We start from the raw sequence: 57,671 nt of genomic DNA, 5'->3' as shown, positions 1-57,671 counted from the left end.
CAATAAGGGCGGAGTCGGCATCGGGCTGCGTGCGATTGCCGGCACCGGACTGCGCGCGGCCTTCCACGCGCTTGCGGAAGGTCTGCCAGAAGGCGGATTCTGCCGGAGCCATCAGCGCCGATTCCCCGAGACGCCAGCCGAAGCGCATGTCGCCGAGCGCAAAGTCTATACCGAACGTCACGAGGACGGGTCGCACCGCTGCAAACAGCCGGAAACTTCCCCACTCGGGATTGATTTCGGTCGCAAACTTTTCCGCGAAACCCTGCTTGAAGATTCGCGCATGAATCCGCAGGTGGTTTTCCTTTTCGGGCGTAACCGTCGGGATGTCGCAATCGAGTTGTTTTATGCCGGCAAAGACTTCGTACAAAAGCAATAGCGGTGCCTTGTACGGGTTTTCCTTAAGCTTGTCGCAGAAGGCGTCATCGATAAACGTGCGGCGGCCTTCCAGTTGCTTCTTCGCCGTCTTTGGCATCTCGCGGATGACGGATTCCGCCATCCACTCACGCCACTGGTGGATAGAAAGCGCAAGCGTCGCGGGCGTCACCTGCGGGAGCATGTCGTAAGGCAAGTCAAGCGTGATGCCGTCGCAGTCGCGCATCGCATCGAAAACCATCTCGCCCACTACCATGCGGCAGGAACCGTCGAGCCCTTCGATGCGGAACTGCTCGAGGGAGCCTCCGAGAGAGGGTTCCTGCGGCTTTGCCGTTTTCTTCTTGTCACCCTTCGCCAGGGCATCGAATGCGCGGTTGCTGAAACCCGTATCCGTATAGCTTACGCCCGTTTCGCTCTGGTCCAGCCAGAACTTCGCATCGAATTTCAGGAACTGGTCGGTATGTTCGCGGATGTAGTCCTTGAGCGTCTTGATGGAATTCACCTCATGCGCAATGCGCACGTAGTAATCCACCAGGGCATCTTCGCTCGGAGCAAGCCCAAATTGGCGCTTGCGGGCTTCCAACGCATGCAAATCCTCGACGACGCGTTCGTTGTGCGTCATAAACGCGAAGGGTCGCGCCATCTGGCCAAGCACTACGGCCTCGCGCCAGAAAATCTCGGCACATTCACCGGGATTCACGCGGGCATAATCCACGCGATGGCCGCGGCTAATCACGAGCCCGCGGAAACTCACCTCCTCCACCGCTTCCACAAAACCGCGTTCCTGGTTCCATGTGGGCGCATACCAGCGACGCGTGCAGAAAGGTTCCGCCACCTGCATAATCCATTCGGGCTTGATTTCGGCAGCCTTGTTGAGGAATATGCGGCTCGTCTCGCGCACCTCGGCACTAAAAAGCCATTCCGCGCTCTTGCCGTAAAGGTCACTGCCCGGGAACACGTGCGTCTCGCGGCCGCTCACCAGGCGGTAGCAGCCGTTTTCCATGTCACGGAGCGCAATGCCGCCCAGGAATCCCGAAAGCAAGGCGATGTGCAGGTTGTCGCGGTGGAAACTGTCGAGCGGGCACACGCGATTCTCGAATTTCACGTCGAGGATGCGCCCAAACTGTTCGTACAGATCGATCCATTCGCGACACCGCAAGAAATGCAGGCTGTTCTTGTCGCAGAACTTACGCAACTTGTTCCAGGTCTTGCCATCCCATTCGGCGCAGAAGGCGTTCCACATGCAGATGAACGTAAGGAAATCGCTCTTGTGGCCCGCGAACTTGCGGTGCAGCTGGCGAATGCGGGTGCGTTCCGGTTCCTCGCTCGGCACCACACGCGGGTCCTGGATGCTCAAGGCCGAACAGACAATGAGCGCGGGTTGCAATACGCCGGCATCGCGCGCCCGCAAAAGCACCGCCGAGAGCGCCACGTCCATCGGGAGGCGCGTCATCTCGCGGCCCAACTTGGTCACATGCCCGCTAGCATTATCGGCGGTCAACGCGCCGAGTTCAAAAAGCGTCTTGTACGCGCCGCGGAACGCCGAATGCGGCGGCGACTGCAGGAACGGGAAATTTTCGAGTTCCAGCCCGAGGCTACGCAGTTGCAAGACTACGTTCGCGAGGTTGCTCCGCCGGATTTCCGGCTCCGTAAACTCGTCCCGCTTCTCGAAATCCTCGGGAGAATAGAGGCGAATGCACACACCGGGCTTTACGCGCCCCGCACGCCCTGTGCGCTGCCGGGCACTCGCCTTCGAGATGTCCTCGACGGGCAACCCCTGGATTCTTGACTGTGCGTTGTAGCGAGAAATGCGGGCCGTACCCGTATCCACCACATAGGCGATTCCCGGAATCGTGAGCGAAGTTTCCGCGATGTTCGTCGCAAGCACCACGCGGGTCTTTTCCGTATGCCTGAAGATGCGGCGCTGTTCGTCGGGGCTCATGCGCCCGTAAAGCGGCAGGATGTCGAAGGTCGCGGAATCCAGTTCGTGCGCAAGTTCGCCCGCCAAATCCTGGATGTCGCGTTCCGTCGGTAAAAAACAAAGCAGGTGATCGCGGTGGCGCGTTTCCAAATCGAGAATCGCATCGCGGGCCTCGTCCAAAAGGCCGGAATCGCCCTTGCCGCTGGTGTCGAGCGCAGTCCGCGCCGCCAAACCGCCATCGAAAAAGTATTCCACATCCACCGGGAACGTTCTTCCCTCGGCTTCGAGCACGCAGCTGTTGTCGTAAAATTCCTCGAAGAGTTTGGCATCGAGCGTCGCGGAGGCCACAATCAGTTTGAATTCCGGGCGCTCATGCAGAACCGACTTGAAAATGCCGAGCAAAATATCAATGTTCAACGAGCGTTCATGCGCCTCGTCAATCACGATGGCAGAATACTGCCTAAAGAGCCTGTCGCGGCGGAATTCCTGCAACAAAATGCCATCCGTCATCACCTTGATGGGGGCGTCGCTCTGGCCCTGTTCCCAGAAGCGAATTTTAGTGGAGACAAGCGTCTCGTCTTTCAATTCTTCACGCAGGCGATCCGCAATGGAAATCGCCGCAAGCCTGCGAGGTTCCGTCACACCAATTTTGAAACCAGCCTTCTCGCCCTGCTCACCCGCGGTCTTACCATCGAACCATTCCAGCAAAAACTTCGGCAACTGCGTCGACTTGCCCGAACCGGTGTCTGCCTTTACAATCACCACCTGATGCTTCTCGAGCATCTCGAAGAACTCTTCCCGATGTTCAACGACAGGAAGCTCTGGGTAGGTGATTTTTAGAGTCATTCCTTAATGTGCCCGCACTTGTCGCAGGTGAGTTTATAGCTATTGTCGGGATCGACAACCATCACGCCGTCACATTCCGGCACTTCGCACGGGAGCTCGCCCGGCATCACTTCACGGTAAGTCTGCTTTTCTTCCATGAACCCAATTATAGAAAATCAATCTTTGAGACAACGGACAGGAATCGCATCCCCTTTCGAGAAGACGTGTACAAGCATGTAGGCATTCGTCGCATGCAGGGCAAATATGCTGGCATACTTCGCGTCAATCGATTCGGTAGACCAATAATAAGCTGTCGACCCAACATCCTCATATTTTTTCTTGGAACCGATCCAATTCCCCATGGGATACCCGTAAAAATCGACGCTGTCTATCCCTGCGTAAGCAGAACTCGCCCATCCGTCAACAGATTTCAGCACCCTCTGGGTATATTCAATTTGGTTCATCGTGTATCCATAACTCTGGTCAAACGGTTCCCCCGTTACGATTTCCACCAGGTCGTACCATTCCTGCTTCGAGGGAAGGTGCCAACCCGACGGGCAAATGCCGCGCACAATCGAATCCGCCCCGTTTCCCCTAAATTCGCCTGCAGAATCCATAGCCGCAGACCACGTATAGTACAAGCCGTACTTACTGCAGGAATCCGCATTACTATAAATGCAGAAATTCTTCGCGGAACCGATATCGTAATCGAAGGCGAGGTTTTCCGCCATCCAGATTTGCGAACCGATTTTCGTCGTCTTGTAGGTACGGCCATCGCGCTTGTCGAGAAGCGTATTCTTCTCCTCGTCATACAGGCTGGCGGCCTTACGCACAGAGTCATCGAATACATAGGTAACCGGTTTCTCTACGCAGTGTTCCGGACTCTCGTAAGGGACCAACTCAACCGCTTCCGAAAGCAATGCTTCATCCTTCAAGCAGCGAACGGGCATGTTCGTCCCCTTTTCTACAAAATCCATTTTCACGAACGAACAGTTTTCACCACTGAACGAGATGCCCCTAGCCACTTCCCTCGACGATTCTGTTCTCGACCAAAAATAAGCAAAGCGTTCCCTTCCGGTAGACCACCTGCTACCGGGATTGTACCCACCAGAAACCGCATTGAAGCCATAGGTATCGAGCCCACTTTCCTGCTGCCATCCGTTCTTGGATTTGAGTATATGGTTTGCCGAAAGCGAATCGCCAACAGTTTCAATCAGTTCGCGCCATTCATCTTCAGAAGGCAGGTGCCATCCCTTGGGGCAAACGCCGCGACGTTCTTCATTGTGCCGGCAATAATAATCATCAACCGAAGTAAATACGCTCTTGAAATCCATGGCATCGTCCCACTTGAAATAAGTACCAAGTGAATCACATTCTTCGTCATCGTTCCTATAACAAGCGATTCGATCCTGATATTCGTCTACGCCGATATTCAGGTTTTCGGCCATCCAGGTTTGCTTACCGATAGTCACAACCTTGTAATACTTGTTATTTCGCAAATCCTGCAGGTAGCCACCTTTAGTAATCGAGGAATCAACCCCCGTATACGAAGGAACTTTGTATTTAGATGTATCGACGGGACATTCATAATAGACGGGTTTATCGCCCTGGATACACCGGACACTGGCCAACCCTTTTTGACCACGACCACTATAGCCCGTACTATAATCGTTATTGCTAAAGTCTATGGAAAAATAATATCCGTCACCATTATCATGGACCCAAAGGTGTGCGCTCTCTCCCCTATTGAAGAAGGAATCAGCTTCAACACCAATTGTACCCCTTCCCCCAGCCAGCACACCAAAACCATAGAGATCAAGGCCACTTCCGTCGTGTGCATCTCCACCTTTTTTATAATCGGTCCAAGTTTCCTTGCTCTTCAATGTGAGGGCAGAGATATCGATATAATAGATGTCGACCACATCGGCATGTCCAGTCCACTTACGCAAGACCTCATAATTCGCCCGCGTAGGGAGAGTCCAGCCCTCAGGGCATACGGAATCCCGGGCAAATTCATACGAATAAAGCCGACCATATATCTTACAAAGGGAATCCTTACGTGCATAGCATGCCGAAACGGAATCATCTGCTTGATAGACCATGTTCTCGGCCATCCATGTCTGGTCCCCAATCTTCACGGTACGGTATTCACGTTTGTCTCGCGGATCAACAAAGGTTCCCTTTACCACCTTGGCCGTATCAAAAAGGTCCTTGAGGCGTTCCAGTTCATCCATCCGGCTGACGCTATCTTCGCGAGCAACCCTTATCACCGAGGTATCTTTCACGCAACGTACAGAAAAACCAAACCACTTCTTTTCTGTATCTAGTTCGAACTCATCGCTATCATACGAAATTTTCATGCTCCTTGCATTGTTTACACCATAATCCTCTTCATCCGAAGTCCAGAATATGCTCTCGAATCCGGCATTATACGATTTGCCATCTACATAGAACCCAAGAGGTAGTGCGGTAAAGCCCAATGTATCCTTGCCAACATTTCCGTCACGCCAACCCTTAGTCGACTTGAGCAGTAAACCCGCGCGACCCGTTGAACCTGTCTTCACGACAAGGGACCAGAATTCACTGTACGACGGAACGACCCACCCCTCGGGACAAACGCCGCGCCTTTCCGACGCAGACGGGCTCCTATAGTACCACACACTGGCATTCTGCATATCCGGCGACAGATTCATCGCGGCCGTCCATGTATAAAGGCGGCCACCCACATTGCAAAACGAGGTATCGTCCTCATAGCACCAGTTACCATCAGCGATATTGGGCAACAATTCCGAATCCGAAAAGTTCAGGTTTTCCGCCATCCATTCCAGGTTACCAATCTTTACCGTCCTGTAGACCTTTCCATCACGCGGGTCGGTCATTTTGCCATATTCTACATCGGGATTCTTGTATTCATCAGAACTCTTGGCCTGGGTATAGACATCGGTATCGTGTATGGCCGGATTTTCCCTATCCCCCGGATCGGTAGACTCTTCGTCGGCACACGCCGCTAAAAACAGCACAGACACGGCAACAAAAGCCGCACCGAACAAGTTCATTTTTTCCTTCCTATAGCAATTCATCGTTTTCCCCTTAAAAAATCAACTTTGCAACACGAACTTCTCGATAACCTCGGCGATTCCCGAGTGGTTGTTGTCGTTTGCGGTCACGTAGTCGGCAATGTCCTTCGCCACCTGCGATGCATTCGCCATCGCGACTCCGACACCGGCCGCTTCGATCATGGGGCAATCGTTCTCTTCGTCGCCCACCGCAATCGTATCGGCAACCGGCACCTTGTAAAAGTCGGCCATGAACTTCACTGCAGCTCCCTTGTTGCTCTGCATGTGCGAAAACTCGAGCATCTCGGGCTTGCTGAACACGTCGAAAAGCCTGCCCTCAGTAGTCTTCCGCATTTCGGTGCGAAAATCCACGAGGCCCGAATGTTCGAAGGGCGTAATGATGTTCACCTTGATGGGCGGCTTCACTACGACATTCACGAACTCGCCGTAATACTCGCGAATATCCTTCACCACCACGTAATCCATCTTCATCAGGCGGCAATACGTCTTGAGCTGTTCCGTCTCATATTCCGAAACAACGAGGTCGCCCGAGTAGGTGTGCGCGTGCATCCCGCGGGCATGCGCAGCATCCATGATGGCCTTGACCTCGTCAACAGGAATGTAGCGCGTGAGAATCGGTTTCTTCTCGCCGCAATCGTAGATAAGCCCGCCGTTGAAACTCACAAGGAAAAATCCCGGTTCCAGAAACCCGTACTGCTCCGCCAGTTGCTTCACGCTCGTAAGCGGCCGGCCCGTAGTCATCACGAACTTGTGGCCAGCATCAATCATTGCGCGAATAGAGCGCATGTCGGTTTCCGAGATGCGCTTGTCGTCGGTCAGGAGCGTGCCGTCAAGGTCTGTGAACAGGATTTTCATCTTTCCCTAATATAGCATTCAAATAGGGACAAAATAGCGGTATAACGCAAAATACCGCCCAGCGGGCGATATCAGGCGATAAAGTGCAGGATTATGGAATTAGTCTTTGACGCAACGAACAGAATACGCGTCTTTCATAGAAGAGCTCCACGTAAGAGCATAATCGCACTCGTCACGGACTTCCCTATTATGAGCATCGGTGTTTCCACGATCATCCATTGTAGAAGTCCAATAGATTGCAGACGACTCCTGGGCACGGAAATCCAATGGATTATTATCCATTTCCACCCATAATCCGGCAGGCACTGCCGTAAACCCGAAGGCGTCTATACCACCTCTTTTCCCCTTATCATATTCCCAGCCAGATGTAGATTTCAACATTATACCGGCCTCATTCTCGCCACCCACTGCAATGAAAAGATTGCTAAATTCCAAAGTATCGGGCAAGTGCCAGCCTTCCGGGCACACGCCGCGGACAACACCGCTGGCAGAACACTGCCCATCCCATCCGCACCCCTTGCCGTCCGAGCCAAATAGCGCAGCACTATCCATAGCGGCACTCCATAGGTACAGGCGCCCAAGCGAATCGCACAGGGCAGAATCGTTATCCACACAGAAGCTCGAAGAATCGAGCGTCGATGTCGGCTGCAGATACGGGTAACTGAGGTTTTCAGCCATCCACCAAAGGTCTCCAATCTTCACCGTCCTGTACGTCCGGCCATCACGCTTATCGGTCAGCGAACCATATTCGCAATCATCTTTCGTCTTGGTCTTGCAGGGCATCGTCATGGTCACGGAGCTTGTCTCATCATCAGTGCCGTCATCGTCATCATCGTCCCAGTCATCAGCAGAATCCTTGAGACATCGGACAGAATATGCACGGAGCTTTGTATAATCAAAAAGCATGAGATAGCGATCATATCGCAAGGACATCGTGTGAGCGTGGTATGCATCGATTTCCGTCGAACTCCAGAAATACGTGAAGATTCCCTCATACCGGTAATCCGCATCGAAGGTCTTGATGCCGGAAGGCAGTCCCGAAAAGCCGTAGTCATCGGTACCATTACCCGTACCACTTCTATACTCGAGCCAGCCACTAAAGGCTTTCAAGTTTGTACCGACATGAGAATATTCATCCGTAGCCATAAGCAAGTGTATAATATCTCGTTCACTGGGCAAGTGCCAACCATCGGGACAAACACCCTGGACATTCTTCGCAGGCAGGGAGCACTTCTTTCCATAGCCACATTCACCATCGGACTTGCCCACCGCAGCAGCCCAGGTGTACAGCCTACCATATATCTTGCAATGGGCCGGCTTATTGTCGTAACAGAAACTCGAAGAATCTTCCCACGCCGTCGGCTCCAAGGCCGCATAGTTGAGGTTTTCGGCCATCCACCACTGGTCGCCAATCTTCACCGTCTTGTAGGTCTGACCATCGCGCTTGTCCGTCAGGGTTCCATATTCGCAGACATCTTCCGCTTCTGTCTTGCAAAAGACAGCCTCTGTAATCGAACTGGAGGATTTAGCCCTATACGAACTCGACGACTTCACCGAACTGCTGGACTTGACGCTAGACGAAGAGTCGCCCGCCGGACGTGTCACGAAATCGCTACCGTCGTCACCACAGGCGACAAAGAAAAATGCCAAGAACAGCGCAAGTACAAGATGACACCACAAGTTCTTCATATTTCCTTCTATAATCTGTGGTAAATATAGCAAGTCCCTTTTATTATATGCAAAATATCCTCCTGAAGGGAGGACATTTTAGTTGCTATCTGAAATCAGCCTAGTCCTTGACGCAACGGACGGAGAGACCATCCTCTTTACTAATATCACTGATACTCAGACTCGCACTATCATAGTGTTCATCTAACCCAAACGTGTATACATTGCCATAAACCAAATGAGTCCACTCATCGTCAGAAACCTTAGAAGAAACCTCTTGTTTATACTCTGAAGAACTCCAAAAGAGCGCATAGGGCTCCTCGGGAGCATCATAGCTTGGATTATCTCTATCACCAAACATTCTCGCAGCGGGAAGAGCCGAGAAACCTGTTCCATTTGTGCAACTGCACAAGTCCCAATCCGATGCAGATTTGAGTGACGGTGCCGCATAGTTCTTATCACCAACGAAAGTCAACAACGTTTCCCATTCCGCATAGCTCGGCAAGTGCCATCCATCCGGGCAAACGCCTTGGATATTCCCCGACGGCAGGGAGCACAATTTTCCAAGGCCACACTCCTCTTCCGACTTGCCTACCGCATCCGCCCACCAATAAAGGCGACCGGTTTTCTCGCAATATTTCGCTGAATCAAGGTAGCAGTGACTAGAGGCCGTTTCAAAATTAAGATTTTCAGCCATCCATACCTGGTCACCAATTTTCACGGTCCTGTACGTTTGTCCGTCGCGGGAATCCGTCAGTTCACCATATTCAACTGACGCAATGGAACTACTTGATTTCGGCATTCCACTCGACGAGGAACCCATCACACAACGGACACTATTGAAGAGGTCTTCCTTGAAGGCATCCTTCTCATATGCAAAATCATCATAGTTAGATAAAGACACCATGTACGCACCATCATAACGAGTGTATTCTGTGGAACTCCAAAAATTCGCTTCTGCACCTTCCCCATAATAACTACTCCATTCTGCGAATCCACTCGGGAGAACCGTGAAGCCGAATGCATCCGTACCGTTGCCATCGTCAGACCATCCTGTCGTAGACTTGAGCAAATTCGCTGTCATCTTGACGTTATTTCCAGAGACCGTTTTGAACAAAGTCCTCCATTCGTCAATGCTTGGCAAGTGCCATCCGCTCGGACAGGCTTCCATAGCCCTTTCCCAATTGTAAAAGCGACCATACTTGGCACAATTCTCGACTAACCCGTTAGGGCATTCACTATTTAATATAGAATAGCAGTAACTATCGGCCGGTTCGTAATTCAGATTTTCGGCCATCCACACTTGATCGCCGATCTTTACAGTCCTGTAGGTCTTGCCATCGCGATCATCTACCAGCTCGCCGTATTCGCACGAATCTTCATTTTCACTCTTGCAAGCAGTTATAGAACTTGAAGATTTTGCAGAACTGCTGCTTGACTTGTCATTGTGAGAACTCGATTTCGGCGTTACGCTGGAAGAGGACTTCGCAGAACTGCTAGACTTCGGTGTGACGCTGGAAGAAGATTCATCATCGTTGTTCTCATATACACTAGAGGACGACTCTTCGTCCGATGGTTGCGTTGAGGTTCCGCTATTGTCATCGCCACAAGCAGAAAAAGCGACAAGGGCAATTGTCGCAAAAAGCGGCATCAAGATTTTGGATTGGAGTTCCTTCTTCATCGTAACCTCCAATAAAAAAGTAAAAATTTTTTAAAAGAACATATTGCCGAAGCGCACGACGACGCCAGCAAACACGACGCTCACCATGGTCATGAGCTTGATGAGGATGTTGAGCGAAGGCCCGGCGGTATCCTTGAACGGGTCGCCCACGGTATCGCCCACCACGGCAGCCTTGTGCGTATCGGAGCCCTTGCCGCCGTAGTTGCCCTTCTCGACAAACTTCTTCGCGTTATCCCAGGCGCCACCCGCGTTATTGAGCATCGTCGCAAGCGCGAAGCCGCAAGCGAGGCCACCGGCCAAGAGTCCGAACACGCCCGCTACACCCATGAAGAGGCCCACCAGCACGGGCACGACCACCGCAAGGATGGAGGGCACGATCATCTCGTGCTGGGCACCCGTCGTCGAGATATCCACGCAGCGCGCGTAGTTCGGCTCGGCGGTGCCCTCCATGATTCCCGGAATCTCGCGGAACTGGCGGCGCACCTCCTCCACCATCGCGCTAGCCGCACGCCCCACCGCCTTGATGGTGAGCGCACAGAACACGAACGTCATCATCGCACCGATGAACAGACCGCCGAGCAGCATGGGGTTCATCAGGTTCAGGTTGTAAATCTGCATAAAGTCGGTGTAATCGGCGCGGCTTGCCACCATGCCCACGAGGCTACCGTTCTCGGCGATGGCACGCGTACCTTCATCGAGCAATTTTACACCGCTTATATCTGAAACTGCAGCGGCAAGGTCGCTAGCCTTGTTCACGAAAGCCACCGAACCCACCTTCCACACACCTTCCGCCGAAGTAGCGAGGTGGCCAATCCATATCTTGACTTCTTCCACATACGAGGCAAGCAAAGCCATCGCCGTAAGTGCCGCCGACCCGATGGCAAAACCCTTGCCCGTCGCAGCAGTCGTGTTCCCGAGCATGTCGAGTTCATCGGTACGGGAACGCACCTCCGGATCGAGGCCCGCCATCTCGGCGTTGCCGCCCGCGTTGTCGGCAATCGGCCCGAACGCATCGGTCGCAAGCGTGATGCCTAGGGTACTCAGCATGCCGACAGCAGCAAAGCCCACGCCGTAGAGGCCCATCGCCATGTTGCTAAATCCACCCGCACACCCGAAGGCGGCGACAATGCCTGCGACAATCGTAATCACGGGGAGACCCGTCGAGAACATGCCCACGGAAATGCCGTCGATAATCGTCGTTGCGGCCCCGAGTTTCGCCTGGCCCGCAATGCCGCGCGTAGGCTTGTACGCATCGGACGTGTAGTATTCGGTAAACTGGCCAATCATCACACCGGCAGCAAGGCCCGAAAGCACCGAGCCAAAAATACCCATCGAGATAAAGTCAAGCCGCACCAACGCAAAGACTGCCACAAGGATAAGCACGGAAGACCCGAGCGTCCCTGTCAAAAGCGAACGCAACAGGGACTTGGTATTTGCGTCTTCGTGGGTTCGCACCATGAAAATGCCGAACACCGAAAGCACAATCCCGATGGCCGCGACAATCATCGGGGCAATCACGAGCTTGAGCCCGCCCATCGGGAGGGCGGCGCCCAGTGCCGCCGTAGAAAGGATAGACCCACAATAAGATTCGTAGAGGTCCGCGCCCATGCCGGCAACGTCGCCGACGTTGTCGCCCACGTTGTCCGCGATGGTAGCCGGGTTGCGCGGGTCGTCTTCAGGGATGCCCGCTTCCACCTTGCCCACAAGGTCGGCGCCGACATCGGCGGCCTTCGTGTAAATGCCTCCGCCCACACGGGCGAACAGGGCCTGCAGGGATGCACCCATCCCGAAGGTAAGCATCGTCGTCGTGATTTCCACCATCTTCGCATGGGCCCATTCGGCGTTATTCACCATGTCGGCAGTCCAGGCCCCAAGCGAAACCTTGGCCGCGACGTCGGCCCCGAAATTCCACACGTTATGGTCGTAAATGTAGTTGAGCAAAAAGAACCAGGCCGAAATATCCAGAAGGCCAAAGCCAACAACCACAAGCCCCATCACCGCACCGCTGCGGAAAGCGATGACAAGCCCGCGGTTCAGGCTGCTGATGGCGCCGTTCGCCGTACGGGAACTCGCATAAGTCGCAGTCTTCATGCCGAGGAACCCGCACAAGCCGCTGAAGAAACCGCCCGTCAGGAACGCCACCGGCACGAACGGGTTCTGGATGCCCATTATTGCTAGTACCACGAAGACCAGGAAAAGGACAGCAAAAACGATGGAAACCGTCTTGTACTGCCGCCGGAGATAGGCAAAGGCGCCCACGCGCACAAAATGCGCAATAGCCTTCATCTTGCGGTTGCCGTCGGGTTGTCGCTTCATGAACCGGTAAAAGAACAGTGCCATTCCCAGCGCAAACAATGCTGCAACCGGAACCAAATACCAATAAGCTGGAATTGTAAGCATAGAGGCCTCTCTTTGCTATATTTTGGCCGGCGTCCGACGACCTATAAAGAAATCTATAACGAAAATCGAAGAAAGTAACCTAATTTTTGTTTAAATTTACACTCCATGTTGGAAAGTCTCAATTTCCATTTTGAATTCTACGACTGGCTGCTCGTTTTTATGGTCACGGCACTCGGTGTTTTCAGCGCCTATACCCGCGACCCCCAGCTCAAGGCTGTCGCCGCCACGATCCCCATCCCCTGCGGGTTCGCCTATATCGCTGTCGGGCTCCCCATGGGCACCGCGAACGCCATTTCGGGGTTCATGTGCCTCCTGTACGTGCATATCGTGAGAATTTTGCACTACAAAGTAAAAATCCCGATTATCCCCTCCATTGCCGCGGGACTAGCCTTCTTTGTGGCACTCGGGACATTCCTTATGCCCAGAATCCCGGACGGGGAACCCTACTTTATCGGGGCATGCATTTTTGACTTTGCCGTAGGCGTAATCCTGTTCCAGACGCAAAAGTACAAGTCCGGCGTACGCTACAAGACTCCGCTGCCTATCTACATCAAGGCCCCGGCCATCGCCGGCGTCGTTTCGGGACTCATGGTCATCAAGCGCCTTATGGGCGGGTTCTGCACGAGTTTTCCGATGATGAACTCCATCGTAAGCTACGAATCGCGCTTCTCGCTCGGGGACCAGTGCAGGCAGCTCCCCCTGTTCCTGATCGCGGGTCCATTCATGTTCGCCGAGATGCGCTACCTCGAGATTTTCCTCCACCTGAACCACTGGATAGTACTTTTGTGCGGATACGTCCTTTTCGCAGCCATCTACTGGCCTCTAAACAAGGAACTCAAGCGCCGGAACGCCCTCGCCACCGACGAATATTCCGCCCAGGATTCGCAAAAAACGACTTCCAAAACATAGAATGACCCCAAAACGGGCCCAAACCTGTAGTCTTTGCGAAAATTTACTTGTAAATCGGGCGTCAAATAATTACATATTCAAGAAAGAATAGTAGCACCACGAGGAGCCCTATGAAAAAATTTGCATTACTTCCGATTTCCCTGCTTGCCGCCCTCGCCATCACAGCCTGCGGCGATGACAAATCCAGTAGCCCTGTCGGCCCCGAAGGCGGCAGCCAGCCGGCCATTTCTTCGGAAGCGCTTCCCGGTTCCTCGGAATCGGTTCCAGGTTCATCTACAATCGAGCCGACCTCCTCGGAAACTCTGCCCCCCTCTTCCGCTGTCGAACCGGGTTCCTCCGCCAGCGTGCCGCCGGTATCTTCCGCTGTAGACACGACTCCGGTTGAATTCACGACTGACGCCGTCGCCGTCCCCGACATGGGATGCACCACCGAACCCCTCACTGTCGCTTCGGGCGTCAAGGTTACCTGCGACGGGAAATTCGCCGGCAACGTCCAGGATGACGAAGACCCGACCCCGTTTGACCCGAACGCAGCCGCCTACACAAGCTTCGTCGGCATCCAGAAAATCTACGAGTCCCTCGAGGCCACCGACAAGGTCGTGTTCCTCCTGCGCCACGCCCACCGTACCGCCTCCACCGACTCGACGGGCGTCCTCACCGGCAAGGGATACGTTCAGGCCGACCGCGTTGGCCAGCACATCGCCGGAACCGAAGAAATCAAGTACTGGCATTCCGAAATTGCTCGCACACTGCAGACCTGCATGGCCATTGCACAGGGCCGCGGCCAAACAGAAATCACGCATACCGCTCTCAAGGACCTGAACGGCGGCTGGTTCGAAAAAGACCACGCCAAGATCGAGGAGTTCTACGCCAACGAGCCCACCAGCTATGACGTCGTTTCGCGCTGGGCATACAACGACTACCTTGACCCCGCCACGACCTACAATGAAGGCTACTACGACCTGATGGAACGCGGGGCCCAGTTCATGAACGAAATTGTCCTTGCAAAGATTGCCCCGCAGGGCCGTATCAACGTTGTCGTTTCGCACGACCAGATGCTCTACCCGCTCACCATTTTCGCAACGAACCGTGCGCTCGAAATGAAGCACCACGAAGACAAGAGTTGGCTGAACTTCCTCGCCGGTGTCGCCGTGATCATCAAGGCCGACGGAACCGTCAAGTACGTGCCGGTCAAGGGCCTTGACGAAGGCACAATGTCTAGCTAGTTCAGGGCATGCACAGCCTGAATCGCTAACGAATGGATTCCTACAACTTCAAGGTCATAGCCCGCATCAAAAGCGACTTTCCCGAAAAATTCGGGATACCCCGCCAGAGCGGGCTTGTTCCGTCATTGCGTTCCGTGATTCACTTCGAGCCGGAATTCCGCAACCCAGACGCCTTGCGCGGGCTGGAAGGGTTCAGCCACCTTTGGCTTATCTGGATTTTTTCAGAAAACGTGCGAGATACATGGCACCCGACCGTGCGACCCCCGCGCCTCGGAGGGAACACCAGGCTCGGTGTATTCGCCACAAGAAGCAGTTTCCGCCCGAATCCCATCGCAATGAGCTGCGTGAAGATAGAAGAGGTGCGCCTGGACGGGCCCGAGGGGCCGGAAATTATCGTGAGCGGAGCTGACCTCATGGACGGCACTCCCATCATTGACATCAAGCCCTACCTGCCCTACGCCGACAGCGTCGAGGGTGCAAAGGGCGGGTTTGCGGAAGCACGCCGGTACGACTGCCTGCAGGTGGAAATCGCACCCGAGATTGCGCGCCTGGTACCGGAAGGCAAACTCGATGCCCTCGTCGAGATATTGAGGCAGGACCCGCGTCCGCACTACCAGGACGACCCCGAGCGGATTTACGGGCTATCATTCGCCGGCAAGAACTTCAAGTTCAAGGTTACAGGCGACACGCTCACCGTCATTGCCGTAGAATAAAAAATACCCGAGGCAAGCGCCCCGGGCACATTTCCTACCAGATATCTCTCTGGCTTATTTTACCAGATATCTCTCTGGCTTATTTAACTTGCACCTTCTGTACAGAACGTTCGGAACCGACCTGCACCGAGAGCATGTAGCTACCCGCAGGGAGTTTTGCGGTATCAAATCCGAGCGCACCGCCGACATAGCTGTTGCTAAAGTCAAGCACCATCTTGCCCTGCATGCTGAACACCTTCGCGTTTATGGAGGCGCCGTCGACCTTGACAGGCACGGTCACGCGGCTGGCATTCACGACAGCCTTCCCGATATGGGCAGTAACAACCGGGGCAACGCCGATAGCGATTGTCGAGGAACTGGATTCTTCAACAGCGCTAGAAGGCGGAGCAACAACGCTGGAACTCGATTTCGGAGCCACGACACTAGAACTCGAGGCTACCGCACTCGAAGAACTTTCAGGTTCGGCGCTGGAACTGGAAGCCGTCGCCACCGGCTTGATCTTGTCACCCAGGACCTCGATCATCTTTTCGGCGTAGCGCTTGCCGAAATCGCGATATTCCTGCGAGGTGAAGTGGACGTTCTGGCCATCGCCCAATGCCTGGTTGAAGCCTTCGGAAGAGACGACGTAGAAGTTCTTGGACTGCTGCGGGAGTTTCGCAATGTTGTTGTTGGCACCGCTGCTCACGCCGCTGCGCAGCACTTCGCCTGCGAGGAACGGGATATCGTCGCCGAGGCCCAAGTCCTTGATGATGTTGCTGTAGACCCTCTTGACATTGGAGGGCCAGTTGCCGTCACCGGCATCGGTTTCACCCTGGTGGAAGATGATGCCCTTGATGACACCTTCTTCCTGCGCCTTCTTGGCCATCTCGATCAAGCGGCCGTAAGGGTTGCCGCCATACGTATTGATTCGCTGGGTCATCCAACTCTGCTGACCCTGGGCGTAGCTTGCATATTGATCCTTGTCGAACAGCTTGATGCTGCAACCTGCAACAGCGACCACAATGACGCCCACCTTGATCTGGGGGTCTGTCTTTTCGACCATCGTGCGGCCGAAGTAGTCCGTGGGGCCAAGCTTCGCACCCTGGCAGTGCGCCAGCGGGGGAGTCGCCTTGGACCATTGGCCCTTGGTCTTGCCGGAGCATGAGCCGTTGTCGGCCGCCCAGAGAACCTGGAAACGTTTGTCAACCGTCGTGTCCTGATTCCCGATATCGCCCTGGCCTTCCATGTTGGACTGGCCAAACGCGAGATAGATGTGGAAGTTAGGATCCGGTGCCGCATACACGGCCGAGGCGGCACAGGCCGCCAAGATCAATTTTCTGATTGTCATTTTACACTCTCCATAAACAACGACCGGATTATTTGTTAATCCGTTCTAATTAAAATCTAACCAAAAAAACAGGTCCATCCGCACCATAAATCCATATTCCGTTGTATTTATATGCAACACGGCGACAAAAGCGCCTTTTTTGGGGAAATCGCATGCAAATTTCACGCCATTCCATCAATCAAGGTAACGCAAAAACGAACTTTTATTTATATTCCCTATGTATTCAACGGAGGAATTCCATGAAAAAGGTTATTACGACAGCAATCGTCACCGCAAGCATCAGCCTCCTTGCCGCCTGCGGCAGCGAGGAATCCAAGCCATCCCGCGCCGATATGTGCGCCAAGGGCCTTAACGAGGACTGCCTCGTCGGCCAATGGAACCTACAGGCCATTCAGGCCAAGGACGGAAGCCAGATCTTCACCGACTTTTCTTCGGCCCCAAGTACGCTCGAATTCACGGACGACGGCAAGTTCCACTTTGTATTCACCACGGACGGATTCCTTTCCGAAATGGCTGGCAATGGTTGCGGCGGGACCTCCACCTACGGCACCTGGAGTATCACCGGCAATGTGCTGAATATCAAGCTCGGCCGTACGGACTGCCTGGAAACGAACCGTTCCTACACCGTCATGCCGACAATTAACGAACGCAGCCTGAACCTGAATACGACTCTGTTCCATGCCAACGACATGACAGACGCTCTTACCAAGGAAAACGCGGCTGAATACTATGTTCGCGTAGGCGAATAGCCGGAAACAAGCCTGTCCTTATGGCAGGCGTTTCCAACGCATCCGTTCATACTCATAGAGAACTTCTAGGGCACGCTCAAACTGGGCGCGCCCTTTTTGCGGCACCGACTCCTCGCGTTCAAGCCTGCGCAAGAAATTTCCGACTGTTTCACCAGGAAGGCGTGAAAAACCAAGTCGCAAGAGCGCTTGTTCTGCACGGACAAGCGCATGGACCCAGCGAATACGGGATGCACTAGAACTACCTCCGTCCGCCCTACGCCGTTTCTTGACCATGCGAAGCAAGAGAACAGCCGCCACAGCAAGCACAAGTGCTACATAAAGCCACGGAGAGCCGAGAAGAGCCTGCGCGAAGCCCTGCCACGAATCCACCGTACGGCGCCAGGAGCCTTCCTTGAGCACATGGAGCACGCGAGAGAACCAACCGCGAATGCCTTCTAGTTTCTGCGAAAGCCATGAAGGTTGCACCCTCTGGACAACGAACGCGGGAGGAGTCGGGTCGAAAGGCTTCCATTCCCTGCCGTTGAATACCTCGACCCAGGCATGCGAACTGTACCTGCGGAATACGGCATAGGGTCTACCCTCTACAGATTCCGGCCGCACGAAGCCTGTCACATAGCGCGCGGGTATCCCCTGCATTCGCAGCAACAGCGCAGAAAGCGTAGCAAAGTACTCACAATAGCCTGCGCGCGACTTCCAGAACGACCGCAACGGATCCTCTCCGGACTTGCCCGCATCGGGAACGACGAGCGAATACTCGAAATGTCTCGCGAAGAAATTCTCTATCGCGAAAAGGCAAGATTCGGGCGGAAGCGCAAGAGTGTCATTGTGCAGACCAACCTCGACCGCGACCGAATCCAGGAAGCCGCGCAAGGCGGCGGGGACAAGCGTATCGCCCCCATGCGGCAAGCCCACCACCGAACTTTCCTCGCTGTTAGGGACAAAGTAATACCAGTCACTACGTTTCCCGTTCGCCTTCGAGAAAATTCCCGATTCATCATATTCTAGGGAATCCGCATTCTTCGCCGCCACACCTACCGCACCGGGAGCCGCGAACAGGAACCCAAAATTGTCGAGCGGGGACTGCACCCAGACCATACGCGAGTGTTCCGGACTGGACACAGAATCCGAAGTCTCAAACACGGCATAGTCCACCTCGTAGCGCGCGGGGTAGAGTTTTTTCCCCGGCACCTCGGGCAACTTCCAGAATCCGCCGACATATTTCTCATATACGGCGGCGCGCATATGGTACGGCGGCAGCGAATCCCAGACGCGCAACACGATTTCGCGGTTATAGCGGCCCGCAAAATTGGATTCAAACGACCCGAGCTTTACCACAGGATCAAACCCCATCAGGTTGCGTTTCTCGTAGTAGTTCGCCATGCGTTCGGCGCTGTAGCTACGGTGGTGGCGCCAGTACTGGAAACCCGCATACGAGATGGCCGAGAATCCCGCCAAAAGCAGCAGGAAGAGGGCATGTTTCCACCACTTGACTCCAGGCCGCGCGTAGGCACGGACAAGGATCAGGAGCGCCACAAGGACATACGCAATTCCGCTTGCGTTCCCCTGATAGCAGCTCAGCAGCATCGCCGCCACGCCGTTAAAGAGGATAAAGACATCGTGTCCGCCATTGCCAAGGCTGCGCACCTGCAACAGCGCAAGCGACAAGAGATAGTACGCGGGAATATACACCAGCCAGGGAGAAATCCCGAATTCCGCCTCCGGGCTAAGCACCCACCAGATGGCGAAGGGGACGATCAAGCCGTAGGCAATCGACTTGCGGTACACGGGGACGCGCGAGGCGTCGTAGCGGAAAAAAGCCACCATGAAAGCCGCAAAGAAAACAAAGCCAAGCCATATCAGCCCCGAAGACATGCCCAGGTTGATGCTGGTCATGCAGAGGAGAAGCATTTTAGCCCGTTCGCGCGGGGCAAACTTCTTCATAGCGACACCCCCTCCGCACCTAGCCTATCCATGTCGACAAACAGAGCATCTTCCGCACAATCTTTCGCAGCAGACGTAGTGACGACAACCTGCTTGTGGACAAGCGGGTTCGATTCCACGTCAAGGCCTAACCGAAGCACAGGCCCCATCGGGCGCGCCGCGGGCGACCAGACTTTACCCGCAGGCAATTTTGCCGAAGAACCGCGCACCCATCTTTCGAAAACTTCCGCACGCGGGATTCGCGCCAAGGCCTCCAGGCAGGCGTCAAAGCGGCTATCCGCATTCAGCGCAATCTCGCTATCGCCTATGAAGAGCCGACCGAGAATTCCGCGTTCACACAGCCAACGGCAAACGCCGGCCGCGAGCCGGATCAAGGGCTCAACGCGGTACTTTTCCTGTATCGTGCGGGCGGCAACATCAACGACAAGCACGATGCCCGCTCCGCGTTCCACCTCGAATTCCTTGGTGAAGGGGCGACCGTAGCGCGCGAACGCCTTGTGGTGCAGGTCGCGCAGGGAATCGCCCTCGCGGTATTCGCGCACGCCCACAAAGTCGAGGCCGCGTCCAAAATCCGGCATGAGGAGCGGGGCAAACGCCTGGCCGTTCTTCCCCATCGTGAGGTAGGCAAACGAGCGCACAGCAATCTCTCGCGGGTACACGAGAAGTTCGGCCTCCCCGCAGTCAAAAGGCCAGCAGAGCATACCCCTAATCTCGGGAACGACGAGCGACACGCGCGGAATCACGAAGGCCCCCCGACGCGACGTGCCTATATCGCAACGAAGCATATGGTCGCTCCCGGGCAGGCACGACAGCGCGGGTCCGGATTCCTTGCAGACAAGCGAAGTATCTATCCGCCCGCAAGAAAGTGTCGCGTAGTCGAGAGAACTCAGGGCGCGGAACTGGAGTTCGACATGAGCGACATTCCCCTCCACCGCATTCACGACGCGGATACCGCGCCCTTCGACACGGGTCCTGCGCGCCGTCATGAAAAGCGACGGGACAAGCGTCAGCATGAAAAGGAAACAGACTCCCGAGAAAACCCACGGCAGCCAGAAATTCGCGACAAAGCCCACCACCAGCGAAAACAGGAACAGACTCGCGCAGGCGCGGCCCGCATAGGTAAAACGTTCGCGCCACAGGTAATAGAGCCGCATGAGGATTCCGGCACGGCGCGGAGTCCTGGGGATTGAATCCAGAAACCACTTGAAAAAAGACAGCCTCAAGCTTACCTAGGGATAGAGGTTTGCGAGAGGATTCCCGAGAGGATAGCATGCGAAGCGCCAGGAACACTCTCCTTCGCAAACACGCGATGTTCCATGACCGGATAGAACACCTTCTGGATGTCATCCGGATTCACGAAGTCACGGCCCGCAACGTAGGCACTCGCGCGGGCCATCTTGACCAGGTTGAGGCCGGCGCGAGGGCTTGCCGCAAGCCGCACGCCCGCGTCACTGCGGGTCGCCTGCACGAGCCTAACCGCATAGCGTTCGAGAGCCTCGTCCACATGGATCTTGCGGACATCCTCGCGAGCCGCAAGAATCTCCTGCACGCTCGTTACCGCAGAAAGCCTCTGGAGCGGCGTGCCTTCACGGTGTTCATGCAAAATCTGCAATTCAGTATCGAGCGTCGGGTACCCGATGGAAAGCCGCACCAAAAAACGGTCCATCTGCGCCTCGGGCAGCGGGAAAACCCCGTGGAACTCCACCGGGTTTTCCGTCGCAAGTACAAAGAAGAGTTCGGGCAGCCTGTGGGCCTCGCCCTCCAGGCTCACCTGGCGTTCTTCCATCGCTTCCAATAGTGCACTCTGCGTGCGGGGAGACGCACGGTTGATCTCGTCAGCCAATAGCACCTGCGTGAACACGGGACCCTTGCGGATCTCAAAATCGCCGGTATTCGCCCTGTACACGGCGCCCCCCGTAACGTCGGCAGGCAACAAGTCAGGCGTGAACTGGATGCGGGCAAAGTCCGCTCCTATGGCCACGGCGAGCGCCTTTGCAAGCGTCGTCTTCCCAGTTCCCGGAACATCCTCAATGAGCACGTGACCGTCGGCAAGGAGTGCCATCACGAGCATTTCAACGGATTCATGCTTGCCGAGCAGCACGGAATCCAGCGAATCCATCAATCGTCTAATCATAGCACTCCTATCGGGTTAAAGAACTACACGCCCTGGCTCTCGCGGTACTCGCCGCCGAACGCCATCCCGCTCACCGAAAGAATCGGCGGGAACTGGATGCGTTTTGCAAGCGCCAGCCCGCGGAAACGCCTGTGCCATGCACGCATGTCCTCGAGCGCTTCGTCCTTAGTCTTGAAAAGTTTCTTGAAATACTTCGGGTCGGCACCGATTTCCTTGCAGAGTGTCCCCTTCTCGAGCAGCTTCTCCGTCTCGTCCAGGCCATGGTTCTGGTCCACCCAGTATGCAAAAAGCCTGTCGTGGTACGGGTACTTGATCGGATCGCCCTTGCCCTCGTCCACATTCATCGCCTCGCTCAGTTCCGCACTCGCGGGCACGTCGATAGAGGCCTTCGGGATAATTTCCTTTTTGCGGTTAATGTAGCGGGCAAGTTCGTACACCTGGGTTTTCCAGAGGTCGCCGAGCGCACACATCACGCCGCAGCTGTCACCATAAAGAGTGCAGTAGCCGGCAGTGGCCTCGCTCTTGTTGCCATTGCAGGTAATGCCTGCACCGAGCACCGACGCAATAGAAAGCAACACGGAAGAAGAACGGGTTCGTGCCTGCAGGTTCTCGTACGCAAGGCCCTCGATATTGATTTTCCTGTCGCTACGTTCGAACTTGCACTTGCCGAGGCTTTCGCACACCGCATTCAGCATGTCCGAAATCGGGGCGACCATGTAGGGCGCTTTCAGGTTCTTCGCCAAGTCGCGGGCAGCATTCTTCGTGGTATCGGAATTGAATCGCGTCGGCATGTTCACGAGGTACACGTTCTTCGCGCCAATCGCCTCCGCATACAGCACTGCAGAGACGGCGCTGTCGATACCGCCGCTCGCACCGATGACCATACGTTCGATATGGAACTTCTTCAAGTTCTCGCGGATCATGTACACGAGTGCATCGTGCAGCACTGCAACCGGCTCGGCAGGCTTCACGGACTTCTCGCCCGAAATAAACTTCACGCGACCCTTCGTAATATCCAATAACGCCTCGCACTCGCGGAACTGCGGCATACGGTAGACCACCTTGCCCGTCTTGTCGTACACACGACAACCGCCATCGAGCGCATAGATGTTCTTGCCGGAATTTTCCGTACCGACGGCACCCATATAGACGATAGCCTTCTTGTTTTCCTTCACAAAATCCAAGCAGAACTCATCGACATCCTCTTCCTTGAGGACCGAGAATTCCTGGTAATCGGAAACGACCTCGAAATCATTGTCCCAGCCGTCCATGCAGCCATTGACATAGTGGTTGTACATGCATTCGTCGAGCATGGCGCTCGTACCCACGAGAATCTCGATACCTTTCGAAAGCTTTTCGAGCATCACGTCCGCATCGCGTTCCTTGATCTGGAACCCGATTTCATCCTGCATCGAGCCCAGCCTAAAGTAATCCCCCGTCATCGCATACTCGGGGAAAAGTACGATATCGGCACCCGCCTTCTTGGCACGGGCAACCACGGACTTCATCTTTTTGATATTCTCTTCCGGCTTTCCCGGAACAACTTCCATCTGCGCTATATAAACCTTCATGGTCAGACTCCTATTAAATCCATGCAAAACGAAACGGCACCAACAAGAAAGATAACTACAAAAAAAGACCTAACTAAGGGTGTTCCTTTCCACGTATAATCCTTCTTCCTTATCCTGAATTTCTTTACCCATATAAATATGGCAAGCGTAACAAGAGCGAAGAAAAGGGTTGTGGCATCATCTATAATTTTCAGTTTCTCATCTGAAATTATCGGATGCTTAAATATTGACACGATATTGCAGAAACCATCAACAGCACATAAAAGGGACAGAAAGACAACGGACAAAAATAGCACAGGCTGGTCATCCCAACGGATCTCTACAAAATCACCAATACTAGCCCTTTTTACTCTAATGCAATAAATAGCGATAAAAAGGTATAATGGGAAAAAGAGATAAAATTCCATACTACATCACAGCACGTGCCTTGTCGGGCACGTGCTCCAAGTCATTCAATGGTGCGAGCCACAATTATTCATATTCCGGAGCATTCCAGGACTCTGGAATCGAAGGATCGTCGGGATCCGAATTGCCGTAGTCGAAGAACGAGCCTGCCTTCCATTTCGAGACAGAGCCTATCACGGCCGGAGTGCACTTGCCACCCAGGCAGCCGGTCATCTTCATCAGCAGCTGGTTGCCGTAGACATCCCAGATTCCCTGCTTGAGAGCCTTGTTCTCGTTGCCCTTGAAGGCCTTCACCTCGAAGGTACGGTCGGCGCGCATGTCAAGGGACCAAGTGAGGCCGCCTTCGTCGGACTCCCATTCTCCCTCGAGATCGGCCGCAGGTACTTCGTTATACTTCAATTCGCTCAACGTGCACGAGACATCTTCCGCTGATATAGTCAACGTCTTATAATCCGAACTTACGGAAGCCGACACCAGCGCATACACAGGAGCACTGTAGAACAACGGGCGCATCAGGAGCTTGCCGCGGTGGATGTCGTAATAGCCGGCAGACCAGGATACAAGAGAATCGTTCGTTTGTTTGGCATTTCGGACAACATCGGTCGCCACATAGCGGCCCTTATAGAAGCTATAACCCGTAAAGGTATTCTCGCCGGTCTTGCAAAAGAGTTCCTTCGATGCAAGGCTGTCGCCGTTCGAAATGACTGAGGAATTCTTCTTGACTGTCGCCTCGGTGACATCCTTGTACTTGCCCCCATCCAGAGAATACTGCAGCTGGTCGTCCTCGTTCACGATAAATCTCATGGAGTGGTCCGAATCCTTCTCCACCAGTTCTTCCATAGACTCAATCGCCTTGTTTTCAATCTTGATAGAGGTAATGGCTCCGGAACTGAAACTAATCACGCCATCCTTGAAATCGGACGGGACCGCTATCCACGCCGTGTCGGGAATCCAGAACGAGAACAGGCCGTGCTTCTCGCCCGTCGCAAGGTAGATATCCCTTCCGAACATGTCCTTGAGTTTCATGTTCCTTTCGAGGTCATCGAGAGTTGCCGCGCGGGCACCCTTCGGGATGTCTTCGGAAACAGACGAAGAAGACTTCGCCTCCTTCGAGGAAGAAGATTTCGCGGAGGAACCGCCGGAAGAAAGAATGTCGTCAGAATCGGTGGGCGACTTGCTATCGCCACAGGCACCGAGAGCAAGCGCGAGAGCCGCGCAACCAGCAAGAGTCAAGAAACGTTTCATAACTAGTCCTTTTTTAAGGGAATATAATTCCTTTCTACGTAAAAATCCACGAAAAAAGCAAAAAAAAGGCTATAAAGCAGGTTCCGGGTGATAATCGAGGTCTTTTTCTGCATTTTCGATGTCAGGAACGGCATCGTAGAGGAACCCGGCAAGCGCCTGCTCGGCCGAAACACGCCTGCCGCCAATACGGTTCTTGAACACGGCAAGCATGCGGGCTAGCCACCAGGGAAGCGGCACCATCCAATGCCTGAGCCCCGCCTGCCTAAGCACACGGCGCGCCATTTCGGCCATCGTCATCACCTCGGGGCCGGCAAGCGCATACGTCTTGCCCACAGCATCACGCGCAAGTCCCGCGGCGGCGATACCCTTCACCAAATCGACACTCCGAACCGGACGCTTCTTCGCGGCTCCGCCGCCAGGCATCGGGTATAACGGGAACCGACACACGAAATCCGCAAACATCCGGAATTCCACTCCACCGCCATCCCCAATCACGAGCGTCGGCCGCACGATGGTCCATTCCAGTCCGGAATCCTTCACCGCAGCCTCCCCCGCAAGTTTACTAGCGCCATAAGGCGTAAGCACCGGGTATGTCACCGAAATACTCGACACATACAGAAGGCGACGAACGCCAGCATCCTGGCACGCCGAAACCACATTCCGCGTACCGCCCGCATTTATCTTCTCGAAGGCTTCCGCATCATTTGAAAGGAGAATTGCCGCTAGATGGAAAACGCAGTCCACACCATCGAAGGCTGGCCGGATAGAGCCATAATCCGCGACATTGCCATAAGCAATTTCAACACCGGACGGAAGCGATTGCACCAGGGTATCGCCCGGGAGCGAAAGAACGCGCACACACACACCGCGGTTCAATAGTTCCCGGCAGAGCGCCCTCCCTACGACGCCTGCACCTCCCGTTACTAGAACCTTCATCAGGTCTCCAACATGTAACGGATATCCCTGACGCGCCTTGCAAGGGCTGCATCCTTGTCCATCATGTCGATCAGGGAACGAATGGCGGCGATCACCGTGGAGTAATCGCGATTAAAAATCTTTCCCACCTCCTGTTCCGTTTCCGTCGTGAGTTCACGGCAGAGGAACATGGCAATCTTACGCGGGATAGAAGCGCCCTTGTCCTGGCGCTTGGAGGAAAGTACTACAGCATCGATATTGAACGACGCGGCGACAGTCTCGCTGATGCACTTGAGCGTAAGCGTTGCGCCATCGTTCTGCGGGGAAACCAGCAACTGCTTGATGCAGCGCAGGTTCAATTCCACTCCGTTCAGGCAATGCATCGCATCGAGCCAGTTGAGGAGACCTTCAATAAGGCGGAAGTTTGCACGGGGCGGAATGGAGAGGAACCTGCAGATTTCTTCGCGGTCATCGCTTGCGAACGGCAAACGTTCGGACTTCATGCGAATAACACCCATGCGCGTATTCAAATCAGGTTCGTCCATACCCACGGCCACGCAGTCTTCCAGATACTTCAGGAGAACCGACGTCAACTGCGGAACAGCAGCATCCCTAGAAGGCTTTTCGCCCTCGGCAAGCTTCTTGAACGAGCCCGGATGGCGATCGCACGAAAGGATAACCTGCTTGCCATCGTTGCGCAGGCTGTTGATCATCTTGGCCAGAATCTTCTGACTATAGACACCGCTCTTGAGCAACTGGATATCGTCAATGAGGAGAACATCGCATTCCGAATAAAGTTGTCTAAACTTTTCCTTGCACTCGGTCTGTTTCTCCCACTGCTTCGCCTGACCAGCCTCGATGATAGACATCGTATCGCGCAGGAAGTCGTAGGCCTGACGGTACACGATTCTCATGTCCGGCTTTTCGGACTGGAGTTTCGCGGCGACAGCATGCATCAAGTGCGTCTTGCCGAGTCCAGATGCCCCATAGATAAGGAGTGGGTTCATCGCACGGTCGCCAGGATTCTCGACAACAGAAACGCACGCCTTGTAGGCAAGCGAATTGCAGGAACCTTCGACAAAGTTCTCGAACGTATAGTTTGCATACATCGGAGAACCCAGAAGGGCCTTCTTCTTTACGCGCTTCACCTGAGCCGCCTGCTTTGCAGCCTGTTTCACCACGGGCGGAACCGGATTCGCGAGCTTCATCTCGGGAACCGGCGCAGACATTTCGCGCAATCGCACACGGTAATCTACAAACGAACTCCCGACAACGGAAGCGAACGCCTCGCGCAAAAGTTCACCATAATGACTATTGAGCCATGTTTCGCGGAACTTGTCCGGAACGGAAATCCATGCAATTCCGTCGTTCATTCCTTCGAACTCAATCGTTTCGAAGAATTGCATTCCAAAAGCGTTGAATTCTCCCCTGGACATCATATAGTCCTTCACGGACTGCCAGGGCGAAGTCGACAAATTCAATAAAGCAATCGTATTATCCACAATAAACCAAAAACAAGAGGGGCTAAAAAATCGTTAGGTCTAAAAATTAGATAAAGGAACCATAGCGAAATCGATGGCGAAATTTTTTTTGGAGAAAGGTCCCAAAATGCTACAAAAAAGGTATTTTCCCCGAAAAAAAATTTTATACCCGATTCTATCCCCATTTTTGGGGTGTTTAATCACGCAGGAATCAAACTGTCATCCCAATCAAAAGCACAACATATCAACAGAAAAATTTTGAACTATCCCTTGACAAACAAAATAATGAACAAAAAAGCACTAAATTAAGAAAAAACGGCGTTTTTACGTCAAATTAAGGCATTTTTTGACATTACGAAAACGTAACTCGTTGATATTACAATAGTTATGTAAGGTTTAAATATTATTTTCTCGCGAAAACAATAAAGTATGCATCAACATAGGCTGTTGACCAATCCGGGGACTTTTCGAGGGCTTTTATGACAGTTCCCCAGCGGGCATAGTAACGCAGGGGGAAAAGCGCCCGATCGACCCCCAGGGAATCGGCATCGGAAAGGAACAGCGACGGTTCGGCGGAATAGCGCAGGTAGCGTTCGAAAAAGTCCGCCGTCTTGAGTATGAAACGCCCGTCGATATAGATGGAATCCGACGGGTTCATGAACGCGAGGTAGCCGCCGGCACGGTCATCGTTGAAAAGCCTGCCCTCATGAGGGTGAGCCTTCATCCAGGCGGCAGCACCCACAGGCACGCGCTGGTAGGCGACCATATGCATGTCGTACGCTGCAAGCGATTTTGCCCAGAACCCAAGCAAACAGGCGACAAGGACAACAGGAGACACACGTACCACAGGCCCCATCGCCGCAAAATCCGGCAAACGGAGAATCTCTGGCCGCGGAGAACAAAGTACCGCAATAAACAACGGGAACAACAGCACAAAATTCCGCTCGGCAACAAGCGCAAGAATCGACGTTACAAACAAACTCACATCCAAAACCATATCGCAACGATACTTGAACAGGTTTACCAAGGAATACGCCAACGAAAAAAGCACAACAGCAAGCATAAACACCGACGCAAACAAGTTTTCGCCCGCCATAAGAAGCGTGAGCGGGCTACGGTTCTCCGCAATTTCGCTTGCAAAAATTGCTGCGGAAGGAGAAATGCCTAGCAGCCGGTCCAGGAGTCCGAACGGGTAAAGGAACAGGCGCACGCCTTCACTATGCAAAAGGGGCATCGCAAAAAGTAGCGTTACAAATACGATAGGCGCAGCCATCTGGAACGTTCGTTGCACGGTCCGATTCCTGTACAACGCATGCGCAAGGCACAGCAGCGCAAAGAGAGGGCCCAGGATGTATAACCCCTGAAACTTGCACCAGAGCCACTGCAGCAAAAGCAGGGCAAACGCCACAAGGAAGGTCTTCACTCGGTCCGCAGCATGCTTATCGCCCGAAGCAAGCCGTACAAGCAGCCACGGCACAACATTCCAGTACACACCGAGGAACAGGAGCGTAAATACAACCGGACGCATTTCCAGCTGGTAGCGGAATACAAACAAATAAAATACGGTAACCGCCACTACAATAGATTTAGGACGATTGCGCAAACCCGCAGGGAACAAGAACAATGCAAACACGGAGCCCCACAGGAGAGCCTTGAAGACCACAAGCAGCGGCGCTCCGCCTATGCAATACACAGAGTAAACAACCTGCTGAAAATATTCGTGGATATTCGGGAGTCCTTCACGGACGGGACTCCACGTCACCACCCACTCGCGCGCGCACGCCAGATGCCACCAGATGTCCGTATCCGTCAGCGGAAACAGGGCAAACAGAAATGATATCAGGAATACGACAAAAATCATTTCTACCGGTATTTCTGAAGCAGGGTATTCAATCTACCCGAAAGTTTGCGCGAACCAAAAAGATTCAGATGGTCATCATTAGCCGCCATCGATGGCGTATAATCGTGTTCACCCATCTTGTTTTCATCCATCAAGTGGAAATTCGCGTACTTCTTTTCCAGTGCCGCAATCTCGGCAATAAGTTCAGGGGCATCGCTTCGCCTGATACCGTAGCGCCCGTAGGAACCCGTATTGGCATATGCGGGGTTCTGCGGGAAAATAACTCCAAAAACATCAACCCCATTCTCGGCAGCAAGCTTTATCATGTCCTCCAGGACACCCAGATTGCTATAAAACTTCTTGCGGTCGGTACGAGACCATGTGCTATCGTACAGAATAGTCGGCGAATCGTCCCAACCCTGGCCAGTCGTCGAATACAACCCGCGATGGAACATTATCTTGTCGGCTTCTTCCGTACCCACAGAGGCCATCGTGAATTCCAGAATTTTCACATCACGGTCATCTTTCCAATAGTTGTGATTCTCGTCGTAGACATATCCCGGATAGAGCTTATAGCGATCGTAGAACAGGTTGTCATCGTCCCCGACCTTCCACCAGAAATCGATATCGAGAGAGACGACGATGTGTCGCAGGTTCGTCACGTTGCCCAGGACATAGCGTTCAAAGAAATCATGCGACTGAGCCATCGAATTCGGCGTCTGTGATAGGTTTACCGCAAAGAAGGAATTTATGATGGTCGGATCGATCCCGGAAAGCGGGCGCGACGAGCCGAGAATCACCACATCTGCAGAATCGCGGTAGCGCCACAGCAGTTCCATCTTGTAGCGGTACAGAGACATTTCCATACTGCCGCCAGCAAACATGTACACGCCTGCGCTATCGGGCGAAAGCGCGTTTTCTTCCTCGACAGGAATCGCATTTCCCATCCACAGGTCTGGATACGTGATGTCGACGCCCTCGACAAGGTCCGTCACCGAGGAATCCTTCAGATTGATCGCGACAATCTTGCTATGGACGCCTTCGTTGTCAACAAGCGTCCCTATAACCATATCCTTACGGTTCGTCCATTCCGTATTGTCAAAACTATACGAAGCCGGCGCAGGAATTCCCTGAATAAGTTTTCCTAGGCTATCGACAACAAGGAGCATCTCGTGCGTACCATACTTCCTGCCCGCAAAAGCCTGCCCCGTATAGCCACCGAAATCCAGGAACAACGTCCGCTTGGTTCCATCTAGGGCAAGGCTAGCATTACAAGCCTGTTCGCCACCATACCAGAACTCGTCCTGTTCCACATCGAGCAACGACATTCCCGAATCGGCCCTCTTTGCGCGTAGCATGCGGGCACCAGAAACAGCCAAGCGCCAATCCTCGCTAATTCCGCCATTGTAAGCTCCGGAAGCAACCCTGGTCAACTTCTTGAACATTCCTTGAGCAAAGCCAACCTGCCAAGTCGTTGCCGACTGGTATGCGGCCTCATTCTTGTTGTTTCCATTGTAGTCGACAAAGACGATAACCGTATCGCCATTTTCAAGCACGCGCCAACGGGGAATCGAACCGTGGACCTGTTCGAGTTTCCGGACCACGCTACTCGTGACATCAAGCGAGCGGACATAGATATTCGATTCACCCGCAACACCTTCCGGCAAGGAACAGAACGCAACGAACTTGCCATCGGGCGATACGGCAGGATGGTAGACATCCAGGGAATCGTCAATCTCGTATACGACTGGATTTCCACTGATAAAATTGACGTACGTGAGGGTTCCGGAAGATTCGTTCCTAAAGACAATCTTGCCGTTCATTGTCCCGAACATCGAGCGGAACGCATCGGAAGAAATGGAGACGTCCACATCGTCATGAACAGCAAATCCCTTGTTGTCGGTCATTGTCGGGTTCGGGATAATTCCATAGGCCAGGCGGAATCCGACATAGTCCGCCTTCATGTCGGCGGTTACCTGATAGACATCCGTCCTATTATATACGCGGACGTCATCGGGGTTATCCCTAAAGGAGCCTCCCTTGAGGATTCTCGTATTGAGCAGGCCGCCATTGAAGGCTCCTACATAGTTCTTATAGACGGCACTTCTCAAGGCGCCCATCCAGTCATTCACCCACTCCTTGACCCCGCCGATAAAGTTGCAGGGCCGGTCCAAGGTATCGACACATTTAGCATTCCAGTTCTGCCTCGCGACATACACCCATTCCGCTTCAGTCGGGAGCCTATACGCTTCCACATCAAAATGCGTCGTAAAATCGAGCAACGAGACGCAGTTACCGCTACCATCGAATATGGCATCGGTATAGGTATACACCGTATCGAGCCCCATCTTTTTACTCAGCGCATTCGCATATAGGGCAGCATCAAAAAAAGTCACGTTCACGACAGGTTGATCCAGAATCTCGGGATCGTATTCCTTGCCAAGGACATCTCCATATTCCCCGTAGGTAACTTCACGCTTGCCGATATAATAGTCATAGGTAAACTTGACCCTCATTTTCGGACACACCGAAGGCAATGCCTTACGACTATTTGTCCCGAGAATCGTCTCGTTTCCGGCCGAACGCACAAGAATCATGCCGTCGTCCTGTTCAAGCGACTCATATGTTGTTGCCATATAGGGCAGTTCCGAATTCGAACAACCCAAGATCACAAAAAGGGCAATCAATAAAAACAAGCGTATCATTTGAGCGTTTCCAGCAAAGAATCTAAACGGCGGGTCAACTGCAGGGCACCCGGGAATGCGAGGTGATCCGTGTTCTGCGCCATGGAATCGGCATAGTCGTGCTTACCCATCTTATTCTCGTTCATGAGAACAAAGTTTGCATATTCCTCTTGCAGCACTTGCATGGAATCGAGCAGGGCAGGCATTTCGGAACGTCTTGGTCCATAACGCCCCCACGAACCGGTTTCACGATACCGCGGATTCTGCGGGAACACGACACCGACAACATATACCCCCCGTTCTTCCGCCTTCTCAAGGAAACTGCGGAGCCTTTTCATCTGCCAGCCGACCAACCATGAATTTGTAGTGGTCCAGGTAGAATCCGTCTCAACAAACGGATCGCTCCACGACGAAGCCGGCTTGGAATTAAACCCGCGGCTATCGACATACGCATCCCTATAGGCTTCGCTTGCAGGCAGGCACTCATTCACCTTGTCCACAAATGCATCGGGTAGACCTGACTTCCAAAAATCGTGATGTTCATCGTAGACGTATCCCGGCACGCCATCTATCAGCATTCTCGTTACGTTGTCGTAGTTCTGCCACAAGTCAAAGTCTAGCGAGAACACGACCGCCTTCAGATTTTTCGCATGGTTCATCGCGTAGTTCTCTGCAATATAGAACGATGCATCCATCGAGTTCCAGGGATGCCCCATATTCAGGGAATAGCCCGCCTTGATTGAATCGGGAATGAGTCCGTCCTCGACGCGCGAACTGCCGACCAGGATATATTCAATTTTCTCGTGATTATTCCAGAAGAGTTCCATCTTCACGCGCATAGACTGGTGCAGGGCGTCAAGACCGGGAACAAGATACACTCCGGCACTGTCCGGATCGAGGAGGGCATCTTCGGCAGCAGGGATTCCCTGCATCGCCCAGATGGCGGGGTGCCAGAGTTCATCACCCTCGGCAAGTTCCACGATGGAAGAATCCGTGAGGTTCACGAGGACAATCTTCGAATGAGCTCCGCCTGCATTCGTGAGAGTTGCAACGACAAGATTATCGGCACCAATCACCCACTCGCTGTGGTCAAACGAATAACCCGCCGGAGCGGCAACAGACTGCACCAAGTTCCCGGTACTGTCGATAATGAGGAGGCGTTCATGCGTCCCGTAATCCTCGCCCACAAATTCACGACCGGTCTTCCCGCCGAAATCGAGAAAAAGACTGCGCTTGGAACTATCCTTTGCAAGCGACACGTTGCACGCCTGTTCGCCACCGTACCAGACCGTATCGCGGGCAGAACCCGCAACTGACGAGCCCGATTCCGCAACGCGGGCCCGCAGGAGCCTCGCCCCCGAAACCGCAAGCGAACCATCTTCGCTGATTCCGTCGTGATAGGCGCCGTCAAAAAGTTTCTCGGGAGAGCCGAACTTGCCTGCCTTAAAAACCACTTGCCATGTGGATGTCGCGCGGAAAGTCGATTCATCCTTGTTGTTACCCGCATCGGTCACATACACGATTGCAGTATCGCCACTTTCAAGAACGCGCCAGCGAGGGATTGCTGCAGATTTCACATCGAGCCTTACGGAAGATACCTCCGGATCCGCGCTTAACGGCCGAACAAAAACAGACGATTTGCCAGAAACGCCCTCGAGTCCCGTACAGTACGCGACGTATTTTCCGTCGGGCGATATATCCGGATGGTACGCATCGCGCGAGTCGGGCAATCCGACCACGGAAAGTTCCCCGCTGGAGTAGTTGATATAGGAAAGGCTTCCCGAGACATCATTACGGAAAACAAGCTTGGTCCGGTATGTCCCAGTCTTAGCACGCACCGTCGACGAATTCGCGAGCGGAATGACCCTGCTTTCTTGAGCGTTGCCGTCACCGCTGAGCCATGAAGGATTGGGAATCGCACCAAATGCCAGGCGGAACCCCACATAATCGGCGCGTGTCGAAGACGTGACCGCATACACGTCGCCACGTGTGAAAAGGGCGATAGAAGATGCTTCGTTGCGATAGCTACCGCCCTTCACGACGCGCTGCCCGAGAGAACCTCCATCAGGCGCGCCGACTAAGTTCCAAAACCTGCGGGAACTGTAAACGCCAAGCCAATCGTTCACCCATTCCATGGCATTCCCCACCATATCGCAGAATTCTCCCTTGTCCGCCTTGCCACAGACCGCATGCAGTTTGTAATCCGAATTTTCCGCAGTCCAACCCTTCGCAACATCCCATTTCTGCCGTGCGGCAAGCACCCATTCCGCCTCGGTCGGAAGCCTGTACGCATCGGCCTCGGTGCGCAATGCAAAACCTTCCAAGTTTATGCAATGGTGATTGGCGTCGAACAAGGCGCCGACATAGGTGTACGCCGTATCGAAATCCTCAGCCTTGCTGCGTTCGTTCGCAAAGAGCGCCGCATCGTAAAAGGTGATATCCGTCGCGGGCAAATCCTTATCGGCACAATCCAGCGAAAGCCCCGTTGAGCGTTCCATTAGCGCGTTGAATTCACTGCACGAGACCTCGTGCCGGCCCATCGAAAAATCGTAAGTAAATTCGGCGATGAACGTCGGGCGGTCCATGGCGCGGGAACTTTCATCCGAGCCCAGAACGGTCGCCTTACCGGTCGCCTTCACACGCAACAAGCCTTCGAGCGAATCGGTGACTATTTCAACGACAGACCGCGAATCGCCCGGATCACTAGAGTAAAGCGATTCCGAATTGGAACATGCACCAAGCACTCCACACAGCATGCAGCACAAGAATACGCCTAGAAGGGCGTACAAAGCGCGTACAGCAAAAAGGGCCTCGTTCTTCGAATCGGGTCGCATGTCACTAAAATAGATTATTTGAAATGTGCAGACCGGTTAAAGCGAGTCCGGAAGGCGTCTCTTCGCTATTTTCTGGTTCTCGGCGATTCCCGGATACTCAGGGAAAAGGTCTCCGGCCAGCCGGTACCAGCGCAAGGCACGTGACGGATCCGTTTGCAGGTACAAGTTACCCATATCAAATGCGGCAAGGCCCATAAACTGCGCAGGCAAAAGCGGCTTGAACTCAAGGCCGGTCCAGCGACCCGCCTTGTACTTCTTGCGATATTCCTCATCGGAGTAGGTATAGCCGCGTCGGTTGGGTTCCAGGTTCACCGTCTTCGGAGCGAATCCGGCCTGCGCACGGCCGTCATCCTTGCCATAGCGCAAATACACGTGCCCCGGCAGGAGAATCACATCAAGCGGAATTCCGCGGGCTTCGGCGACCATCATCGCAAGCCACGAAAGCCCCATGCAGCCCGACTTCCGGGTTTCAAGTACCCGCAGCGGGAGGATCGCCTCCGCAGAAACAGCCGCCTCGCCCGCCCCAGCAAATTCGATATTCCAGAAATCCCACAGGAGCGACTTCAGTGAGGCCAGCGGATCGCGCGTTACAGACAAATTACTGTCATAGAAGGCAAGGCCTTCACGCCAGTCGCGAACGCTATCAATGCATGTGGGAGCGCGGTTCTCGAAGGTACACGCCATCTCGGCGTACTTCGCGCTTTCGGGACGTCCCGTCCACAGCACGAGCGAGAGCGATACCGCCAGCAGGATTAGCAACAGCGGCCAAAAGAATCGGGAAAATAACGACGAGAGGCGGGCAAGCATCTTACCTTAACGCATCCCATTCCATCGGGGACTGCCAGAAATCGCGAGCGGTCATCATGTAGATGACGAGTCTCTTGCTCTGCATATCCTTCTTCATCTTCATCATGCGGTGATAAACACCGGGGCCGCCGCCCCAGCTGGTCAGCACCTGCACGTCGAGGCCGGTCGCGTAGGCGAGCAGCGAACCCGGCCCGCCACTCTTCTGGTCCACAGACTCGAATACGCCCGTGAACGAGTCGCCCATCAGGAGGATAGGCGCATTCTTGCCGCCCTTGTAGGGTTCGGAACCCTTGAGAATCTTCATTACGGGCAAGGTGTCCGCGGGGTATTTCGCCTTCTCGGCATCAGGCAAGTGCGCCACCAGGTCACCCTCGCGCATCGTAGTCGTCTCCTGCATGTTGAGCGAGCCCGGCTGGGCGCCGGCATCGCCATACCATGCGTATTGCGTCACGCGGGCGGCAAGCTGTTCCATGGCGGCAAGCATTCCGGGGAGAGCCCAGTGCGTGTCATAGCGCTGGTAGCTAAAGTGCGGAGGCTCGTCGCCGGCCTTGGCCGCCATGAGCGCCGGGTAGATATCGAGTACGTCAAGCCCTGCAGCAAGCATCTCGCGGGTAAACTCGCGGCCCGCGGGGTTCACGCAGAGGTCAGCAGGCGTCCCTGCCACAAGGCGCTCGCCGTAAATTTCTTCCTTCACGGGAACAGGAACCACAAGCAACTGCACCCCGATGGAATCCAGGTAGTGTTTAAGTTCCAGCAGGCGCGGGAGCGGATTGTGCAGGCTGTCCTGCCCTGTTATCTTGTCTGCAAGCAGGTAGTTCGCATTGCGGCGGAACCAGAGGAAGGTCTCCGCGGGCGATGCACCTGCAGTCGCCCAGGCGTTCTGTTCCTTCGGGAGTTTCGCAAGCGTCTTTTCCAGTGCCGTGCGGAACTTCGCCGTCTCTGCATTCGCGGGGCAACTGCCTTCCAGCGAGGCAATCGTCGAAAGTCTGAAGGAGGAATCCCTGTCGAGCGCGCGGTTCACCGGCACCACCTCGCCCGCAGCCGCAAGCGAATCGGCAACGGCCTTCGCGCGGAGCTGTTCTGCACTCAGGCGGAACGCAGGCACCTCGAAAGCGATCCACATGGGTTTCCCCATCGGGTTTCCGCGCATCACGGCAAAGGGCTGCATCTTGGAGCCCTCTGGCCAGAAACTTCCCGGTGTATGCGGTTCCAGGTCGGTATTGAGCGTCGGGTACCAGTAAGAAGAAAGCGTGCGCGCCCAGTTCATGGCATCATCGGCATTCATCTCGGCAGTCAGGTAGTAGTTGAGCACCTCGGCAGTCTCACCTCGCGATGCATACTTCAACCTTCCATAGAACGCAGTTCGCCCCGTCCAGGGTGCGGGCATCACCTCTGCCCACCACTCGACGGAACCATCGCTCATCGGGATCCCCCAGAGGCGGCTTACGCTCTGGAAAGCGCGGAAAACCTCAGGTTCGTCCCACTTGACCGCCTCGATAGCACCAAGCATCTGGGCTAGAGAATCGTTACCCGTCTGCGCATAGAGAATCTTGGAAAGAGGTTCCCAGGCCATAGGCTGGCGCCCTGCCACAGCAGCAGGTTCGTATTCCGAAAGCGAGTCCAGCATGGGAAACGGGTATTCGGCAAGTTTCGCGCCAGCCTTCACGCCCTTGTAGTTCTCGGGCCTTTCGTCCTTGCCCGCAAGGCGAATCGGGTTCACGAAGTAAGCAGCAAAGTCAAGAGCAGCAAGCGTCGGCTTGCTAACAACACGCACCTGCCTGTCGGCATCCACGACCTTCATCTCGAATACGGTCGTCGGGACCATCGAATCCACCGGTAACGCCGTCACGCCCGACACACTTGCGGGGATCGCCGTCGATTCTGTCGCGGGCTTCGGGGAATCACCCGAGGCGCAGGCACTCAGCCCGAAAGAAAGAGCAACAGCACAAACCCCCGAAAAGAACATCGCAGGAGCAATGCACGATAAATTTTGCTTTCTTGAAAAAAAAGTCATAAAAAATTTCCACTAGAACGCTGAACTTGTTTCTGGTGGAAATATAACTTTAAATTCTGTATGACAGACGCCTACGCGGCACCCTGGGAATTATCATGGTCTGATTCCCTTGTTTTTAGAGCTTCTATACGATGTTCCAGCAATTCCTTCACCTGAGGAATCAGCGAATCCTTGATACGCTCGAGGTAGAGGCACTGCAGCTGGATCATGCGGTCACGATGCCTACCCGCATGTTCCTGGATCCAGTTGCTCACCGCCGCCTGGCGGTTCTCAAGCTGGCTACGCAGTGTCTGTTGTATGAACGTTCGCTGTACTTCCATATAACGATGCATGTTAAATGGAAGACGATATGTGCGTATAAACTGCTTCAAAAGTTCCAGAAGCGATAAGTTTTCGCCCTTGTGGGAATCGAGGAATTTTTTCAAATCCTCCAAGTGTTCCCTAAAAAAGGGAACAATAGCCTTGTCGTCAATTTGGTATAACTCCAACTCGTCTTGCTTTTTTGTCGCTTCATCAACCGCCATGCCACAAATCTATGAATTTGAAGTGTTTTATGCAGTGATTTTCCTTACAAAAAAGCCAAATTCGGCATTTCCTGTGCTCCCAAGCACATCGCCCTGCACGAGAACACGACCTTCCGTACCAGGGTTCAACCTATCGGCAGCAGCACCGCGAAAATCCAAAAGTCCTGCAACCTCACAGGGAGCCATGCCCGAAGGGGTCATCAGTTCAAGCTTATCGTCCATCGAGAACGGATTCTTCACGTTCACACGGAAGGAATTCGAGACCGGATCGTAGTCGAGAACCTGCGCGGCGACACACCCGCCTTGAGCAGCCACATGAGTAGACTCGTAATTTTGCGGCAAGGGCCCCTTCAAGAACCCCGGCATGAACCCGCGACCATCTACAAAGCTTATCGCCCTGCGGGATTCCTGCGGAATGAGTTCCGGAGAGCACTCCGCACCCGATTCCAGCCCCTGCACAGAAGCATCGATTGCCATACGATAGGCGCGCACCACCTGACTCAAGTAGTAAACGGAACGCGTACGGCCCTCAATTTTAAAAGAATCAAGCCCACCTTGAACAAGCGAAGGTATGACATCGAGTGCACAAAGGTCACGGCTACTCATAAAGTATGTGCCCCAGGTATCTTCGTCCAAAGCGACCGGCGGAAGTTCAGGACGATCGGTACGCTGCAAGCTAAATTCACCCTCGTGTTCGCGATAATCTTGAGCCTGCGGGCCAGAATTCGCATAGAGGCGGTAAGGCATACGGCAGCTGTTATCGCAAGCGCCCTGGTTCGCATCGCGGTGCGTAACCCAGTTGCTAAGCATACAACGTCCCGACATAGCCATACAAACTGCACCATGGACGAACACCTCTAGTTCGAGGTCCGGCAACTGTTCCTTTATCTCTAAAATTTCAGACAAACGAAGTTCTCGACTCAAAATAATGCGCCGTACTCCTAGGTCGTACCAAAACTTTGCAGCAAGGTAGTTCGTTGTATTCGCTTGTACAGACAAGTGAATTTCTACATCAGGGCAAGTCTTACGGAGCCAGCCAACAAAGCCTGGGTCTGCCACAATAAGGGCATCGGGCTTAAGTTCTATCGCCTGCAAAAGCGCCTTCTGGAACGCCTCCACCTTTACATTACGGGGAATCACGTTGCTCGTAAGGTAAAACTTTTTCCCGAGGGCGTGCGCGTAAGCGATACCTTCAGCAAGGTCATCGAGGTTCTTGAACCCGTTTTCGCGCGAGCGCAAACTAAACGCAGGTTGGCCCGCATATACGGCATCTGCGCCGTAGGCATACGCGTACTTCATGCGGGTCAAATCACCCGCAGGCGCTAAAAGTTCAGGTTTCTTCATACAAGTCACCACTTAAAGCCGGCGCGGATATACGCCTTGCGGTCATCAATGAAGGTTATCTCGCCCATAAAACTCACATACTGCCCTTCATAACTAATCGCAGGCGTAAGCGAGTATTGCATTTTCGCGCCATCAAGGAACTTCTTTGGAATTTTCATGTGGTTATGGGCCGGAGTCGTATCGTTCACAGCGCTCCCGTAATCCTTACCCTTCCAGAACCAAGTATTGCGAAGCGAAGCATAAATATGCTTATCTAGGCGTGCATAAACATTCCAGTCGATTGTCTGGCTGTTGGGGCCACCCTGGTTCCCAAGCGGGTAACCGAGATGCGCTATCTGCGCCGTATTTTTCACGAAATGCGAATACACATAGGGTTCAACGCGCGCATATTCTGCGAGGGAGCCCACCTCTAGCAAATGCCCCTTCACTATAAAGTCATGGCCCACCTGCGCACCGACCATCCAAGCCCACTTGGCTTCGATGTTATCGTTTTTCACAAGGCTTATGGGCGATTCCATATCGTCCAAGAAAAATTCCGTATAAATTCTCGCCATGTTGAACAATCGGTAGTTAAAGTCAAACGCAAGAGAACCATTATTGGAATTTTCGCTATAGTTACCCTTTTCCATGAACAGCGGCACCGTCGGAACAAAAAGCCAAGGCTTCAGGTTGTCATAGAGAACCGTAAGTTCGCTGATGCCGAAAGTTCCGTTTCCAATAGCAAGTTCATAACGATGGCCGAATATATTGCGGTCTTCCTTATTGTCCATGCTCATGCTATTATTTACAATACGCAGGTCGCCGTAAAAACTGAATACGCGAAGCGGGCCAAACTGCAAATCAACAGAAAGCATGTTATACGGGAGCGCAAACTGGTTCAAGCTCAAGTTGTTGTAGTAGCCAGGGCCCCAGTGCAACACGTCGCGGGCAAGGTCAACGCGAATCCAGTCGTAGTTGAATGCGAAATGCGTACGGTATCGTGCATAGCTAGTGTATTCAACTCCAGAATTATTTTCTTCGCGCTGGACCTCCAAAAATTCTCGGTCCCAAGACCTCGGCTTTACTGCAGAATGGCCTTCATCGTATATGCGGGCATCGAGCACGAATTCTAGCGAATCAGCATAGCCGCGCAGGTAAATACCACCATCGATACTCGGCCAAATGGTATCACCCATCGACTTACCTCTACGGCGGTCGATGTCGTTAACATACTCTCCGGCACGGTAATCAATGCCACCCACCACACTCGTCGCAATACCAAACTTCGGCAGGCGCCCTGCACCAAGGGCTTCTTGATTCTTGACGCAAGCGCTATCGCCCTCATGACACTTAAGTTCAAGCCCTCGCCCGGCAATCGCACCGCCCCGCAAGTTATCGTAATAAAGTAGCGCCTTGCCTTCCGTTTCGGTAAAGTGCCGGATAAACGAAGTATCGCGCCTCGGGTAGGTAAAGAACTGGCGTTCACTGCCCACGGTCTGCCTGTGGTATTCGAACAGCATCGGAGCCATTTCGAGCGTGCGCAAGTTATGCGTGCGTTCCACGCCCACAACAGGAGATGCAGCAAGTGTCTGCAACGGGAGTAGCGACATGAAGGCCGTCGCCAAAGCCAGAGTGCGTGATTTTACAAGAATCATAACCTCAATGTAGTTTTTTTTGATTGCACAAAATGTTGTCAATTTCGCAACAGGATTGTTTTCGTCCGCTTTCGTTCCAAACGGAACAAATCCGCCCAATTATCAATGTAATTTTTTCCAAAAACCGCATAAAATAACCTAAAAAATCGGATAACTCTTGGTAACTTTTTGAATAGAAACGAACCCATTCCGGGTTGTTGTTTGGCAAAAAGGGAAGTTTACCATGATTACAAAAAAACATAAGAGCCTTGCACTTTCTTCTGTTCTCGCATTCGGCCTAATGGCCGCATGTTCCGACGATTCCACGGGCGTACAGGCCCCTGCCGGCGACGGCGCCACCACAGGCAACGAAACGGCAGCCAACATCTGCCTCGCCGAAGGGTACTCCGGCTTCTACGCAGCCGACGGAGCCACAGTCATGTGCCTCGACGCAAGTGGGAATCTCGCCTTCTGGATTAACCCGGACGGCACTATCGGCACGCCCACAGAAGAGGCGCCATCAAGTTCCGCAGCAACGGAATTCCCGCAGGACCCGGGTGCGGCACCGTTGCCTCCCGAAGATATACCCGCCATTCCATCTTCTGCATCAGCCACATGTGATGCCGGTACGGCAACCTTCCTTTACAAGCTTGCAGATGTTTCCTACTACCGCGACACAAATGGAGCGACATTCTTCTTCGATGGCGAATGCAACAAGCAGTTCCTTACAGAAGCTATCGCGTCATCTTCGTCCGAAGCCACAGGCGATGATGCCAGTTCCAGTAGTGTTGCTGGCAGCACACCCACATCTTCTACTGGCAATGTGCTTGCATCTTCCGTCAGCACGGGCAGCGACCCTGTCGTTGAACCCAGCAACGGCAATACCCCCACAATCACCTACGCGGCAAGCGGAGCAACGGTCACAAACAACAATAATTGTGTACAAGTGAACGGCGGCGAAGTCTTGATCACCTGCGCGGGCGACTACGACTTCAGCGGTAGCTACACAGGTAGCGACGCACAGATTCGCGTATACTCCCCCAAGAGTGACAGCGGCGTGTACCTGAACCTGCGCGGGCTCACGCTCACCAACAACACCGATGCGGTCATCTACGTGCAGATGGCGAGCAAGGCATTCGTCGTCGCCAAGAGCGGCACCGAGAACACCCTCTCCGATGCAAGTAACCGCACCAAGACCTTCACCTACGTGAACGCAAGCAACGAGACCAAGGTAGATACCACAAGCGCCTGCATCTACGCGAAGGACGACCTCACCATCAAGGGCGAAGGCACTCTCACCGTGAAGGGCAACTATAACAACGGAATCCATACGAGCAACGACCTACGCTTCCGCGGTGAAACCACCGTGAACGTAACCGCAAAGAACCACGGCCTCAAGGGCAAGGAACTTGTCGATGTCGAAAAGGGCAATATCACCATCACCACGACCAGCGGCGATGGCATCCATGGCGACCTGAACGTAGTCCTGACCGGCGGCAATATCAAGGTCAATGCGGGCGACGACGGCATCCATGCGGATTCCGCGCTGTACCTCTCGGGTTCTACCGTGAACGTCGAGAAGGCAGGCGAAGGCATGGAAGCGTTCTACATCTTCGCCGAAGGCGGTGTCACCGCGACATACGGCACCGATGACGGATGGAATGCCGCAGGCGGTTCTGTCGACGGCTCTACCAGCACGGGCAGCAGCCAAGGCGGCTGGAGCATGGGTGGCGGCATGCAGAGCAGCAGCAAGGGCTACATAGTCATCACCGGCGGCTACCACTATATCAGCGCCTCGGGTAACGACATCGACGTGCTCGACGCGAACGGCACGGCAAAACAGAGCGGCGGCGTAGTCATCGTAGAAATACCTGCAAGTAGCGGCGGAAGCATGGGCGGAAGAGCGCCCGGTGGCAGCAGCAGCGGCGGTTGCTCCATAAACGGCGCCGGTGGCCTCATCGATACCGATAACGGGTTCACCATTACGGGCGGCGTGTTCCTCGGGTTCGGGAACCAGACCGAGGAATACCCCAACTGCAGCGCCACAAGCTACACGGCAGGCACTGCCTACGGGTCTGCAAATGCGGCATTCGCCCCGAAGGGCTCGGGCAGCATGATCCTCTATGGCGGTTCCGTGACCTCCGTGGCACAGGTCAGCACAAGCGGCATGCAGACGCTGGAATTCCCGAACGGGCTCAAGTACTATTATAAATAGGGCGTTTTTCGCAAAAAGTGAGCAAAATCACACGCGCAGATTTTTTACGCCCAAAAGCCTGCCAATTCCCCGTTAAATTTCTATAGTTATAAGCACTCCAAACCAACCCCAAAAGCCAGGCAGCGAAAGTGTTCGCACTTGCATTGCCTGGCTCCTTTTTTTTACCCTTTTTTGCAAGACAGGATTCCTCGTTCCCCGTAAAAAAAGTAATTTAAAGGTGTATGGTACCCCGAACGAGGTTTCAATGTCTTTTTTGCGCTCTTTTTTAACGATACTTTGTACAACAAGCCTTTTCGCTTATGCCCAGGTGGAATTTCCCATGGGCTCCGATGTCGTAAATGTCAAGGAGGAACCCTATAACGCCAAAGGCGACGGCAAGACCGATGATACCGAGGCCATACAGCGTGCCTTGAACGACCATCCGGACGGCGACTACATCATCTACCTCCCGCACGGCATCTACAAGATTTCATCGGCGCTCATGTGGCCTTCGGCCAACGGCAAGCCCGAAAAGGATTACCGCCGCACCATCCTCCAGGGTCAAAGCATGGGCGGAACCATCATCGCCCTCCAGGACGACGTTCCCGGTTTCGAGAACCCGGATTTCCCGCAAGCAGTCATCTACACGGGCGATGGCCCGAACCCGAGGCAGAGAAACTCCATCCGCGACCTCACGCTCCGCACCGGAAAAAAGAATCCGGGCGCCATCGGTATCCGATTCAACGCCGCCATACAGGGAACCATCAACAATGTGAAAGTTTTCTCGGGCGACAGCGCGGGTGTCTACGGTATCGACCTGGGCTTCACCGACAACATCGGCCCCCTGCTCCTCAAGAACGTGGAAGTCGACGGGTTCGACGTGGGCGTCTACACCGCCGGCACATCGAACAGCATGACCTTCGAGCACTTGACTCTCGGCGGCCAGAAAAAATTCGGTCTCGACAACGACGGCCAGATGCTTTCCATCCGTGGGCTTCGCTACAAGGGTGGTTCGACCGCCATCTACAACCATGGGCAGGACGCATCGATGGTCCTCGTAGATGGAACCCTGGAATACGACCCGGGCAAGAAGGCCGCAAAGCCGATTACCGCCATCGTAAACGAAGGGCAACTGTTTGCGCGCGCTGTCGTGGTCAGCAAGTACAAGTCCAAGATAAAGAGCACACACAAGGCCTATAACGAGTCCATATCCAATACCGAGATTGTCGAATTCTCCACGCAGGCGAACCACCAGCTCTGCCACAGTCCCAAGAACTCAATGAAGCTCGCTGTCACCGAGACCCCGAGCAACCCCGAGCAGAAGTCCATGTACTGGACTTCCATCACCGGCGAATACGGAGGCAAGGCGAACGACGGCTCGGACGACTCCAAGGCCATCCAGGACGCCATCGACGACGGTGCCGAGACCATATTCTTCCCACCGGGAGGCCGCTGGACCATCAACCGCGATATCTACCTCAGGAACCGCATCCACAGGCTTATCGGTACCGAAGGAAAGATCGACGGCAAGGGCAAGTTCATCATCGAGGACGGAGCCTTCGTAGACATCACCATCGAGCGCTTTTCCACGTTTGCAAGCGGTATCACGAACCGTTCCAAGCGCACCGTAATTCTCAAGAACATGTACCTCAAGTCGTATGAGTCCGACGACTTCTCCACAGGCGACATCTTCATGGAAGACGTCGCCGTAGGCACCATTCAGACAAGCCAGCAGCGCCTGTGGGGCCGCCAGATTACAATGACGGGCGACACCAAGGGGCCAAAGATCATGAACAACGGCGGGTCCATTTGGATCCTGGGCCTTACCGCAAAAGACGGCAACACGGTCCTCCACAACTTCAACAAGGGTTCCGCGGAACTCCTGGGCGTGAACGTCATTGCAAGCGACAAGGCGAAGAACACCCCGATGTTCATCAACGACAACTCAAGCATCTCCATCGTAGGCCTCAAGGAAACGCTTACCCGCGGGAACCCCTACGCAAAGGTTGTCGAGGAATCCCGTCAGGGCTCGAAGGTTTACTCCCTCAAAAACACGGACCTTCCCCACAACGAGTCGGGCGGAGTGATGATGGCGCTCTACACCGGATACGCCCCCAAGCAGGGTCAGAACGAACCTCCTAAGGCTAGCGTGTCCAGGGAAAACATTCTGGTACAGCCCAACAAGCTACATCTTGTCGGCTCCGTCGAAGACGACGGTCGCGGAGACGGACTCTGCCGCGTTCCCGTGGTCTGGAAAAAGGGCGCAGGCCCCGGAAAGGTATCCTTCTCCGATTCCCTGGAATACGAGACCGACGTGACGTTTACTGCCAGCGGGCGCTACAACCTGCTTTTCAAGGCAAACGACGGATACACCGAAGGTACGGACACAGGCAAGGTTTACGTGTTCGACAAGCGTTACACTACCCTCGACCATAGCGGAGACAATATTCCGAGCGGTCGCGGCATGGACGCCTGGATTTCGCAGTTCGACAACTACTCACCGCACAGCACCGACGAGAACCTGCGCGTGGCAAACGACAAGAACGATGCCGGCAAGATTTACCTCAAGTTCGACCTATCTGCGCTCCCAGGTCCGCTGTTCGACGCGGCCCTCAAGCTAGACTTCGATACCGACTCCATCAAGAAGCCCGTACAGCTCAACATATTCGGCCTGAAGGAGACCTCGAAAGACGCTACCTTCGGCGAGGACAAGCAGGGCATTGACTGGAGGAGCGACGAACTCACCTGGGAAAACGCTCCGGCTAACCTCGACCAGCCCGGCGGACAGTTCAACATCCGCAAGAACTCCGGTGGCGGCATCGACACCAAGTATGCTGACTTCCTCGGAATTATCACCATCAACCCGAAGGCCCCGCTCGGCGCCTTCCTGCGCACTCCAACGCTCACTGAATTCTTCAAGAGGAAACACGCATCCGGACTCTACACGATTATCCTCACCGCAGTTGAACCCGGCGAGACATTTATCAAGTCAAGAAACGCAGGCAAGAATTCTGCGCCTTCGCTCTATGTCGGGTACTACGACAACTCCCGCTCCGTGGGCGGCGAGGCGATGGACGGCGGCTACACGCTCTCTAAGGTGAACATCGACATCGTGAACCTGGAATGCAACTTCGACCTGACCGTGGGCTACCCGCAGTTCGTGCAGATTGAAATCGTGAACGAATCCGGCAAGCGCATGCTCACCGTTGCCGCCCGCGAACTCGCCGGCGAAAAGAAGACCAACTTCAAGTTCAAGGCGAAGGCGTTCCCCACTGGCAAGTACACCCTCAAGATCATCGGCGAGGCATTCAACGCCGAACAGAAGTTCTTTATCCTCAACTAACGCATTTTGACCGGTACGAATATGAATACGAAAATCCTTGCCCTATTTGCAGTAATCCCCGTGTTCTTCGCCTGTAGCGAGACCTCGCACACAAATTCATCGTCCGTTACCGACGACAACGGCAGCTATGCCGAGGACTCGTTCAAGTCCAGTTCTTCGATTAGCGATAGACTGGATATCGACTACCGCGACACACTCACCGCGGGCGACACGATGAATTTCTACATGGAACTCGCGACCTGGGATACCGTCACCATCAAAGGCAAAAAGGATTCCACTGGCAAGAAGGCCAAGGATTCTACCTATATCGAAAAAATCTGCCACGATGACATCGTGTGCCTCGACAGCACCAGCACGACCGTCTCGCTGTTTCTCGGGGACTATCCCAAGGGCACGCGCATAACCGTACTTGCAGCCACTAGCGGCATGGAAAATGACACCATCCGTATCCGAGGCGAAAAGAGCGGCAACCTCCGCACGCTCATGCCCGTGTACAATTCCCAGAAGAAGGATTCCGTCTATAGCAACTACATGGTTCCGGGTTCCGGCGCCGACATGCTCCTAAACAGCTTTATTGCATTCAACGACGACTTCTACTACCTCGACCTCGCAGCAGATTTCGACTCTTCAGCGCACCTGCGCATCAAGGCCGACGTTGATACCGGCTACTACAACTACACGGGCGATTCCGCGCACGTCAGCATTGACCTGCGCGACACCGTACGCGGCATCCTCCTCATCGGCGAGGCCCCGAAGAAAATCGACATCGCCTTCAAGGTCGAAACCGGTTTCAGCGTAAACCTCTCCGTACAGGGCTACAGCATCAACAAGTACGAACTCGTCGACACGGACAAGAACGTCTATTCCCCCGCTACCGACACGCTCGACACTTTGCTTGTCACCAACGATTCTGCCGAATGGACACTGTCGCTGTACCCGAGCAACGTCGTGAGTTTCCTTGACGGGCCGTTCGCGACCTTCGAGGCGGCAACCCGCTTCCGCAGGCTGAACCAGGGCGAATACCTGGCAAACCCCGACTCCATCGTGTACCCCGGCGACACGCTCACCATCGTGCGCCCCGCAAACGACTCCACCAAGTACTACCTGCGCCAGGACCACTACGTGTGGCTCGCCGACCTGAAGAAGGGAGATTCCCTCGTCGTGTACCACGAGATGGACGGTTACTGCAAGTATCTGGAATGCAAGGACACCCCGAGGGCATCGTACTGGCTCATCGACGCCAAGGGCGACTCCGTGGGCACGATTAGCAGCCTTTCCCACAGTTTCAAGGCCAAGAAGGATGGGCCCGTGTACCTGCGCTACCTGCAACTCAACTCCAAGGCCCTTACCGACTCGAACCTCACCCTCAGGACGTTCATCCAGAGGCCCGGGTCGCTTGACTCCCTCAAGTTCTACAACGAGGCAAAGGACGAAACCTACAGCAGCAAGCGCGTGAACCCCGGCGACACCGTAATGCTCTCCGACTTCGCCTTCCAGACCGTCCCCTACAAGACTAGCTACAACGTCAAGTGGTTCGTCCCCTGCGAAGACCTGACCACGCTCGGCAACGCCGCCTACATAAGCCAGCTCGAGAACTGCAAGGGCGAACAGGAAATATCATCCTTCTACCTTATCGCGCAGAAGGATGCCGCCGACAAGGACGCCAGGCTCATCGCCCAAAGCATGGCGGACCCCCTCATGAGGGACACTTTGACCATAAACGTGCGCTAAATTGCCCCTAAAAACGGCAAAAGCCTTGAAATTCGCCCCAGGATTGCTATTTTTGGGGCCTAATCTTGCAAGTCGCGCCAAGCTCTGCCAATTTGCAAGCTGAACCAAAGAGCTTCCTCAAAGAGGTATAATATGTCCTCCTTCCGTGGACCGAAAGGCAAGGTCGCCCGCTCCCTGGGCATTGCCGTTTCTCAGAAGACTCAGAAGGCGCTCGATCGCCGTAACTTCGCTCCTGGCCAGCATGGTCAGAACCGCAAGAAGTCTGCTTCCGTTTACAAGCAGCAGTTGGTCGAAAAGCAGCGTCTCCGTTTCACCTACAACATTTCCGAAGCTCAGCTTGCCAAGGCATACAAGGAAGCTAACCGTCGTGAAGGTTCTGCCGGTGATAACCTGATGATTCTTCTTGAAACCCGTCTTGACGCTCTCGTCTACCGCATGGGTTTCGCCCGTACAATCTTTGCTGCCCGTCAGTACGTTACGCACGGCCACTTCACCGTGAACGGCGTCCGTAGCTTCTCTCCGGCCCGCCAGATCAAGGCCGGCGACGTGATCGCTATCCGCGAGCAGTCCAAGGAACACGTTCAGATCAAGGAAGCCGCTGCCAACGCTCCGGCCGCCCCTGAATACCTGACTGTCGACACGAACAAGATCGAAGGTACGCTCGTGAAGCTCCCGCTCCGCGAACAGATCCCGGTCAAGCTCGAAGAACAGCTCGTCGTGGAATACTACTCCAGGTAGTAGACCTTACAAACGCAAGTTTGGAAAGAAAAACACCCGCAGGCTTGCGGGTGTTTTTCTGTATAAACTAAAATCAAGAAAGAACTATTAAAGCAGGCCCTTCTTTGCGCTCTTCATCAGGTTCTTCACCTGCTTGCTCGTGAGCTGCGGGACTTCGGCATCCTTCTGGGCGCGAGACTTGGGAGCACAATCTTCGCAGTAGTGCTTGATGACCGTCCCGAAACTTGCAGCGCCGTCTGTCCTGTCGGTCTGGCGGCTACGGAAGGCTCGCACAAGCGCCTCCTTGTGGCACTTGTCGCAGATTCCCATCTTGGGTTCTGCCGGCTGCCTGGGCCCGCGGTCTTTCTTAGCCTGGTCGTGGGTCATGGTCCATGCCCTACTCTGGGCGGCAATCTTCCTTGCAAAATTGTCATCTAGTAAGCTCATGATATCTCCTTTATTCTTTAATCTCTTTCAATATACAATCTTCAAGAAACAGTGACTGCAGCGTAATGCACAAAGAGGTGGGTTTGGCATCGTCTGAATACAGGCTACGGGCGAATTTGCCCCTTTCTAGCTGTTTTTCCTTGAAAACCTCCGCATGGGCGGCAAAGTCGAACACTTTCACCCGGTCGGGATACAGCGACTGTAGCCCGCGGATGCGTTCGTTCACAATATCTATCTGGTCGCGGGCATCCGGGAAAAAGTCAGCAGGAATCGTCACCACCATGATGCCAGACTGGGTCTTGTTCACAAGCTCGCTCACAAGGTTCGAGTAGTTCTCGGCAGTCTTCGCGCCATCCCCCGCCTCCTTCCGCAGGTCACGGAGCCCGAGCCCGAGAACGATGCGCCCCGCCTTCTTGCCGATGATGTCAGACGCCGCTCGCTGGATAAGCTGCGGTATGGGAAGCAGCATGGGGGCATTGATGGAAAACTGCATGGGGCGGCTAGGCGCCCTGCAAAGGAGCATCTCGGCACAGCGCGAGGCCACCTCGCCCTGTTCTCCGAAGAGTTCGTCGCCGATTATGAGAATCCTATTTTCCATGCCCTTAATTTACTTTCTTATTATCCGGTTTGACCACAGAAATAGCCCAATAGTTCTGTTTTTTTTCACGGGAGACGATGTGGCAGCCGTCCGCGACCAGCGCTCCGGGGACGTTTTCGACCGGGGAGCCCTCGTCAAGCAGGATTTCCAGAGTCTTGCCAAGCGGATAGCCCGCCATCACGAGCCTGGAGCGCACGGCATTTCCGGGGCATACGACACCCCGCAGGTCCAGCACATCGGGAAAATCTGCAGACAGGCCCTCGGGCAGCGGTCCGGACTTCGCCTGGTCACAGAAGGCGGCAATCGCAGCGCAGTTTGCCTGCGGATCCTCGAGCCACTCCCCCAGCGGGCACCCTGGCAAGCGGGCGGCGACCATCCTTGCAAGAGCCTCCTCGGGTGCAAGAACCACCCCGACAGCCCTGCGGAAGCACTCCACGCAAGCATACGAGACAAGTCTCCGAAGGGCGTCTTCGAACCCAGGTTCACCGCGATGGGCGTCCATCCACCGGCTAAGCGTTATCGTATTGTCAGTTTCCCGTTTATCCATTTTTTTTGCCCAAATTTACAATTTAGTAACGCTTTGTCGGAAAAAGCACAAAATTGGCAATTTTTGTAAAAAATGTCGTTTTTATCAACATTTTTCGCATAAAAAATAGCAACGAAATATGGCAAAATAGCCTAATGGTTTCTATATTTGGCGCCAAGCATTCAATTATGCAAAGGTTTTTAAAACGATGAATACTTTCCTTCTCTACGCAATGTTCGTAGTCTATGTCATCGCCGGCGTGGGATTGGTGATTTACGGTTTTAGTTGCTACTACAGCATATACCTGTTCCTCAAGAACAGTCGCCATACAAGACTCACCGACCGCAAGAATATCCTCAAGTTCTACCGCGAGCATTCCATCAACGAGCTCCCTCAGGTCACGACCCAGCTCCCCATCTTCAACGAAGCGAACTGCGTCGAACGCCTTCTCGAGGCCGTGTGCGCCATCGACTACCCGAAGGACAAGCACGAGATCCAGGTGCTGGACGACTCCACCGACGAGTGCTACGAAGTCGCCAAGAAGAAGGTCGAAGAACTTGCCGCCAAGGGCTACGACATCAAGCTTATCCACCGCACGAACCGTTCCGAATACAAGGCCGGCGCCCTCAAGGAAGCCATGGCCGTCGCGAAGGGCGATTTCCTCGCCATCTTCGACGCGGACTTCGTGCCCGAGAAGGACTTCCTCCTCAAGACCATCCCCTACCTGGTGATGGACGACCAGATTGGTCTGGTCCAGGGCCGCTGGGGCCACTTGAACCGCACGGAATCCGGTCTTACGCTCGCCCAGTCCATCGGTATCGACGGTCACTTCGTGGTGGAACAGTCCGCCCGTAGCTGGGGTAAGCTGTTCATGAACTTCAACGGTACCGCAGGCGTGTGGCGCAAGCAGGCCATCTACGGCGGTGGCGGCTGGGAAGGCGACACGCTGACCGAAGACATGGACCTTTCTTACCGTTCTCAGCTCGCTGGTTGGAAGATGAAGTTCGTGTTCGACGTGATCGTTCCGGCCGAACTCCCCAACGACATCAACGCGTTCAAGGCACAGCAGTTCCGCTGGGCAAAGGGTTCCATCCAGACGGCCATCAAGATTCTGCCGCGCGTGCTCAAGGCCAAGGTTCCTCTCCGCGTAAAGATTGGCGCCATCCTCCACACGACGCACTACTCCATCCACCCCTGCATGCTCTTTACCGCACTCTGCGCCTGGCCTCTGCTCGCATTCTTCGACCCGGTCGCGCACATCCCGAACTGGGGCTACACCGTCGGTTTCAGCTTTATCTTCCTTGCCGCTATCGCTCCTTCCGTTCTTTACTTCGTGGCACAGCGCTGCTCCGGCTACACCGGCTGGAAGATCCGCCTGCTTAGCCTCCCCATCCTCATGGCGCTTGGCGTAGGCATCGCAGTCAGCAACTCCCGCGCAGTGTTCTCCGCAGTAATCGGCTCCAAGGGCAGCTTCGTCCGCACCCCGAAGAGCGGCGGATCCAAGAAGAAGGCCAAGAGCCACTACGCACAGAAGTTCCCGTGGCAGGCCGTCATCGAACTGGGTGTCGGAGTCTACTGCATCTTCGGTCTTCTCGAATACATCGGCGCCCAGAAGTTCATTATCGGACCGTTCCTCGCCCTCTACGCAGTCGGATTCCTCTCTGTGGGCGTACTCAGCTTTATGCACTACATAAGCAACCTCATCGAGATGCACAGGGTCCGCAAGGAAGCCCGCAAGGCCGAAAAGGAAGCCCTGCAGGCAGCATAAACCTACAGACGATTAGCATTTGGGCATCCGCGAATTTCGCGGATGCTTTTTTGCATCTGGAGCAGGCGTTCGGAAGTGGCCGCAGCGTAGGCATCGCGGCTGGCGACGTACCCGCGGTAAAACGAGCCGTACATGCCGAGGGCGACGGACACGAGTATGCCGGCGGTGGCGAGCGCCACCATGAGTTCCATCAGCGTGAAGCCCTTGCGCATCGCACAAGCCTCCTCAACGTGAAGTTACCTGAATGGACCTCGACCCACTGGAGGGCGCGAGGCCCTGGGAGCAGGAAGGTTTCTGCACGCATTAGGACTGTGTCGGTGCAGGGCGAGAGCGATACGGCGATGGAATCGAGGTAAGCTACAGCGGCAACGGCGGAGTCGGCACGGGCTATTTCGGCGGAAGAGACGCGGTTGAAGGCGCCGGCGTAGTGCCCGAGCGCCACCGCGCCGGCAGCAAGGACGGCGAGCGCGACGAGGACTTCTAGGAGGGTAAAACCATTCCGTTTATCGAGGGCAATGTCTTTATTTTGGGACATAAATGTGTCGTTTGCCACGGGATGTCTATCACAGGATATCACTTTGCGGCCCTCCGGAAGACGACGTTCTCCCCGTCGAAGAACGCAGGCAGGAGCGCTTGGGACGAGTCGCGCACGGTTCCGGGGAACGCGGCTCCGGCGAGGCTGTCGGGAGTATCCACCACCACGTTACCGCCCGGTGCCGCGAGCACGCCCGCGAACGCGGCGTGCCCTGCAAGCGTCACGCTGCAGTCCCCGGAACCGACGGCAACCGCCACACTCGGGAACACGGCGCGCACACGGTCGCCGATTGTCACGTCTTTGCGGGCATAGAGCATTCCCGAAAACTGCACGCGGGAATTGGCCTCGATGGACCCGCCGGAATACACCTCCAGGCGGGTAGCGGAAACTTCCCCGCCGAGGCGGATGTCGCCATCCGCAAAGATGCGCAAGGTATCAAATCGGGCGCGCCCCTTCACGTTCACAGAGCCATCGACAATGAAGGCCGCAGAAGGGACATGCGTATCAAAATCAAGCGTAAGGTCGCCATCGCTTACATGCAACGCGACGGAAGAATCAAGCCGAAAGAAGCGCCTGTTGCCCGAAACCTCGCGGAATCCGGGCGAGCCGCCGATGCGTTCCCGCAAGTCGCTGCGGTATGCAGAAAGCGCCGTAAACCATTCCTCAAAGCGTCTGCGCGTATACCGCGTGCCGTATTCTGCACAAAGTAAGCCATCCCGTACGGAGGCCGTAGGCGTTTTGTGCGCCATCGGGGCACACATAAGGCCCCACGGGCCATCGAGTTCGGCACTCACATGCGGGAGCCCCACAAAGAATCCGTCAGGGAATCCTGATAGATTCGCAATGATAGCCGATTCAGCATCGTAAACCGCCTGCACGTCTGCAACATAGCGCGCCGTCTGGCGTGAAAGCCCTCCGGAAATGCGCAACAGTCCCGCATAGAGGATTGTCAGCGCAAGGATAATCACAAGAATGAAGGTAAGGGCAAAACCCCGCTTATCGCCCATTGTATACCTCCACGCGATTCTCTCCGCACACCAATACCGCATTGTCCTTACCGATGTCTGCCACCTTGTAATTGCCGGCAGAATCGCCCATACGAAGCCAAGCGCGTTCTCCCCCGTCAATGCTCGCCTGCACCAGACGCCCTTCGACCACCCCATACAACTTTATAACAGGCATAGAACATTCTGGAACCGTGACATTTGCGCGTACATTTTTTGCACGCGGTTTTTCTTCATCAAACTTTTCGACTACTTCCGTTTCGTACGGGTCTTCGCCGCCAACACCCAAGACATACTCCGGTACCGGCGACAAATCCGGAACCGGCCTCGTATATGCAATCCCATTGTCAAAGAAGGTTACGCCGCCCGCAAACGCGAAAGCCATCCCGATCAGAGTTGCCAAGACGATTTTCCTTTTCGCACGGGGTTTCAGGCCAGCGCATTCGTCAAGGTCCACCGCCTTCCAGAACGGATCTTTGCGTGCGCGTCGTCGCCATTCACGATGATCCCGCTCTCCGGCGCCGTCGACGCAGACCAGCCGCTTGCACCAGGTTTCCGCTCTCGAGAACAGGTCGTCGCGCCTCAGGAATTCGTCGAAGCGTTCGAGCCTCTCCCCTGCCGCGGCCGCATCGCACCCAGGTTCGCAAGTCCAGTGGCAAAGCCGTCCTTCGAAAAAGACGAGAATGTAAAGAGCGCCTTTATCTAGGAATGCGAAGCGGCAGTTCCCGCAACTTTCGCGCAGGCTACTCCCGCAACAAGCACTTTCGCCACCGGCACACTCCCCTTCACGCATTAGTTTATCTGCACATCCGTAAAATTCGGCAACTCGCGGGAGAACGCGGTCAAAATTTTTCCGGTAGGCACCCAGGGCCACGTCGGGGCGCATCACGAGATACCGGTGTTTTCGCCCATCCGTGCTGTTGAAACTCACCATTTCGCGGAATATCGGCCATGCCGCGCATTCTCCGTTCCGGCAAGCTTCCGCGACAGTCGGAAAATCCTCGGCGAAACGCGCGTGCGAGGTCTTTGAATCGAGAACCCCGTCAAAGCCCGTCACGACCTCCCACGTCCAGAGGTGCGCATCGACAGCAGCCACACGCGTCCACATCAGAAATTCACCTCGGGCGTGATGAAGATGGCCAGTTCGCTCTCGTCGTCAACCTCGCTCACGTAACTGAACAGCTTGCCGATAAACGGGATGCTCCCGAGGAACGGCACCGCCGTGCGCACCTCCGACTTGCCCTTCCGTACGAGGCCGCCCAGGCAAAGCGTCTCGCCGTTTTTCAGCGTGACAGTCGTCTTCAGGTTTCGCGTGCTGATGTCCCGCGGGCCATCCCCGCTCGAGCGCCCCGCCGTCTTGATTTCGGGCGAAATGTTCAGCGTGATGCTCCCGCCCTGCGTCACGGTCGGCGTGATTTCGAGCGAGATGCCGTCATTGAAACTGCGGTAATCCGTAATCGGGTAGCCATCGGCAGAAACCTGACTCACCAGGTAATACACCGTATTCGTCACGTTGAGTTCCGCCTTGTTCCCGTTGAGCGTCGTGAGCCGCGGGCGCGCAAGGATTTCGGCCCTGTTGTTCTCTTCCATCGCAGATAGTTCCATCTCGAAACGCGCCGGGAGAATCCCGATTTTCCCGAACGCGCCCGAGGCGGAAACGTCCTTCCCCATAAAATCCCAGAACCCGCGCACGCCCAGGTCGTTCTCGCCCGTCTTGCGCGTAGAGCCGCTGTGGAGCCCGATTTCAAAGTTGCGCCCGCGCTTGAGTTCCACGATTACGCACGAGATGGTCACCTGCATGGCGGGCTTGTCCAGGTTTTCAAGGATGGCGATTGCCTCCGCAATTTCTGTGGGCGAGCCGCGCAGCATCAGCGCATTCTGTTCCTTCACTTCCGACACGACAAGCCCCGAACCCGGCAACAGTTTGGAAAGTTGCGGCACGAGTGACTCCGGCGTCGTTGCCTTCAGCGGGTAAAGTTCCGTTCGCGAGAGCACGTTTTTCGCCCCGCGCTCTGTTACAAACAAAGTATTCGAGTTCAACGCATAGGTGTAGCGGCTCCCGCGAAAGAGCGACTGCAGGAGATTCGCCAGCGGGGCGCGTTCAAAACGCATCTGCGAAGTTTCATGCACATCGCCGTACAAGACCAGATTGAGGTTGGCCACCCGCGCAAATTCCTTGAGGAAAACGTCCAGCGACGTGCCATCCAGTTCCACAGAATAGAGGGAATCGTCTACGGCGATATCGGGCACAGAGCCGCTCGCACCCGCGCCACCCACAGGCGTATTGCGAGAGCGCTCCACACGGTAACAATCCGCATCACGCCGCACGCGGAAGCCATGTATTTCAAGGATTGTCCGGAGCGCCGTTACTGCGGGTACCGCCGAAAGCCTCCCGGAAATTTCTCCTGAAACATCGGGCGCGGCAAGCACATTCAAGCCCGTATTCGCAGAAAAATCCCGGATAAAGTCCCGCACGTCACGCCGTTCCACCGCCAGCGTGACTAGCGAATCCGCAATCCGGAAGTAATTTTCGCCATGATCCACCCGCTTGCGAATGCGCAACACCGAGCCATCGCGAAAAACCTCCAGCCCGAGGGTAGAGCACAGCGACGTGAGCCCCTCCAGGAGTCCCACGCCATCGAGATGGAACGTAACCTTATTCTCGATTCCGCCATCAACAAGGACAGGCACACCGTACGCCAGCGAAACCGAACGCGCCACCTCCTGGATATTCGCATCCACGAAATCAAGCGAAACCTTGTCGGGCACGTCGCGCTCAGCGCACCACGCGCGCCCCAGGCAAAGAAGTAAAACAATAACGAGGCAAGCTACCGCGGGCATAAAGCAGCCACGGCTTTCCTCCATGTTTTTACGAGGCACAAGGCCTCCCAGATTTTTAAGATATATAAATAAAGGGCGTCACTCGACAGCCGACACAACCCGAAACGGGTTGGAAACAATCTACAAAAAAATTTTCAGGAAAACCAGTCCCTACAGAATTTTTTCAAATTCCTTCAGGAGGGCTCGGCCTTCTTCCCATTCGCCGAGGTTCGTAAGCGCATTGATATGCCCCTTGCGACCCACGTCAAAGAACATCGAGCCCCACGCCTCCGCAAACATACGCGCACGTTCGATAGTCACGTACTCGTCGTTCTCGCTTGCGACAACACACGAAGGCACCGGCAGCTTCTCCAGAGGCATCGGCGCAAAGTCCTCGACAATGTCAATCGTTTCGACATCCGCAGGCGCAACAAGAAACACGCCCTTGACACAGCCGGGCAGGCGTTTTTCGGCCGCCACCTTCTGCAGCCAAATGACCGTCGTCGCAACCCCCAGGCTATGCGAGACAATAATCGTATCGGACTTGAGCGAAGACACCGCCTTGTCGAGCGTATCGACCCACTCCGCCTTCTTGGGGCCCTCCCAGCTACGCTGCTGGACACGGCTTGCATCGGGCAGGCTCTTTTCCCAATAAGTCTGCCAATGATCGGGGCCAGAATTACCGTAACCGGGAACGATAAGGTAGTGCATGAGAGACCTATCTTACATGCTCGCAAACTTGCGCATGCAGACAAACGACGTAAAGGCGCACACCGCAACAGATACCACCAGGACCGCCGCCGGAACGGCAACGCCCTGCAAGAAAGCCTCGTAACTGAGCTGCACCAACAAAAGGAGCGGCACGATAAAGAACAGCGAGAACTGCGTCGCCGCACGCACCGTCTTCATGCGC

43 protein-coding genes (2 of these 43 running past the window's edge) are annotated in these 57,671 nt (G+C 54.6%); 9 read left to right on the top strand and 34 right to left on the bottom strand.

The window, feature by feature from the left end:
- The 7 genes from hrpA to B7994_RS03405 form a co-directional block, all read right to left on the bottom strand.
- On the bottom strand, nucleotides 1-3,139 hold the 5' portion of the coding sequence (gene hrpA, locus B7994_RS03430; protein WP_088637058.1) for an ATP-dependent RNA helicase HrpA. It extends 770 nt beyond the left edge of the window; the window shows 3,139 of its 3,909 coding nt (coding positions 1-3,139); its start codon is at nucleotides 3,137-3,139; the stop codon falls past the left edge of the window.
- Nucleotides 3,136-3,276: a hypothetical protein gene (locus B7994_RS14025; RefSeq protein ID WP_158213063.1), complete on the bottom strand. Its 141-nt coding sequence runs from the start codon at nucleotides 3,274-3,276 to the stop codon at nucleotides 3,136-3,138. Before B7994_RS14025 ends, hrpA begins: the two co-directional genes overlap by 4 nt.
- An 18-nt stretch (nucleotides 3,277-3,294) precedes the next feature.
- Complete coding sequence (locus tag B7994_RS03425) at nucleotides 3,295-6,174, bottom strand: FISUMP domain-containing protein (protein WP_158213062.1); 2,880 nt, start codon at nucleotides 6,172-6,174, stop codon at nucleotides 3,295-3,297.
- A gap of 42 nt (nucleotides 6,175-6,216) precedes the next feature.
- Nucleotides 6,217-7,050: a Cof-type HAD-IIB family hydrolase gene (locus tag B7994_RS03420; protein ID WP_088637056.1), complete on the bottom strand. Its 834-nt coding sequence runs from the start codon at nucleotides 7,048-7,050 to the stop codon at nucleotides 6,217-6,219.
- Nucleotides 7,051-7,149: 99 nt separating this feature from the next.
- Complete coding sequence (locus B7994_RS14020) at nucleotides 7,150-8,739, bottom strand: FISUMP domain-containing protein (protein ID WP_158213061.1); 1,590 nt, start codon at nucleotides 8,737-8,739, stop codon at nucleotides 7,150-7,152.
- A 100-nt stretch (nucleotides 8,740-8,839) separates the two neighbouring features.
- On the bottom strand, nucleotides 8,840-10,399 hold the full coding sequence (locus B7994_RS03410) for a fibrobacter succinogenes major paralogous domain-containing protein (protein ID WP_088637055.1): 1,560 nt from the start codon (nucleotides 10,397-10,399) through the stop codon (nucleotides 8,840-8,842).
- Nucleotides 10,400-10,429: 30 nt separating this feature from the next.
- Entirely contained in the window at nucleotides 10,430-12,799 is a 2,370-nt protein-coding gene (locus B7994_RS03405; protein WP_088637054.1) for a sodium-translocating pyrophosphatase, read from the bottom strand.
- A 105-nt stretch (nucleotides 12,800-12,904) separates the two neighbouring features.
- On the opposite strand from B7994_RS03405, the gene B7994_RS03400 reads away from it, so the two are divergent.
- From B7994_RS03400 to tsaA, 3 genes are all read left to right on the top strand, one after another.
- A complete protein-coding gene (locus B7994_RS03400; protein WP_088637053.1) occupies nucleotides 12,905-13,708 on the top strand; it encodes a hypothetical protein in 804 nt (267 codons plus the stop codon).
- A gap of 110 nt (nucleotides 13,709-13,818) precedes the next feature.
- On the top strand, nucleotides 13,819-14,934 hold the full coding sequence (locus tag B7994_RS03395; protein ID WP_088637052.1) for a histidine phosphatase family protein: 1,116 nt from the start codon (nucleotides 13,819-13,821) through the stop codon (nucleotides 14,932-14,934).
- A gap of 32 nt (nucleotides 14,935-14,966) precedes the next feature.
- Nucleotides 14,967-15,647, top strand: coding sequence for a tRNA (N6-threonylcarbamoyladenosine(37)-N6)-methyltransferase TrmO (gene tsaA / locus B7994_RS03390; RefSeq protein WP_088637051.1), 681 nt, complete (start codon nucleotides 14,967-14,969; stop codon nucleotides 15,645-15,647).
- Nucleotides 15,648-15,726: 79 nt separating this feature from the next.
- Here the strand turns inward: tsaA and B7994_RS03385 are convergent, their stop codons facing one another.
- On the bottom strand, nucleotides 15,727-16,974 hold the full coding sequence (locus B7994_RS03385; protein WP_088637050.1) for a sialate O-acetylesterase: 1,248 nt from the start codon (nucleotides 16,972-16,974) through the stop codon (nucleotides 15,727-15,729).
- 239 nt (nucleotides 16,975-17,213) lie between these two features.
- Between B7994_RS03385 and B7994_RS03380 the strand changes: the two genes are divergently transcribed.
- Nucleotides 17,214-17,723, top strand: a complete 510-nt coding sequence (locus tag B7994_RS03380) for a lipocalin family protein (RefSeq protein WP_158213060.1) — start codon at nucleotides 17,214-17,216, stop codon at nucleotides 17,721-17,723.
- Nucleotides 17,724-17,741: 18 nt separating this feature from the next.
- Here the strand turns inward: B7994_RS03380 and B7994_RS03375 are convergent, their stop codons facing one another.
- The 16 genes from B7994_RS03375 to B7994_RS03300 all read right to left on the bottom strand — a co-directional run bounded on the left by B7994_RS03375 (nucleotide 17,742) and on the right by B7994_RS03300 (nucleotide 41,096).
- Nucleotides 17,742-19,664, bottom strand: coding sequence for a transglutaminase family protein (locus B7994_RS03375; protein WP_088637048.1), 1,923 nt, complete (start codon nucleotides 19,662-19,664; stop codon nucleotides 17,742-17,744).
- Nucleotides 19,661-20,887: a DUF58 domain-containing protein gene (locus B7994_RS03370; protein ID WP_088637047.1), complete on the bottom strand. Its 1,227-nt coding sequence runs from the start codon at nucleotides 20,885-20,887 to the stop codon at nucleotides 19,661-19,663. The genes B7994_RS03375 and B7994_RS03370 overlap by 4 nt, the downstream gene beginning before the upstream one ends.
- A 2-nt stretch (nucleotides 20,888-20,889) precedes the next feature.
- Nucleotides 20,890-21,798, bottom strand: coding sequence for a MoxR family ATPase (locus B7994_RS03365; protein WP_088637046.1), 909 nt, complete (start codon nucleotides 21,796-21,798; stop codon nucleotides 20,890-20,892).
- Nucleotides 21,799-21,821: 23 nt separating this feature from the next.
- Nucleotides 21,822-23,369, bottom strand: a complete 1,548-nt coding sequence (gene nadE, locus B7994_RS03360; protein ID WP_233142982.1) for an NAD(+) synthase — start codon at nucleotides 23,367-23,369, stop codon at nucleotides 21,822-21,824.
- Nucleotides 23,370-23,371: 2 nt separating this feature from the next.
- Nucleotides 23,372-23,776 (bottom strand): hypothetical protein, encoded by a 405-nt coding sequence (locus tag B7994_RS03355; protein WP_088637045.1) that lies wholly within the window; start codon nucleotides 23,774-23,776, stop codon nucleotides 23,372-23,374.
- A 64-nt stretch (nucleotides 23,777-23,840) separates the two neighbouring features.
- The gene (locus B7994_RS03350) at nucleotides 23,841-25,019 is read right to left on the bottom strand and encodes a hypothetical protein (RefSeq protein WP_088637044.1); all 1,179 of its coding nucleotides are present in this window, start codon (nucleotides 25,017-25,019) and stop codon (nucleotides 23,841-23,843) included.
- 69 nt (nucleotides 25,020-25,088) lie between these two features.
- On the bottom strand, nucleotides 25,089-25,955 hold the full coding sequence (locus B7994_RS03345; RefSeq protein ID WP_088637043.1) for an NAD-dependent epimerase/dehydratase family protein: 867 nt from the start codon (nucleotides 25,953-25,955) through the stop codon (nucleotides 25,089-25,091).
- Nucleotides 25,955-27,436, bottom strand: coding sequence for a DnaA ATPase domain-containing protein (locus B7994_RS03340; protein WP_088637042.1), 1,482 nt, complete (start codon nucleotides 27,434-27,436; stop codon nucleotides 25,955-25,957). The genes B7994_RS03345 and B7994_RS03340 overlap by 1 nt, the downstream gene beginning before the upstream one ends.
- Before the next feature lie 382 nt (nucleotides 27,437-27,818).
- On the bottom strand, nucleotides 27,819-29,276 hold the full coding sequence (locus B7994_RS03335) for a hypothetical protein (RefSeq protein ID WP_088637041.1): 1,458 nt from the start codon (nucleotides 29,274-29,276) through the stop codon (nucleotides 27,819-27,821).
- Between the two features lie 2 nt (nucleotides 29,277-29,278).
- Nucleotides 29,279-31,960 (bottom strand): TIGR02171 family protein, encoded by a 2,682-nt coding sequence (locus tag B7994_RS03330; protein WP_088637040.1) that lies wholly within the window; start codon nucleotides 31,958-31,960, stop codon nucleotides 29,279-29,281.
- Complete coding sequence (locus B7994_RS03325; RefSeq protein WP_088637039.1) at nucleotides 31,957-34,773, bottom strand: TIGR02171 family protein; 2,817 nt, start codon at nucleotides 34,771-34,773, stop codon at nucleotides 31,957-31,959. Before B7994_RS03325 ends, B7994_RS03330 begins: the two co-directional genes overlap by 4 nt.
- Nucleotides 34,774-34,809: 36 nt before the next feature.
- Nucleotides 34,810-35,532, bottom strand: a complete 723-nt coding sequence (locus tag B7994_RS03320; protein ID WP_233142979.1) for a transglutaminase-like domain-containing protein — start codon at nucleotides 35,530-35,532, stop codon at nucleotides 34,810-34,812.
- Nucleotides 35,533-35,581: 49 nt separating this feature from the next.
- Complete coding sequence (locus tag B7994_RS03315) at nucleotides 35,582-37,546, bottom strand: hypothetical protein (protein WP_088637037.1); 1,965 nt, start codon at nucleotides 37,544-37,546, stop codon at nucleotides 35,582-35,584.
- A 119-nt stretch (nucleotides 37,547-37,665) separates the two neighbouring features.
- The gene (locus B7994_RS13870) at nucleotides 37,666-37,914 is read right to left on the bottom strand and encodes a hypothetical protein (protein ID WP_144063726.1); all 249 of its coding nucleotides are present in this window, start codon (nucleotides 37,912-37,914) and stop codon (nucleotides 37,666-37,668) included.
- 231 nt (nucleotides 37,915-38,145) lie between these two features.
- On the bottom strand, nucleotides 38,146-39,462 hold the full coding sequence (locus B7994_RS03305; protein ID WP_088637035.1) for a U32 family peptidase: 1,317 nt from the start codon (nucleotides 39,460-39,462) through the stop codon (nucleotides 38,146-38,148).
- 5 nt (nucleotides 39,463-39,467) lie between these two features.
- Nucleotides 39,468-41,096, bottom strand: a complete 1,629-nt coding sequence (locus tag B7994_RS03300; RefSeq protein ID WP_233142977.1) for a hypothetical protein — start codon at nucleotides 41,094-41,096, stop codon at nucleotides 39,468-39,470.
- Nucleotides 41,097-41,319: 223 nt separating this feature from the next.
- Between B7994_RS03300 and B7994_RS03295 the strand changes: the two genes are divergently transcribed.
- The 4 genes from B7994_RS03295 to rpsD all read left to right on the top strand — a co-directional run bounded on the left by B7994_RS03295 (nucleotide 41,320) and on the right by rpsD (nucleotide 49,081).
- Nucleotides 41,320-43,290, top strand: a complete 1,971-nt coding sequence (locus B7994_RS03295; RefSeq protein WP_088637034.1) for a carbohydrate-binding domain-containing protein — start codon at nucleotides 41,320-41,322, stop codon at nucleotides 43,288-43,290.
- Nucleotides 43,291-43,609: 319 nt separating this feature from the next.
- Nucleotides 43,610-46,612 carry a glycosyl hydrolase family 28-related protein gene (locus tag B7994_RS03290; protein ID WP_158213058.1) on the top strand — a complete coding sequence of 1,001 codons (3,003 nt, stop codon included), beginning with the start codon at nucleotides 43,610-43,612 and terminating at the stop codon, nucleotides 46,610-46,612.
- 21 nt (nucleotides 46,613-46,633) lie between these two features.
- Nucleotides 46,634-48,343, top strand: coding sequence for a hypothetical protein (locus B7994_RS03285; protein WP_144063725.1), 1,710 nt, complete (start codon nucleotides 46,634-46,636; stop codon nucleotides 48,341-48,343).
- Between the two features lie 132 nt (nucleotides 48,344-48,475).
- Nucleotides 48,476-49,081 (top strand): 30S ribosomal protein S4, encoded by a 606-nt coding sequence (gene rpsD, locus B7994_RS03280; RefSeq protein ID WP_088637031.1) that lies wholly within the window; start codon nucleotides 48,476-48,478, stop codon nucleotides 49,079-49,081.
- Between the two features lie 87 nt (nucleotides 49,082-49,168).
- Here the strand turns inward: rpsD and B7994_RS03275 are convergent, their stop codons facing one another.
- The 3 genes from B7994_RS03275 to B7994_RS03265 are packed head-to-tail and all read right to left on the bottom strand — an operon-like array spanning nucleotide 49,169 to nucleotide 50,652.
- Nucleotides 49,169-49,507: a hypothetical protein gene (locus B7994_RS03275; RefSeq protein ID WP_088637030.1), complete on the bottom strand. Its 339-nt coding sequence runs from the start codon at nucleotides 49,505-49,507 to the stop codon at nucleotides 49,169-49,171.
- A 10-nt stretch (nucleotides 49,508-49,517) separates the two neighbouring features.
- Nucleotides 49,518-50,105, bottom strand: a complete 588-nt coding sequence (locus B7994_RS03270; RefSeq protein WP_088637029.1) for a hypothetical protein — start codon at nucleotides 50,103-50,105, stop codon at nucleotides 49,518-49,520.
- 4 nt (nucleotides 50,106-50,109) lie between these two features.
- Complete coding sequence (locus B7994_RS03265; protein WP_088637028.1) at nucleotides 50,110-50,652, bottom strand: sulfurtransferase TusA family protein; 543 nt, start codon at nucleotides 50,650-50,652, stop codon at nucleotides 50,110-50,112.
- 187 nt (nucleotides 50,653-50,839) lie between these two features.
- On the opposite strand from B7994_RS03265, the gene B7994_RS03260 reads away from it, so the two are divergent.
- The gene (locus tag B7994_RS03260; protein WP_088637027.1) at nucleotides 50,840-52,399 is read left to right on the top strand and encodes a glycosyltransferase; all 1,560 of its coding nucleotides are present in this window, start codon (nucleotides 50,840-50,842) and stop codon (nucleotides 52,397-52,399) included.
- A gap of 2 nt (nucleotides 52,400-52,401) precedes the next feature.
- On the opposite strand, the gene B7994_RS03255 is transcribed toward B7994_RS03260, so the two are convergent.
- The 7 genes from B7994_RS03255 to B7994_RS03225 all read right to left on the bottom strand — a co-directional run.
- Complete coding sequence (locus B7994_RS03255) at nucleotides 52,402-52,590, bottom strand: hypothetical protein (RefSeq protein WP_158213057.1); 189 nt, start codon at nucleotides 52,588-52,590, stop codon at nucleotides 52,402-52,404.
- Nucleotides 52,590-52,934: a prepilin-type N-terminal cleavage/methylation domain-containing protein gene (locus tag B7994_RS03250; protein ID WP_088637025.1), complete on the bottom strand. Its 345-nt coding sequence runs from the start codon at nucleotides 52,932-52,934 to the stop codon at nucleotides 52,590-52,592. The genes B7994_RS03255 and B7994_RS03250 overlap by 1 nt, the downstream gene beginning before the upstream one ends.
- A 38-nt stretch (nucleotides 52,935-52,972) precedes the next feature.
- Entirely contained in the window at nucleotides 52,973-53,941 is a 969-nt protein-coding gene (locus B7994_RS03245) for a hypothetical protein (protein WP_088637024.1), read from the bottom strand.
- Entirely contained in the window at nucleotides 53,931-55,046 is a 1,116-nt protein-coding gene (locus B7994_RS03240) for a hypothetical protein (RefSeq protein WP_088637023.1), read from the bottom strand. The genes B7994_RS03245 and B7994_RS03240 overlap by 11 nt, the downstream gene beginning before the upstream one ends.
- Nucleotides 55,046-56,818, bottom strand: coding sequence for a type II secretion system protein GspD (locus B7994_RS03235; RefSeq protein WP_144063724.1), 1,773 nt, complete (start codon nucleotides 56,816-56,818; stop codon nucleotides 55,046-55,048). The genes B7994_RS03240 and B7994_RS03235 overlap by 1 nt, the downstream gene beginning before the upstream one ends.
- 111 nt (nucleotides 56,819-56,929) lie before the next feature.
- Nucleotides 56,930-57,469, bottom strand: a complete 540-nt coding sequence (locus B7994_RS03230; protein WP_088637021.1) for an alpha/beta hydrolase — start codon at nucleotides 57,467-57,469, stop codon at nucleotides 56,930-56,932.
- 12 nt (nucleotides 57,470-57,481) lie between these two features.
- Nucleotides 57,482-57,671 carry the end of an ABC transporter permease gene (locus B7994_RS03225; protein WP_088637020.1) on the bottom strand. Its footprint extends 455 nt past the window's final position, so 190 of the gene's 645 nt are visible here — the last part of the coding sequence; its start codon lies off the right edge, out of view; it ends in the stop codon at nucleotides 57,482-57,484.

Source organism: Fibrobacter sp. UWR2 (genome assembly GCF_002210285.1).
In the GTDB taxonomy this organism is placed as follows: domain Bacteria; phylum Fibrobacterota; class Fibrobacteria; order Fibrobacterales; family Fibrobacteraceae; genus Fibrobacter.
The sequence above is the reverse complement of the archived record's forward strand: the minus strand, read 5'-3'. Positions and strand labels throughout refer to the sequence as shown.

Excerpts from the sequence above, each read along its gene's own strand:
- B7994_RS14025 (WP_158213063.1), bottom strand. The coding sequence starts at position 3,276 with ATGGAAGAAAAGCAGACTTACCGTGAAGTGATGCCGGGCGAGCTCCCG.
- B7994_RS03425 (WP_158213062.1), bottom strand. The coding sequence starts at position 6,174 with ATGAACTTGTTCGGTGCGGCTTTTGTTGCCGTGTCTGTGCTGTTTTTA.
- B7994_RS03420 (WP_088637056.1), bottom strand. The coding sequence starts at position 7,050 with ATGAAAATCCTGTTCACAGACCTTGACGGCACGCTCCTGACCGACGAC.
- B7994_RS14020 (WP_158213061.1), bottom strand. The coding sequence starts at position 8,739 with ATGAAGAACTTGTGGTGTCATCTTGTACTTGCGCTGTTCTTGGCATTT.
- B7994_RS03410 (WP_088637055.1), bottom strand. The coding sequence starts at position 10,399 with ATGAAGAAGGAACTCCAATCCAAAATCTTGATGCCGCTTTTTGCGACA.
- B7994_RS03405 (WP_088637054.1), bottom strand. The coding sequence starts at position 12,799 with ATGCTTACAATTCCAGCTTATTGGTATTTGGTTCCGGTTGCAGCATTG.
- B7994_RS03400 (WP_088637053.1), top strand. The coding sequence starts at position 12,905 with ATGTTGGAAAGTCTCAATTTCCATTTTGAATTCTACGACTGGCTGCTC.
- B7994_RS03395 (WP_088637052.1), top strand. The coding sequence starts at position 13,819 with ATGAAAAAATTTGCATTACTTCCGATTTCCCTGCTTGCCGCCCTCGCC.
- tsaA (WP_088637051.1), top strand. The coding sequence starts at position 14,967 with ATGGATTCCTACAACTTCAAGGTCATAGCCCGCATCAAAAGCGACTTT.
- B7994_RS03385 (WP_088637050.1), bottom strand. The coding sequence starts at position 16,974 with ATGACAATCAGAAAATTGATCTTGGCGGCCTGTGCCGCCTCGGCCGTG.
- B7994_RS03380 (WP_158213060.1), top strand. The coding sequence starts at position 17,214 with ATGAAAAAGGTTATTACGACAGCAATCGTCACCGCAAGCATCAGCCTC.
- B7994_RS03375 (WP_088637048.1), bottom strand. The coding sequence starts at position 19,664 with ATGAAGAAGTTTGCCCCGCGCGAACGGGCTAAAATGCTTCTCCTCTGC.
- B7994_RS03365 (WP_088637046.1), bottom strand. The coding sequence starts at position 21,798 with ATGATTAGACGATTGATGGATTCGCTGGATTCCGTGCTGCTCGGCAAG.
- nadE (WP_233142982.1), bottom strand. The coding sequence starts at position 23,369 with ATGAAGGTTTATATAGCGCAGATGGAAGTTGTTCCGGGAAAGCCGGAA.
- B7994_RS03355 (WP_088637045.1), bottom strand. The coding sequence starts at position 23,776 with ATGGAATTTTATCTCTTTTTCCCATTATACCTTTTTATCGCTATTTAT.
- B7994_RS03350 (WP_088637044.1), bottom strand. The coding sequence starts at position 25,019 with ATGAAACGTTTCTTGACTCTTGCTGGTTGCGCGGCTCTCGCGCTTGCT.
- B7994_RS03345 (WP_088637043.1), bottom strand. The coding sequence starts at position 25,955 with ATGAAGGTTCTAGTAACGGGAGGTGCAGGCGTCGTAGGGAGGGCGCTC.
- B7994_RS03335 (WP_088637041.1), bottom strand. The coding sequence starts at position 29,276 with ATGATTTTTGTCGTATTCCTGATATCATTTCTGTTTGCCCTGTTTCCG.
- B7994_RS03330 (WP_088637040.1), bottom strand. The coding sequence starts at position 31,960 with ATGATACGCTTGTTTTTATTGATTGCCCTTTTTGTGATCTTGGGTTGT.
- B7994_RS03325 (WP_088637039.1), bottom strand. The coding sequence starts at position 34,773 with ATGCGACCCGATTCGAAGAACGAGGCCCTTTTTGCTGTACGCGCTTTG.
- B7994_RS03315 (WP_088637037.1), bottom strand. The coding sequence starts at position 37,546 with ATGTTCTTTTCGGGGGTTTGTGCTGTTGCTCTTTCTTTCGGGCTGAGT.
- B7994_RS13870 (WP_144063726.1), bottom strand. The coding sequence starts at position 37,914 with ATGGAAGTACAGCGAACGTTCATACAACAGACACTGCGTAGCCAGCTT.
- B7994_RS03305 (WP_088637035.1), bottom strand. The coding sequence starts at position 39,462 with ATGAAGAAACCTGAACTTTTAGCGCCTGCGGGTGATTTGACCCGCATG.
- B7994_RS03300 (WP_233142977.1), bottom strand. The coding sequence starts at position 41,096 with ATGATTCTTGTAAAATCACGCACTCTGGCTTTGGCGACGGCCTTCATG.
- B7994_RS03295 (WP_088637034.1), top strand. The coding sequence starts at position 41,320 with ATGATTACAAAAAAACATAAGAGCCTTGCACTTTCTTCTGTTCTCGCA.
- B7994_RS03290 (WP_158213058.1), top strand. The coding sequence starts at position 43,610 with ATGGGCTCCGATGTCGTAAATGTCAAGGAGGAACCCTATAACGCCAAA.
- B7994_RS03285 (WP_144063725.1), top strand. The coding sequence starts at position 46,634 with ATGAATACGAAAATCCTTGCCCTATTTGCAGTAATCCCCGTGTTCTTC.
- rpsD (WP_088637031.1), top strand. The coding sequence starts at position 48,476 with ATGTCCTCCTTCCGTGGACCGAAAGGCAAGGTCGCCCGCTCCCTGGGC.
- B7994_RS03275 (WP_088637030.1), bottom strand. The coding sequence starts at position 49,507 with ATGAGCTTACTAGATGACAATTTTGCAAGGAAGATTGCCGCCCAGAGT.
- B7994_RS03270 (WP_088637029.1), bottom strand. The coding sequence starts at position 50,105 with ATGGAAAATAGGATTCTCATAATCGGCGACGAACTCTTCGGAGAACAG.
- B7994_RS03265 (WP_088637028.1), bottom strand. The coding sequence starts at position 50,652 with ATGGATAAACGGGAAACTGACAATACGATAACGCTTAGCCGGTGGATG.
- B7994_RS03260 (WP_088637027.1), top strand. The coding sequence starts at position 50,840 with ATGAATACTTTCCTTCTCTACGCAATGTTCGTAGTCTATGTCATCGCC.
- B7994_RS03255 (WP_158213057.1), bottom strand. The coding sequence starts at position 52,590 with ATGGAACTCATGGTGGCGCTCGCCACCGCCGGCATACTCGTGTCCGTC.
- B7994_RS03250 (WP_088637025.1), bottom strand. The coding sequence starts at position 52,934 with ATGTCCCAAAATAAAGACATTGCCCTCGATAAACGGAATGGTTTTACC.
- B7994_RS03245 (WP_088637024.1), bottom strand. The coding sequence starts at position 53,941 with ATGGGCGATAAGCGGGGTTTTGCCCTTACCTTCATTCTTGTGATTATC.
- B7994_RS03240 (WP_088637023.1), bottom strand. The coding sequence starts at position 55,046 with ATGTGGACGCGTGTGGCTGCTGTCGATGCGCACCTCTGGACGTGGGAG.
- B7994_RS03230 (WP_088637021.1), bottom strand. The coding sequence starts at position 57,469 with ATGCACTACCTTATCGTTCCCGGTTACGGTAATTCTGGCCCCGATCAT.